This window comes from Aeromonas sp. FDAARGOS 1405, from assembly GCF_019048265.1.
GTDB lineage: Bacteria > Pseudomonadota > Gammaproteobacteria > Enterobacterales > Aeromonadaceae > Aeromonas > Aeromonas veronii_A.
On record NZ_CP077311.1, the window covers coordinates 3,433,069 to 3,490,739 of the forward strand.

The 57,671-nt window shown below is 55.1% G+C and carries 51 protein-coding genes and 1 CRISPR repeat array (2 of these 52 only partly in view); of the genes, 20 read left to right on the forward strand and 31 right to left on the reverse strand.

Going from position 1 to position 57,671, the window contains the following annotated elements:
- A protein-coding gene (locus I6L35_RS21155; RefSeq protein ID WP_234879819.1) for an ADP-ribosylglycohydrolase crosses the window boundary here: on the forward strand, positions 1-151 show its 3' portion. 488 nt of this gene lie to the left of the window's left edge; 151 of the gene's 639 nt are visible here — the last part of the coding sequence; the start codon falls outside the window, past its left edge; its stop codon occupies positions 149-151.
- A 38-nt stretch (positions 152-189) separates the two neighbouring features.
- On the opposite strand, the gene I6L35_RS15800 is transcribed toward I6L35_RS21155, so the two are convergent.
- A complete protein-coding gene (locus tag I6L35_RS15800; RefSeq protein ID WP_216978700.1) occupies positions 190-846 on the reverse strand; it encodes a HEPN domain-containing protein in 657 nt (218 codons plus the stop codon).
- A 120-nt stretch (positions 847-966) separates the two neighbouring features.
- Positions 967-1,089, reverse strand: a complete 123-nt coding sequence (locus tag I6L35_RS21260) for a hypothetical protein (RefSeq protein WP_257621997.1) — start codon at positions 1,087-1,089, stop codon at positions 967-969.
- 310 nt (positions 1,090-1,399) lie between these two features.
- Between I6L35_RS21260 and I6L35_RS15805 the strand changes: the two genes are divergently transcribed.
- The 8 genes from I6L35_RS15805 to I6L35_RS15840 all read left to right on the forward strand — a co-directional run bounded on the left by I6L35_RS15805 (position 1,400) and on the right by I6L35_RS15840 (position 14,258).
- Positions 1,400-1,807, forward strand: a complete 408-nt coding sequence (locus I6L35_RS15805; protein WP_042029645.1) for a hypothetical protein — start codon at positions 1,400-1,402, stop codon at positions 1,805-1,807.
- 187 nt (positions 1,808-1,994) lie between these two features.
- Positions 1,995-4,457 carry a type I restriction-modification system subunit M gene (locus tag I6L35_RS15810; protein ID WP_216978702.1) on the forward strand — a complete coding sequence of 821 codons (2,463 nt, stop codon included), beginning with the start codon at positions 1,995-1,997 and terminating at the stop codon, positions 4,455-4,457.
- The gene (locus I6L35_RS15815; RefSeq protein WP_216978703.1) at positions 4,457-5,764 is read left to right on the forward strand and encodes a restriction endonuclease subunit S; all 1,308 of its coding nucleotides are present in this window, start codon (positions 4,457-4,459) and stop codon (positions 5,762-5,764) included. The genes I6L35_RS15810 and I6L35_RS15815 overlap by 1 nt, the downstream gene beginning before the upstream one ends.
- On the forward strand, positions 5,761-7,209 hold the full coding sequence (locus I6L35_RS15820; protein ID WP_216978704.1) for a DUF262 domain-containing protein: 1,449 nt from the start codon (positions 5,761-5,763) through the stop codon (positions 7,207-7,209). Before I6L35_RS15815 ends, I6L35_RS15820 begins: the two co-directional genes overlap by 4 nt.
- A gap of 1 nt (position 7,210) precedes the next feature.
- Entirely contained in the window at positions 7,211-9,256 is a 2,046-nt protein-coding gene (locus tag I6L35_RS15825) for a DUF262 domain-containing protein (protein ID WP_216978705.1), read from the forward strand.
- A gap of 119 nt (positions 9,257-9,375) precedes the next feature.
- Positions 9,376-12,480 carry a type I restriction endonuclease subunit R gene (locus I6L35_RS15830; RefSeq protein WP_216978706.1) on the forward strand — a complete coding sequence of 1,035 codons (3,105 nt, stop codon included), beginning with the start codon at positions 9,376-9,378 and terminating at the stop codon, positions 12,478-12,480.
- Complete coding sequence (locus I6L35_RS15835; protein WP_216978707.1) at positions 12,480-13,193, forward strand: M48 family metallopeptidase; 714 nt, start codon at positions 12,480-12,482, stop codon at positions 13,191-13,193. Before I6L35_RS15830 ends, I6L35_RS15835 begins: the two co-directional genes overlap by 1 nt.
- A complete protein-coding gene (locus I6L35_RS15840; protein WP_216978708.1) occupies positions 13,194-14,258 on the forward strand; it encodes a hypothetical protein in 1,065 nt (354 codons plus the stop codon).
- Positions 14,259-14,396: 138 nt separating this feature from the next.
- On the opposite strand, the gene I6L35_RS15845 is transcribed toward I6L35_RS15840, so the two are convergent.
- From I6L35_RS15845 to cmr1, 22 genes are all read right to left on the reverse strand, one after another.
- Entirely contained in the window at positions 14,397-14,552 is a 156-nt protein-coding gene (locus I6L35_RS15845) for a hypothetical protein (RefSeq protein ID WP_201984444.1), read from the reverse strand.
- Positions 14,553-15,250: 698 nt separating this feature from the next.
- Entirely contained in the window at positions 15,251-15,808 is a 558-nt protein-coding gene (locus I6L35_RS15850) for a hypothetical protein (protein ID WP_216978709.1), read from the reverse strand.
- A 313-nt stretch (positions 15,809-16,121) separates the two neighbouring features.
- Positions 16,122-16,244: a hypothetical protein gene (locus tag I6L35_RS21265; protein ID WP_257621998.1), complete on the reverse strand. Its 123-nt coding sequence runs from the start codon at positions 16,242-16,244 to the stop codon at positions 16,122-16,124.
- 114 nt (positions 16,245-16,358) lie between these two features.
- Positions 16,359-16,859 carry a hypothetical protein gene (locus tag I6L35_RS15855; RefSeq protein ID WP_201991554.1) on the reverse strand — a complete coding sequence of 167 codons (501 nt, stop codon included), beginning with the start codon at positions 16,857-16,859 and terminating at the stop codon, positions 16,359-16,361.
- Positions 16,843-17,838 carry a radical SAM protein gene (locus tag I6L35_RS15860; RefSeq protein WP_216978710.1) on the reverse strand — a complete coding sequence of 332 codons (996 nt, stop codon included), beginning with the start codon at positions 17,836-17,838 and terminating at the stop codon, positions 16,843-16,845. The genes I6L35_RS15855 and I6L35_RS15860 overlap by 17 nt, the downstream gene beginning before the upstream one ends.
- Positions 17,839-17,942: 104 nt before the next feature.
- Positions 17,943-18,443, reverse strand: coding sequence for a hypothetical protein (locus tag I6L35_RS15865; RefSeq protein ID WP_088869031.1), 501 nt, complete (start codon positions 18,441-18,443; stop codon positions 17,943-17,945).
- A gap of 96 nt (positions 18,444-18,539) precedes the next feature.
- Positions 18,540-20,228, reverse strand: a complete 1,689-nt coding sequence (locus tag I6L35_RS15870) for a GTPase (RefSeq protein WP_216978711.1) — start codon at positions 20,226-20,228, stop codon at positions 18,540-18,542.
- Positions 20,221-20,592, reverse strand: a complete 372-nt coding sequence (locus I6L35_RS15875; RefSeq protein WP_216978712.1) for a hypothetical protein — start codon at positions 20,590-20,592, stop codon at positions 20,221-20,223. Before I6L35_RS15875 ends, I6L35_RS15870 begins: the two co-directional genes overlap by 8 nt.
- 7 nt (positions 20,593-20,599) lie before the next feature.
- Positions 20,600-21,364 (reverse strand): GTPase, encoded by a 765-nt coding sequence (locus tag I6L35_RS15880; RefSeq protein WP_216978713.1) that lies wholly within the window; start codon positions 21,362-21,364, stop codon positions 20,600-20,602.
- Positions 21,365-21,399: 35 nt separating this feature from the next.
- Positions 21,400-22,878, reverse strand: a complete 1,479-nt coding sequence (locus I6L35_RS15885) for a GTPase (RefSeq protein ID WP_216978714.1) — start codon at positions 22,876-22,878, stop codon at positions 21,400-21,402.
- A gap of 495 nt (positions 22,879-23,373) precedes the next feature.
- Positions 23,374-23,673 carry a CRISPR-associated endonuclease Cas2 gene (locus I6L35_RS15890; RefSeq protein WP_088869025.1) on the reverse strand — a complete coding sequence of 100 codons (300 nt, stop codon included), beginning with the start codon at positions 23,671-23,673 and terminating at the stop codon, positions 23,374-23,376.
- Entirely contained in the window at positions 23,663-24,370 is a 708-nt protein-coding gene (locus tag I6L35_RS15895) for a CRISPR-associated endonuclease Cas1 (protein WP_216978715.1), read from the reverse strand. The genes I6L35_RS15890 and I6L35_RS15895 overlap by 11 nt, the downstream gene beginning before the upstream one ends.
- 74 nt (positions 24,371-24,444) lie before the next feature.
- Positions 24,445-25,815, reverse strand: a complete 1,371-nt coding sequence (gene csm6, locus I6L35_RS15900; RefSeq protein WP_216978716.1) for a CRISPR-associated ring nuclease Csm6 — start codon at positions 25,813-25,815, stop codon at positions 24,445-24,447.
- Positions 25,816-25,833: 18 nt separating this feature from the next.
- On the reverse strand, positions 25,834-26,130 hold the full coding sequence (csx16, locus tag I6L35_RS15905) for a CRISPR-associated protein Csx16 (RefSeq protein WP_216978717.1): 297 nt from the start codon (positions 26,128-26,130) through the stop codon (positions 25,834-25,836).
- Between the two features lie 10 nt (positions 26,131-26,140).
- Positions 26,141-27,367, reverse strand: coding sequence for a DUF1887 family CARF protein (locus I6L35_RS15910; protein ID WP_216978718.1), 1,227 nt, complete (start codon positions 27,365-27,367; stop codon positions 26,141-26,143).
- 75 nt (positions 27,368-27,442) lie between these two features.
- Positions 27,443-28,360, reverse strand: a complete 918-nt coding sequence (gene cas6, locus I6L35_RS15915; protein ID WP_216978719.1) for a CRISPR system precrRNA processing endoribonuclease RAMP protein Cas6 — start codon at positions 28,358-28,360, stop codon at positions 27,443-27,445.
- Between the two features lie 2 nt (positions 28,361-28,362).
- On the reverse strand, positions 28,363-29,538 hold the full coding sequence (gene cmr6 / locus I6L35_RS15920) for a type III-B CRISPR module RAMP protein Cmr6 (RefSeq protein ID WP_216978720.1): 1,176 nt from the start codon (positions 29,536-29,538) through the stop codon (positions 28,363-28,365).
- A 3-nt stretch (positions 29,539-29,541) separates the two neighbouring features.
- Positions 29,542-29,946, reverse strand: a complete 405-nt coding sequence (gene cmr5 / locus I6L35_RS15925; RefSeq protein WP_184149967.1) for a type III-B CRISPR module-associated protein Cmr5 — start codon at positions 29,944-29,946, stop codon at positions 29,542-29,544.
- A gap of 2 nt (positions 29,947-29,948) precedes the next feature.
- Positions 29,949-30,839, reverse strand: coding sequence for a type III-B CRISPR module RAMP protein Cmr4 (gene cmr4 / locus I6L35_RS15930; RefSeq protein ID WP_201991568.1), 891 nt, complete (start codon positions 30,837-30,839; stop codon positions 29,949-29,951).
- A gap of 3 nt (positions 30,840-30,842) precedes the next feature.
- Positions 30,843-31,976 (reverse strand): type III-B CRISPR module-associated Cmr3 family protein, encoded by a 1,134-nt coding sequence (locus tag I6L35_RS15935; protein ID WP_216978721.1) that lies wholly within the window; start codon positions 31,974-31,976, stop codon positions 30,843-30,845.
- Complete coding sequence (gene cas10, locus I6L35_RS15940; protein ID WP_216978722.1) at positions 31,970-33,952, reverse strand: type III-B CRISPR-associated protein Cas10/Cmr2; 1,983 nt, start codon at positions 33,950-33,952, stop codon at positions 31,970-31,972. Before cas10 ends, I6L35_RS15935 begins: the two co-directional genes overlap by 7 nt.
- On the reverse strand, positions 33,949-35,136 hold the full coding sequence (cmr1, locus tag I6L35_RS15945; protein WP_216978723.1) for a type III-B CRISPR module RAMP protein Cmr1: 1,188 nt from the start codon (positions 35,134-35,136) through the stop codon (positions 33,949-33,951). Before cmr1 ends, cas10 begins: the two co-directional genes overlap by 4 nt.
- A gap of 262 nt (positions 35,137-35,398) precedes the next feature.
- On the opposite strand from cmr1, the gene I6L35_RS15950 reads away from it, so the two are divergent.
- The 10 genes from I6L35_RS15950 to rplY all read left to right on the forward strand — a co-directional run bounded on the left by I6L35_RS15950 (position 35,399) and on the right by rplY (position 49,190).
- The gene (locus tag I6L35_RS15950) at positions 35,399-36,367 is read left to right on the forward strand and encodes a hypothetical protein (RefSeq protein WP_216978724.1); all 969 of its coding nucleotides are present in this window, start codon (positions 35,399-35,401) and stop codon (positions 36,365-36,367) included.
- Positions 36,364-36,507: a hypothetical protein gene (locus I6L35_RS15955; protein ID WP_216978725.1), complete on the forward strand. Its 144-nt coding sequence runs from the start codon at positions 36,364-36,366 to the stop codon at positions 36,505-36,507. The genes I6L35_RS15950 and I6L35_RS15955 overlap by 4 nt, the downstream gene beginning before the upstream one ends.
- Before the next feature lie 62 nt (positions 36,508-36,569).
- A CRISPR array of direct repeats spans positions 36,570-37,550; the repeat unit is 38 nt; unit sequence GTCTTAATCCCTTTAGTCAGGGCGTAGTCCAGTAGGAC.
- 321 nt (positions 37,551-37,871) lie between these two features.
- Entirely contained in the window at positions 37,872-38,546 is a 675-nt protein-coding gene (locus I6L35_RS15960) for a VWA domain-containing protein (RefSeq protein ID WP_216978726.1), read from the forward strand.
- Between the two features lie 67 nt (positions 38,547-38,613).
- Positions 38,614-39,465 carry a PP2C family serine/threonine-protein phosphatase gene (locus tag I6L35_RS15965; protein WP_216978727.1) on the forward strand — a complete coding sequence of 284 codons (852 nt, stop codon included), beginning with the start codon at positions 38,614-38,616 and terminating at the stop codon, positions 39,463-39,465.
- Positions 39,466-39,613: 148 nt separating this feature from the next.
- Positions 39,614-40,258 carry an ADP-ribosylglycohydrolase gene (locus I6L35_RS21160; protein WP_254204475.1) on the forward strand — a complete coding sequence of 215 codons (645 nt, stop codon included), beginning with the start codon at positions 39,614-39,616 and terminating at the stop codon, positions 40,256-40,258.
- A 1,579-nt stretch (positions 40,259-41,837) separates the two neighbouring features.
- Positions 41,838-43,115, forward strand: coding sequence for an HD domain-containing phosphohydrolase (locus I6L35_RS15975; protein WP_216978728.1), 1,278 nt, complete (start codon positions 41,838-41,840; stop codon positions 43,113-43,115).
- Between the two features lie 120 nt (positions 43,116-43,235).
- Complete coding sequence (locus I6L35_RS15980; RefSeq protein WP_005333273.1) at positions 43,236-43,658, forward strand: CBS domain-containing protein; 423 nt, start codon at positions 43,236-43,238, stop codon at positions 43,656-43,658.
- Between the two features lie 240 nt (positions 43,659-43,898).
- Positions 43,899-47,813, forward strand: coding sequence for an ATP-dependent RNA helicase HrpA (hrpA, locus tag I6L35_RS15985; RefSeq protein WP_216978729.1), 3,915 nt, complete (start codon positions 43,899-43,901; stop codon positions 47,811-47,813).
- Positions 47,814-47,907: 94 nt separating this feature from the next.
- Positions 47,908-48,786 (forward strand): hypothetical protein, encoded by an 879-nt coding sequence (locus I6L35_RS15990; protein ID WP_216978730.1) that lies wholly within the window; start codon positions 47,908-47,910, stop codon positions 48,784-48,786.
- 116 nt (positions 48,787-48,902) lie between these two features.
- Positions 48,903-49,190, forward strand: coding sequence for a 50S ribosomal protein L25 (rplY, locus tag I6L35_RS15995; RefSeq protein ID WP_005345280.1), 288 nt, complete (start codon positions 48,903-48,905; stop codon positions 49,188-49,190).
- Positions 49,191-49,299: 109 nt separating this feature from the next.
- On the opposite strand, the gene I6L35_RS16000 is transcribed toward rplY, so the two are convergent.
- A complete protein-coding gene (locus I6L35_RS16000; RefSeq protein WP_216978731.1) occupies positions 49,300-49,692 on the reverse strand; it encodes a MerR family DNA-binding transcriptional regulator in 393 nt (130 codons plus the stop codon).
- A gap of 122 nt (positions 49,693-49,814) precedes the next feature.
- Here I6L35_RS16000 and I6L35_RS16005 point away from each other — a divergent pair, with 122 nt between their 5' ends.
- Positions 49,815-50,990 (forward strand): thiolase family protein, encoded by a 1,176-nt coding sequence (locus I6L35_RS16005; protein ID WP_216978732.1) that lies wholly within the window; start codon positions 49,815-49,817, stop codon positions 50,988-50,990.
- Here the strand turns inward: I6L35_RS16005 and I6L35_RS16010 are convergent.
- The 6 genes from I6L35_RS16010 to I6L35_RS16035 all read right to left on the reverse strand — a co-directional run.
- Complete coding sequence (locus I6L35_RS16010; RefSeq protein ID WP_216978733.1) at positions 50,987-52,210, reverse strand: EAL and HDOD domain-containing protein; 1,224 nt, start codon at positions 52,208-52,210, stop codon at positions 50,987-50,989. The genes I6L35_RS16005 and I6L35_RS16010 overlap by 4 nt on opposite strands.
- Before the next feature lie 116 nt (positions 52,211-52,326).
- Positions 52,327-53,583: an OmpP1/FadL family transporter gene (locus I6L35_RS16015; protein ID WP_216978734.1), complete on the reverse strand. Its 1,257-nt coding sequence runs from the start codon at positions 53,581-53,583 to the stop codon at positions 52,327-52,329.
- Between the two features lie 251 nt (positions 53,584-53,834).
- Positions 53,835-55,118 (reverse strand): outer membrane protein transport protein, encoded by a 1,284-nt coding sequence (locus I6L35_RS16020; protein ID WP_216978735.1) that lies wholly within the window; start codon positions 55,116-55,118, stop codon positions 53,835-53,837.
- Between the two features lie 402 nt (positions 55,119-55,520).
- Positions 55,521-56,300: a DUF3379 domain-containing protein gene (locus tag I6L35_RS16025; RefSeq protein WP_064341244.1), complete on the reverse strand. Its 780-nt coding sequence runs from the start codon at positions 56,298-56,300 to the stop codon at positions 55,521-55,523.
- The gene (locus I6L35_RS16030; RefSeq protein ID WP_216978736.1) at positions 56,293-56,892 is read right to left on the reverse strand and encodes a sigma-70 family RNA polymerase sigma factor; all 600 of its coding nucleotides are present in this window, start codon (positions 56,890-56,892) and stop codon (positions 56,293-56,295) included. Before I6L35_RS16030 ends, I6L35_RS16025 begins: the two co-directional genes overlap by 8 nt.
- A gap of 37 nt (positions 56,893-56,929) precedes the next feature.
- A protein-coding gene (locus I6L35_RS16035; RefSeq protein WP_216978737.1) for a BatD family protein crosses the window boundary here: on the reverse strand, positions 56,930-57,671 show its 3' end. It continues 746 nt past the right edge of the window; the window shows 742 of its 1,488 coding nt (coding positions 747-1,488); its start codon lies beyond the right edge, outside the window — the gene reads right to left on this strand; it ends in the stop codon at positions 56,930-56,932.

Sequence of the window (57,671 nt, forward strand, 5' to 3'; positions counted from 1 at the left end):
GGTAGAAGCCGCCCTCTGGTGCTTCTGGCATGGTGACGATTTGGCAAGCGGCGAAGTGCTACTCGGTGTGCTGCTGGGCAGGGATGAACGGGTGCGGTTGGTCTATGGACTGTTAGCCGGGGCTTTCTATCTGTCAGATCGGACAGATTGAAGCCGCGGCGCCATCGTATCCCGCCATCCTGCGCCTGATTAACCTGCCAGCTCAACCACCGGATAACAGGCATCTCCCCACAGGGTATCGGGATGGGTCATCATCAACTCGATGATTACCGGTACCAGCTTGCCGAGCAGGTTGGCACAATCCTTCAGTTGTTTGCGATTGACCGAGCTGTTCCAGGTCGCACCGCCATGGATCAACTGGTTGCGCAAGGTATAGAGGCGGTTAAACACCACGCCCAGCAACTGTGGGGTGTTACTGCTGGCGAGGGCCTGGTTTGCCATCTTCTTGCCTTGTGCCAGCCGCTCCTTCCACTGGGCTTCGCTTATTTTGCCGCTGTGATAATCCCAGAAGCCTTGCAGTACAAACGGGGTATCCAGCAGTATGCGGATACTGCCAGAGAACTCCAGCCAAACCAGATGCTCGATCTTTTTGTGCTCATCCAGATAGCACAGTTTCTCCAGAAAGCCTTTGAAGGTCTCCTGTTCAGAGAGGCGACGATCGTCATCGATTTCAGTGGCATAAGCCGCATTGAATGCAATCCAGAGAAAGATAAAGCGGCCATCTTCATCTTCGGCCATTTCAGCACGTTGCAGCCAGCTTAAGGCACGATGAACTCGCAGGTTGAGGTTGCTGGGAGAGTGTTCACGCAGAGTCCGGTGACGAGTTTTCAACTGTTCAAAATTCAACGACGATCTCCTTCTCAATCAGATGAATAGCCAGCTTTGACAACCAGACTCTCTGTCCTGCTGCTTGATCATCAGGTTGATGAAGAACTGGCTGGAATAGCAATGTGGTGATAGCAGCGGCTACTTGCGGATGACACCCTTCAGCGTTGCAATGGCCAGCTCCACCATGGTGGCCGACGATTGTTCCAGTGGGGCATGGTGGCACTCGGGACAGGCCTCAAACCAGGTGTGGCCACGTACCATAACATCGCTCTTGGGTACAACCGTCTTGTGCCAGCCACATGTTGGGCAGCGATAAGTAGAAGGGGGTGGTTGTATCGGCATGATATCCCTCAAGCAAGTTCCATTTGGCCTAGAGTAACACGGCTCAAATTATTGCAGTGAGCTCCTTGTTCACACTCTTTAGAGTCAAAGTTGTATCCGCCTGAAAACACGACATGTGCAAAACCCCAGTATCGAAGCTGTGCGGCTGGCCCGGTATAGTCAGCCGAGTTCACATCAGAGGGGATATGCGATGAGAAACCAACACGGCTTTTGGTTAGCGACACGCCCGTTGTCATTAATCGCCCTGTTGCTGGGCCTAACGCCGCAAATCGTGTTTGCTGCAGACTGCACCTATCGGGAGAATGCGCTGGGCAATACTATCTACCAGTGTGATGATGGCAAACAGGGCACTCTGCGTGAGGATGCACTGGGCAACATCAAAGACTCGGGTACCGGCATTACCTGGCGCACCGATCCGTTGGGCAACCTCAAGGGCAGCGATGGCACCACCTACCGCAAAGACGCACTGGGCCATGTGCGTGGCAGCAATGCCAAAACCGGCGAACGGGTGACGTGGCGTGAGGATAGTCTCGGTAACCTGCGTGCCTCTGATGGCACCGTCTGCCGAACCAACGCGCTGGGGCAACTCAAATGCCGTGGCGAGAGTACGCCGCCAGCCTTGCTTGAAGGCAAATGATGGCTTTTGCAGCAAACGGTCGGCGCATCACCCTCTGATGTGATATCAGGCATGGTTGCAACGGGGCCAAGTGGGTAAACTCGTTGGCAATTTCTGGCACCGCAACCGGCAAAGTTGTGAATCTCTGCCTCTTTTCGTTTTCCCTGCGCCCTTGGCGCACACAGACTCTTATCGGAATACCTGACTCATGGCTATCAAGAAGAACGAACTCTACTCCTCCCTCTGGGCTGGCTGCGATGAGCTGCGCGGCGGGATGGATGCCTCCCAGTACAAGGACTATGTGCTGACCCTGCTGTTTGTGAAATACGTCTCCGACAAGGCCAAAGGCAACCCGTACGCCATGATCGAGGTACCAGCCGGGGCGAGCTTTGATGACATGGTGGCGCTCAAGGGCAGCAAGGAGATAGGCGAGGGGATCAACACCATCATCAGTGCGCTGGCGACCGCCAACGATCTGCAAGGGGTGATCACCATTGCCGACTTCAACGATGAAGACAAACTCGGCAAGGGCAAGGAGATGATCGACCGCCTCTCCAAGCTGGTGGCTATCTTCGAGGGGTTGGATCTGTCGGCCAACCGTACCGAAGGGGATGACCTGCTGGGTGATGCCTACGAATACCTGATGCGTCACTTTGCCACCGAGTCGGGCAAGTCCAAGGGGCAGTTCTACACCCCGGCCGAAGTGTCGCGCATTCTGGCCAAGGTGATTGGCATCAGCCGTCAGACCCCGCAAGATGCCACCGTCTACGACCCCACCTGTGGTTCTGGCTCTTTGCTGCTCAAGGCGAGCGACGAGGCCGGCCCCAAGGGACTGAGTATTTACGGACAGGAGATGGACAACGCCACCAGTGCGCTGGCGCGGATGAACATGATCCTGCACGACAACCCCACAGCAGCAATCTGGAAGGGCAACACCCTGGCCTCGCCCCAATGGAAGGAGGGCAACAACCAGCTCAAGACCTTCGACTTTGCCGTGGCCAACCCGCCCTTCTCCAACAAGAACTGGACCAGCGGCCTCGATGCCGAACACGACGAGTTCGGCCGCTTTGTCTGGGGCGTGCCGCCAGAGAAAAACGGCGATTACGCCTTCTTGCTGCACATCATCAAGAGCCTGAAGAGCACCGGCAAGGGTGCCGTGATCCTGCCCCACGGTGTGCTGTTTCGCGGCAATGCCGAGGCGCGTATTCGTGAGAACTTGCTCAAGCAGGGTTACATCAAGGGGATCATCGGTCTACCCGCCAACCTCTTCTACGGCACCGGTATTCCCGCCTGCATCATCGTCATCGACAAAGAGAGCGCCCACACCCGGGCCTTCAATGCTCTGGCTGACACTGAGCAAGGGCTGTTTATGATCGATGCCAGCAAAGGCTTTATCAAAGATGGCAACAAGAACCGGCTGCGCGAGCAGGACATCCACAAGATTGTCGACACCTTCACCCGTGGCCTGATCCTGGAGGGGTACAGCCGCTGGGTACCGCTTGGCGAGATCGCCCGCAACGACTACAACCTCAATATCCCGCGCTATATCGATGGCAGCGAAGGGGAAGACCTGCACGATCTGGCCGGTCACCTGCAAGGGGGCATCCCCGAGCGCGATATCGCTGCACTCGACCCCTACTGGCGGGTATTCCCGACCCTCAAGGCGACCCTGTTTGCACCGCTGCGACCCGGTTACAGTGAGGCGCGGGTCGCCGCGGCCAAGGTCAAGGGCACCATACTGGCCTGTGAGGAGTTTGCCCGCTTCAAACAGGCGGCGCTGGCGCCGTTCGCCCAGTGGTTTAGCGAGTGCCAGTTCGGCGAGTTTGCCAAGGGCGACTCGCCCAAGGCGCTGATCGACGAGGTGAGTGAAGCACTGCTTGAGCACTACCGCGCGAGCGCCGAGGCGACCGGTGAGCTGCTCGACCCCTACGCCATCTATCAGCTGCTGATGGACTACTGGCAGAACCAGCTGCAAGACGATCTATATGTCCTCTCTCAGGATGGCTGGCCAGCGGGTCGGGTCCTGCGCGAGCTGATTGCCGACAAGGGAGAAAAGATCAAAGAGAGCCCGGATCTGGTAATTGGCAAAGCCAAGTACAAGGCCGAGCTGATCCCACCCGCCTTGCTGGTGGCCCGCTTCTTTGCCAATGAGCAAAAAGAGCTCGATACCCTGCAAGTCGCGCTGGATGAAGCGAGCCAGGAACTGGAGAGCTTTATCGAGGAGCAGAGTGGGGAAGAGGGCGGACTGATCGAGGCGATGAACGACAAGGAGAAGGTGACCGCTGCCAGTGTCAAAGCGCGCATCAAGACCGCCACCGACAAGGAGGAACTGGCTCTGCTCAAGCAGGTGCAGCAGCTGTTTGATGCCGAAACCCGCGCCAAGAAGGCCCACAAAGAGGCCAGCGACGCCCTCGATAAAGCGGTGTTTGCTCACTACCCCAAGCTGCAGGATAACGAGATTAAAACCCTGCTGGTGGAAGACAAATGGCAAGCGAGCCTGCGCGGCGCGCTGGAGGCCGAGATTGAGCGAGTCACCCAGCGGCTTGCTAACAGGGTCAAGGAGTTAGAGGAGCGTTACAGCAGTTCCCTGCCACAGCTCACCAAGAGCGTCAGCGAGCTGGAAGCCAAGGTGGCGGCCCATCTGCAGGCCATGGGGCTGGAGTGGGCATAATGGCGGAACAGATGATTCAGCATAAAAAAGGCGAGAAGGTGGCCATGCAGGCTATCCCGACGGGCTATAAGCAGACCGAGGTTGGGGTTATTCCTGAGGATTGGAGCGTTGAATCCTTGAGCCAAGTAGCACAAATAACACGTGGGAAATTTAGTGCTCGGCCACGCAATGATCCTAAATTTTTCGGAGGCGACATCCCATTTATTCAGACTGGCGACATAACAAGATCAAACGGTTATGATGTTAACTTTTCTCAGACAATAAATGAACTTGGACTATCTGTAAGTAAGCTATTTCCTGCGGATTCTCTTTTTTTTACTATAGCTGCAAATATAGGTGATGTAGCAATAGCTAAATATCCTGCAGCCTGTCCTGATAGTTTGGTTGTAATAAAAGAAAACGGTCACATAAACAAACGGTGGTTATACCATATCCTTTCGTCAAAGAAAGAAGTTTTCGAGTCTATTGCTACATCTAATGCGCAATTAAATATAAATCTTGAAAAATTAAATCCATATGTTTTAGGTGTTCCTGAATTAGAAGAACAAACAGCAATTGCCAATGTGCTGTCGGATACCGATGCGCTGATTGCAGGCTTGGAGCAGTTGATCGCCAAGAAACAGGCCATCAAGACCGCCACCATGCAGCAACTGCTGACCGGCCGTACCCGCCTGCCGCAGTTCGCCCTGCGCCCCGACGGCACCCCAAAAGGTTATAAATCCAGCGAACACGGACAAATACCAGAGGATTGGGAGGTATGTGAGCTTCAAGATGCGGTGATATTCCTTGATGGTCAACGACGACCGATAAAATCAGGTGAACGAGCGAAGATGGCAGGGGGTTATCCTTATTATGGCGCCTCAGGGATTGTTGGATATGTCAATGATTACATTTTCGATGAGGACTTGATTCTCCTAGGTGAGGATGGTGAGAACATTCTAAGTCGTAGCGTTCCTCTTGCATTTCAAGTGTCAGGGAAAATTTGGGTTAATAATCATGCGCATGTTTTGAAGCCGCAAAATGACTTCCATATTTATTTCTTGGCGGAGTATTTGGAAAGTCTGGATTACTCGTTATTTAACAGTGGGACGGCACAGCCAAAACTCAATAAAAAAACTTGCCAGAGAATTAAAGTAATAAAGCCTAAATACGAAGAACAAACCGCAATCGCCACCATTCTCTCCGATATGGATAGCGAGCTTACTGCGCTGGCTCAGAAGCTGGCCAAGGCCCGTGATGTGAAGCAGGGAATGATGCAGCAGTTGTTGACCGGCCGTATCCGTTTGCCGCTGGAGGTGGTTGCATGACACAAGCGCAGCCTGTTGACGTTACTGTTCAGGGATTTAATGAGCTGTGCCGTGAGGGTGCCGCACTACAACTCGATCACTATCAGCGACCCTATGTGTGGGACTCAATCAAGGTAAATCAGCTGCTGAGCGATTTACACGAGTTCAGGCGCTCTAGCAAGGAGCAGGCCTACTACCTCGGCACCGTGTTGCTGCATCGTAATGATGAGAAGCAGGTCAGATTTGTGATCGATGGCCAGCAGCGGCTCAGTACGCTGGCGGTACTGTATTACACCTTGTGTGGTTCGCTACCTGAGGGGTTAGCGTTTCATTATCGATCCCCCATTTCGGCGCGCAACCTGCACGAGGCGCGCCAACTGATGGTGGAGCGAAGCAATATTGAACTGGACCCCTCTATCTTTGAGCAGTTGCGTTTCACCGTGATCATGGTAGAGCGTGAAGATCTTGCGTTTACCTTTTTCGATACCCAGAACCATCGTGGTGTACCACTGAACGCCACCGACTTGCTCAAGGCTTATCATTTGCGAGCCGTTAACGGCCCGCATGCCGAATCGCTACAACAGATCTGTGCCCAGCGTTGGGAGTCGGTGCAAGTGGCGGGCCCTTATCGACAAGCTGGCAAGCGGCAGGATTATGCCCCCGAACTGTTTGAGCAATTCTTGTGGCGTGCCCGTAACTGGCGGGGCAACAAGTGTATTGAGCGCGAAGATCATGATCGTTTGCTGGAGACTTTTCAGCAGCAAAGTATCGGGGGGGTTGAGAGCGATGAGGTGCCGCTCTATCCGGGGTACCACAATCAGTTTGCCAGCGCTCTCAAATTGCAGGGCAGCAACGATTATCGATTGGCTCTGACCCCTGTTCAGGTGGGGGGAAGTGCAGCCAGTTTGCCGTTCACCTTGCGTCAGCCCATTCACAAGGGCGTTGGTTTCTTCCTCTATGCACAAAAATATGCGGCGTTGCTCGATGCGTTGTTGTATCAGGAGAGCGCCAACCTGGAGTTGCCGGCGTTTCGTGAGTTTTACCGCCGGGTTGTATGCGTCAATGCCTATTACTTGCAAGAACTCTTCAAGCTGGCCTTGTTGATGTATGTCGATCGCTTTGGCTATCAACGGTTATTGGCATTTGCCGTGGGGCTGGAACTGGTTCTGGGCGGGCTGCGGCTGGAAAAGCAATACATCTTCAAGGAGTCGCCGCTCAAGTACCTGCGAGATGCCCCCTATAACCTGCTCGATGAGATATGCGGTGCCTATCGCCCGCAAGAGGTGATGGCATTTTTAAGCTCTGAAATTGAACGTTCAGAGGGATACAAAAAGGTCAGTAACATTACCCCCCAGAAGGGTGTACAGGGCTGTTATCTGTCCGCATTGCTGGGCTATTTCCAGCTTGACGCTGCCCCTGAGGGTAAAAATTGGGTGCTTGCCTGTTGGCTGAAGATGGAAAAATAAGATGCAACATGAATCAAAATTGACCACGTTGGCCGACATCATTGCAGATAAGCGCCTCTTCAATATCCCTATCTATCAACGCCTTTACGTGTGGGGCAGTGATCAGATCAAAGTTCTGCTTGATGATCTGGTTGCGGCCTGCGAGGCAGACAAGGACGTGTTTTACCTGGGGGGGACACTGGTCATTGAACAGGGGAAGACTGCATGTGGGCATCCTTTGCTGGATCTTATCGATGGCCAGCAACGTTTTACGACCTTGTGGCTGCTGAGTGTGGTGATGGAGCGTCTGCTCCCACCCTCAAGGGACGAGCAAGCCGCTCATAACCCTCTGACCGATTTTCGCTGTACCTGGTTTGGGGATAGTCGTGAACCACGTATCCGCTTTGCTATTCGTCCCGGTGTTAGCCGCTTTTTCACGGCGTTGCTTGATGGCCGCGCTGTGCCTGATGAGCCACAAGCGTCGGCGTTGAGCTATGCGATGCAGGTGATGGAGGGGTATTTCTCAGACAGGACTGATGAACGCAGCCGTGTTGATCTTGTCAAACTGGGCCGTTTTATTCGTGAGCGGGTACAACTGGTTCTGACCCGGGTTCCCGCTAACACGGATCTCAACAAGTTGTTTGAGGTTATCAATAATCGCGGTGTGCAATTGCAGCATCATGAAATTCTGAAGGCTCGCTTGCTGGCATTGTTGCCAGAGAGAAGTGAACGGGAAGTTTATGGTCAGATGTGGGATGCATGCTCGTTTATGGGGGCCTATGTCGAGAAGAATCTGCGTACCGTCAAGGGGCTAAAACTTATACCTCTTTATGATGCGGATGAAGCAAAACGCGATCAGGAGCGGCTCGCAGATCCCCGGGCTGTACGTGATGCCTTGCTAGCGCTTGATAATCAGCAGGACATCCAGCCTCATTCTCTGGAAGAGATCCTAAATGGTGCGGCACTCCTGACGGAGTCATCCAGTGAGGACACAAGAAATGAGGAGGCGTATGAGGCGGATGATGTGCGCAGCGTTATTGGCTTCCCCATGTTGTTGCAGCATGTGTTACGCCTCTTTCTGTTACGGTCACAGCGTGACGACATCGGCAAGATCCTGGACAAAGAGTTGTTACAGATTTTCCAGATCCACTGGCTGGAAGGGCTGTCCCAGTGTGACAAGCAGAAGCAGGCCAATGAGGTGCGTTATTTTATCGAGCTGTTGTGGCGCTGCCGCTATCTGTTCGATAAACACGTCATCAAGTGGATCAGCGATGAAAATAATGAAGAAAATCATGGTATTCGCCGGCTCAGGGTTAATGAAAGCCGAGGCTACCGGAGCCTGATCCGAGATAGCCGTGATGCTGAAAGCGACTTTGCCATGCTGCAAAGCATGCTCTATCACTCGCAGCAATTGACCACTCATTACTGGTTAACCCCGCTGCTGAATTATCTGTTGGATCATGGCGGTGAAAACGCTCATTGCTATCTCCAGTATCTGGATAACCACCTGTTGTGCAGTGAAAGTGAACAGCCTCTGATCGTGCGAACCCGTGAGTTTGTACTCAATCCATGGAGTCGGGCTTATCCGCTTCGTGATATGCAGGCGGTGCTGACCGCCAATGAGGGAACTGATTTTTCTCATTACTGGTTCTACAAGCTGGAATACATTTTGTGGGATCGCTACCGCACCCAGAAAGGAAGTGCGTGGCAGGCGTTTCGGATGACTGCCAGAAACTCGGTGGAACATGTTTCGCCACAGCAGCCTGAGTCCTTTGATACCAATCAAGTAGCCCCTGAATTACGCGACTGTTTTGGCAATTTGGGTCTGGTGTCACGCAGCATCAACTCCGAATACGGCAACAAGCCCTATGCCGAAAAACGAGCGCGCTTTCGTGAGCGAAATGCCGCAAGGGTTGATTCTCTAAAGTTGGCGCTGATTTATGAACACGAACAGTGGAATGGTGAGCTGGCGCAGGCTCATCAGCAAAAAATGATTGAAGAGTATCAGCAGTATTTTGCGGCTGTTGAACGTTATCCAGGCACCATAGGGACCTCTGCTGAAGAGTGATGTTAAATATCACTATCAGTCGTTTTGCTCCGGGTTTTTATCAACGACGGTGTTGAGTAACCCTGGAAACCTGATGAGCCCGGTTGGGCTGCTTGGTTTGATTAGAAGGAATGACAACAGTGACAACTGTCGGCCAACGCGAACGAGCTACCCAGCAGCGAGTCGTCCGTTTTTTTTGCGAGACACTGGGCTATCGCTATCTGGGTAACTGGCATACCCGCCCCAATAATCGCAATGTCGAACCTGCTCTGCTGACTGACTGGTTGATGGGCCGTGGTACGGATGCCGCGCTTATTCCCCGAGTCCTGCGCCAGCTGGAGCGGGCGGCTAGCCTGGGGGAGGGGCGCCAGCTCTATGATGCCAATAAAGAGGTCTACCGCCTGTTGCGCTATGGCGTTAAGGAAAAGAGCGGGGCGGGTGAGCAGAATCAGACGGTCTGGCTGGTGGACTGGGCCAATCCTGAGGCTAACGACTTTGCTATCGCCGAGGAAGTGACTGTCGCGGGGGAGAATACCAAGCGGCCGGATCTGGTGCTCTACGTTAACGGTATTGCGCTTGGTGTGATCGAACTCAAGCGATCTACTGTCTCTATTGGTGAGGGGATCCGGCAGAACCTGGATAACCAGCAACAAGACTTTATCCGCAACTTTTTCACCACCCAACAGTTGGTTATGGCGGGTAATGACAGCCAAGGCCTGCGCTACGGCACCATCAAAACCCCTGAGAAATACTATCTGGAGTGGAAAGAGGCTGATTCTTCACTGGACGGAAACCCGTTGGATCGCCATCTTGCACAGCTCTGCGACAAGAGGCGCTTTCTTGAGTTAATTCACGACTTTATCGTGTTCGATAGTGGGGTGAAGAAGACCTGCCGCCATAACCAGTATTTTGGTATTACGGCGGCCAAGCGCTTTATTGCACGCCATGAGGGCGGGATCATCTGGCATACCCAGGGCAGCGGTAAAAGCCTGACTATGGTGTGGCTGGCCAAGTGGATCCGAGAGAATGTTGCTGATAGCCGAGTCTTGATCATCACAGACCGTACTGAACTCGATGAGCAGATAGAGAAGGTATTTGCCGGGGTTGAAGAGGAGATCCTGCGTACCAAGAGTGGGGCCGAGCTGGTACGCCGTCTTAATGAAGCACACCCTTGGTTGCTTTGCTCTTTGGTGCACAAATTTGGCCGACACACGGAAGAAGAAGGTGAGACGGCTGAGCGAGATGACGATGAATTTATCGCCGAACTAAAGGCAAGCCTGCCAGCTGATTTTGCGGCCAAGGGCAAACTCTTTGTGTTTGTGGATGAGTGCCACCGTACCCAGTCGGGCAAGTTGCATGGGGCCATGAAGAGCATATTGCCCGAGGCACTTTTTATTGGCTTCACCGGCACACCCCTGATGAAGAAGGATAAGAAGAAGTCGGTAGAGGTGTTTGGACCCTTCATTCACACCTACAAGTTTGACGAGGCGGTGAGCGATGGGGTGGTGCTGGACTTGCGTTATGAGGCCCGCGACATTGACCAACGGGTCAAGTCCCAGGCCAAGGTGGATGAATGGTTCGAGGTGAAGACCAAGGCGCTCTCCCGACTTGGTCGCCAGCAGTTAAAAGAGAAGTGGGCCTCGATGCAGAAGCTGCTCTCGAGCCGCTCACGCCTCGAGCAGATCGTGGCCGATATCCTGCTCGATTTTGACCGTAAACAGCGCCTGGCGGATGGCCGTGGCAATGCCATGCTGGTGTGCTCCAGTGTCTATCAGGCTTGCAAAAGCTATGAGCTGTTCAGTCAGGCAGGATTTGCAAACAAGTGTGCCATCATCACCAGCTATCAGCCTAATGCCAGTACCATCAAGGGGGAGGAGACTGGGGAGGGGTTGACCGAGAAGTTGGCCAAATACCACATTTATCGCAAGATGCTGGCGAACTTTTTTGGTCAGAGCGAGGATGAGGCTGGAAAGCGAGTTGAGGAGTTTGAGGCAAAGGTCAAACAGCGTTTCATCGATGAACCTGGTCGAATGCGGTTGCTGATTGTAGTCGACAAACTGTTGACTGGTTTCGATGCGCCTTCGGCTACCTACCTTTATATCGATAAAAAGATGGCCGATCACAACCTTTTTCAGGCTATCTGTCGGGTCAACCGGCTCGATGGTGCCGATAAGGAGTATGGCTATATCGTCGATTACAAGGACCTGTTTCGTTCTCTTGAGAAGACCGTCAAGGATTATACCGCCGAGGCGTTTGAAGGTTATGACAAGGAGGATGTCGCTGGGCTACTCAAAGATCGCTTGGCCCAAGGTCGGCAGGATCTTGACGACGCTCTGGAGGCAGTGCGAACGCTCTGCGAACCGGTCAAGGCTCCCCGTGAAGAGTTGGATTATCAGCATTACTTCTGCTGTGCTCCGAGGGCAAACGAAGATGAGTTGCTCGACAAGGAGGCGCTGCGTCTAACCCTTTATCAATATGTCGCCAAGCTTATCCGTGCGTTCACCGCGCTGGCGGGGGAGATGGAAGAGGCCGGTTATAGCGCGAGCCAGGCTGCTGCAATCCGTCGTGAGGTAGAGCACTACAGCAAGGTGCGCGACATGATCAAAGTAGCCAGTAGTGATCACGTCGATATGAAGCAGTTCGAGCCGGCGATGCGCCAGATGCTGGATCTCTATATTGATGCTGACCCCAGTGAAACCCTGATGGACTTTGAAGAGCTGGGACTGTTGGAGTTGATCATCGAGCGGGGGGCTGAAGGGCTTGAGGGGGCGCCTGAGGGACTGCGTAAAGACCCCGAGGCTATGGCTGAGGCGATTGAAAACAACGTGCGACGGACCATCGTCGACGAGAATCCGGTTAACCCCAAGTACTACGAAAAGATGTCGGTGCTGCTCGATGAGCTGATTGAGCTGCGTCGCTCTCAGGCTATCTCTTACCAGGAGTATCTGGAAAAGGTACGCGAGCTGGCCATGAAGGTGAAACGTCCAGCCAGCGGGGGGGCACAGACCTATCCTGCGAGTGTTGATACCTCAGCCAAGCGTGCGCTCTATGACAATTTGGGCTGCGATGAAGTGCTGGTGACCAGGATCGATACTGCCGTCAGATATACCAAAAAAGCGGACTGGCTCGGTGATCGCTTCAAAGAGCGGGAGGTTGCCTTTGCTATTGCCGAAGAGATCAAAGAGTACGATGTGACAGTCGCAGATGTGATGACCCTGGTAAAAGCCCAGCCGGAGTACCACTGATGGCGTTGGTTACCTTTGGTGAGCTGACGTTCGAGTTGCAGCGCAAGGGCATCAAAAACTTGCACATCAATGTATTGCCCCCTGATGGACGGGTGCGGGTATCCGCGCCTGCTTCTTTGTCAGATACCGCCATTCGTGTTGCAGTGGTGCGAAGACTGGCCTGGATCCGACAGCAGCAGGCGGCGTTTGTTGCCCAGCCGCGTCAGAGCGAGCGCAAGATGTGTAGTGGAGAAACCCATTATCTTTGGGGACGAGGTTACCGGCTGGATGTGATTCAGACCGATGGGGACCATAGTGTCAAGTTGCAGGGGGGCTGGATCCGTATGCGAGTGCCCGCTCATTACGATGCAGCTCGTCGCGAGGCATTGTTGCTAGAGTGGTATCGTCAACTTTTACGCCAGCGTCTTCCGGTACTTATTACCAAGTGGCAGGAGATGCTCAAGGTTGCACCTTCTTTTGTCGGTATCAAACGCATGAAGACCATGTGGGGTAGCTGCAAAACAGATACTGCTCGTATCTGGATTAACCTCGAATTAGTCAAGAAGCCTCCTGAATGTCTGGAATTTATTATTGTTCACGAGATGGTGCATCTGTTAGAGCGCAAACATAACCAGCGATTTATCTCCCTGATGGATTTGCACTTGCCAAATTGGAGAGAACATCGAGAGAAGCTGAATAAGATGCCACTGGCGTTTAACCGATGGGGCTATTAAATGTTTCTTTATGATCCAGAACAGTATATTGAATGGCTTGGCTATCCTTCACAAGGGGAGTTTTTTCATGGGGTATTTAGCTCGCCATTACTGAATGAAAAAAAGTTGCATGTACCATGTGCCAAAACACTCAAGAAGTTATTTTCATTAAATGAACCAGTAAAGGTAACTCCTCAGGCTGAAAAGTTTTTCCATAGATTAAAAGAATGCCTTGTTTCTCTGGGTGTAGAGCCTGAATACCTGGAGCCGTCATCCGAACCTATTCTGAGGGTTCAGTTCTCTGCTCGGGTTAAATGGCCAGCCTTATTTAACGCGTTACAAGTTAATGGGTATTATCCGCAGGCATGTATACAAGCTAATCATCTGCTTGGTAGATTACTGGAGTTATTAGATAGCTTGGATGGCCTTGAGGGCCAAGAGCGAATTCAGAAAATAATTGATAACGATTGGATATTGTCAAGTCTGACTGAGCTGGGCGTTGGGTCGGTTGTCAATGATTGTGATGTAAGTATAGAGCTTGAAGATAATGAGACTCTGGCTAAAATTTTACATTATCTAAACATCTACATGTTTATTAAGGTGTTTGCCGCGTTTGACGCTGATTTTAACAGCAAGGTATCGATGGAGAATAAGAAGTCTCTATTTTTAAAACTGATGCCTACGTCTCCTCTTGAGGATTGGATACCCCATAAGTCAGGTATATTTGAACCCTTGCTTCAGGCTTTTGAGTCTAAGAGGGTTGGTTATCAAGCATTTGCTAAGTATGCTAATTGTAATGAAGACTCTATAAAAACTAACTTGCGTCAGTTTTATGCAAATGAAAGGAATCTGAAATTTAAAACCGTGCAAAAATGGTTCTTTGGTGCATTTGAGGAACTATCACAAAAGAAAGACCTTGACGAAGCTGAAGTACTTAATTACTGTGAGCCGGCTTGGTGTGTTGCGGATATATTGTCCGGATGGATTAAAGTAACGCACTCCTCTGAATTTAATAATGTTCAAGTTACATGCTTTAGTCATTATCAACGATTTTATAATGAAGCGATCGGCAGCAGGGAGCCATAGGCTCCCTGAAAAAATCATTCATCTTCCTCATCAGGACGCTCATCGTAGCCCCGGACTCTGCCAATAGGCATCGTGCTCGGGGTTTAATTGACGCGAACGGTTATCGTCGTCATCCTTTTTAGACATGTGATTTCCTTACTATTTCGTTGTTGGTTTTAACGGGGGAACAGCAACAGTTTTTTGTGCACGAGCGGTGAAGCTGTCTTTACTCACACCACCTCCGTTACTTCGCGCTTCAGCACTATGGATACGTGATACGGCTTCTGGGGTCATTGGCTTTTTGTTATTGCTCATGATGGTTCTCCTTGTCATCTCCAGTGGACTTACTGGATAGCGACAATGTATGAAAATTGAAGCCATCTGACAGGGGGCAAAAAATGGAAATTTTTGTAGGGTCTGGTGCAGAGGGGGGGATGTCGAAATGTTGTGGTCGATAAAACTGACCCCGTTTTCAGTCTGTATTCACCAATTATCGGCAGCTTTACTCCTGAGTCGTCAAGTTGAATAGGTCTGTATATTATAATTACCAGAATTAGATATTGATGGAATCGTTGTTTTTATTATATCTTAGATGCAGGCTTATTCAATTCCCACTCTGGGCAACAATGCGTAATTTATTGGTTTTTTCGCCAGCAGCTAAAATCTATAGCCCTATCACTTACCTTGAATAAATAACCAAATCAAATATATCATCACAGCGTGATACTAAGTGAGATAATATATGTGGTCACTCAGCATTCATCTTGTTTAAGATGGTTTTCTATATAGATTGTATTTCATTTTGAAATACAGGGGATGTAAATGAAGGTCAGAATGAAAAGGTATAATTCTTGAGCATCTACAAGATAGCGTCGAAGGCATACATGAAATGCATAATAAACCATCCCTTGGTCGGGATTCGATTGGGTGCAAAAAGGCGGCTTGGTTATAATTAATGGTATCCCATTGTACTATCTTGGAACAAGATGCTGAGATGAGTATGGAGGGGTTGGTTATTGCATATCCAGTCGATTTATCTTCATAATTTTGTGTTTTTTCTGAGTTGTCTGTATGGTGAACAGACTCAGCAAGTCGTTGGGTAGGAGTGTCTGCCACCATATGGCAGCGCAAAAATGTTCATTGCCATATAGTGGCACGGATTTTTGGCATTGAGATAGTAGTTTCATTAGCTTAAGGCCTTGTTTTATAAAGCGCCATTTTTTAATGATTAGGGTTTGTGTACATGATAAAACCATAACGATTTGCATGCAAAAATCTGGGAAAAATTTCGATAAAAATTGCCATAATATGGCAATTGGCCCTTTATATGCCATCAAGCAAGGCTTGGAATTAACCTGCATGAAGAATGGTATTTTAATGGTGGTGGCTTGGTTTGTTGATGTCCCTTGCGGCATAACAGCTTGTTGAACTAAATAGCTGTACCGAATAGTAGAACACTGTACTCGTACCGCTTCTACAGGTGACATGAAGCACACATCGTCGCTGACCCTTGTCATTTCAGGCGTTGCCGTCAGATTGCACAAATTCCTTACGCTAAAGGCTTTCGGCAAGATGTAGCACTCCATTAAGAACAGTTTTTTAGGGCGTGACATTAAATTTTGTCATGTAAGCAAGGTTAATATTTTCTTGTGGGTGATTATTGCTTAACACATCAAGGATGTTATGTTGAATTTTAGAGGGAGCCATGCTGTAGTGTTGAGAGACGGCTACTGCTTGTTAAGACTTAAATGGTTTAACAATAGAGGGAATGTATTTTAATGGAAGGTGGCTGCGTTCGTTTTTATTGAGAGGCATCATATTACCCTCCAATGAGGCCGAACACTATCGATGCGTCATTGATAGTGCTCGACACATGTATGCTATTTATTGAGATCTAGCTTCTTTGCTGACAATGGCGAGAGCAACGACAACAACGCTGAGCATGACAACTTTGTCAGTTTCAAGCTCTTTGGCTTGCTCCAGTAATTTTTCAAGCAGTTCGAACATGATGGGCTCCTTTGTTTTTAAACCCTGTTAGGGAACAGCTATATTATGGACGTTGAATAGGGGGCTTGTTGTGTGACCAATTGGTGTTGTTGGCTGGGTGAACGTGCCAAGATATTATTCGATGGCAATGATGTCGTAGTTCCTGATGGCGTTGCCTATACAGACCTGATATTCCTCGCCGACAGTCAGTCCCATGGCGGGTGAGACAACAGGGGTATCTGGTGTAATACAGATAACCTTGCCCTGTGTGCATTCGTGTGGCTTGCCAAGGCTGGCAGGTGCAATAAAGAGTTGCACTCTCTCTTGCCCCTCCTCGAGCAGGGTGATAAGGGCTCCAAGCTGAATGTGCTGGTAGGGGCGTTGCTGTTTTGCTAGCAGGCTATGCAAGCGAACGCACTCTTGCAGTTGTCCCTGAAGTGTCAGGAGTCGCAATTTTTGGGCTTCAGTCAGATATTGTGCTTCCTCTTTGAACGTGTCATAGCGCGATTCCATGGCGCCAATGTGATAGTTGGCCTCCTGTTGTGCTTCATGAGCACCTGCGATGGCCAGCTCGCACATCCGGCGCAGTTCCTGTTGCAGCATGGTGAGCAACTGCAACTTAAGCGTTCTGGACATAGATCCGCTCCTCATTTATCGCTGCAGGTTGACGGGGCGGAAAGCTAAACCCTCGCCCTTGCTTGAGGCACCACGAGCGGGTTGAGCCAGGAAAACCGCAGTTGAAGTTGCATTGGCCGGTTAGTACCAGCCGTAGCGGCATCTGCAGTTCCTGCTGATGTTGTGCCAGCCAGGCTGGCAGGGTTGCCAGTTCTGAAGAGGGCATCGAATGACCAAGCTCCTTGCGCATATAGCAGAGCGAGATACTCTCGTCAGGAAATACCCGCAGATAATCAGCGAAGCCCTCCAGGCAGTCAGCCTGTTGCGGACAGTGCCGGCACTGCTGCGCGTCACGGCGCGCCTCATCCCCTAACTTGTACTCGACAATGCCACCGTGCCGGGTTTGATAGCGAATACGGTCACGTCCTCCGTGCTGACTTGCGCTACGGCCAGGGGCATTCAGCATGCTGATATCGGCAAACTGGTTAAGTGCTTCATGTGGAGAGATATAAAAGCGTTCATATTGCTCCGCCATGCTGGGCATCCAGTAGAGATCCAATAATTTGAGCCTGAGCTGGTGGCGATCAATAAATGCAATCTGCTCTGGCAGATCGGCGCAGTGGCCTTTCAGCAACACCCGATTGATGGCAAGAGGAAGCCTATTGGCGATAGCACTCTCCAGACCATCGATAAAGCGGTGATATAGGTTTTGACCTGTGATCTGGGCAAAGGTGTCGGGGTTCATGGTGTGCCAGCTCAAACGTACGAGATCAACGCCGGCCTGTTTGAGCGGCAACGCATGACGAGCCAGCAGGCTGCCATTGGTGGTGAGCGATACCGTACAACCACATTCTTTAAGGTAGGCGACGAGATCAGCCAGTTGATGGTTGCCATCTCGCCATAGCAAGGGTTCCAGTGCGGCAAGCTCGATTTTTCGGTTACCACCGTGGGCCAGCCAAACCTTGATCAACTGGCGAATATAGTCAAAACGAAGTTGCATTTGCTCTCTCCTGAGTCCATTTCATGGGGGGCAAGATAACGCCGTGTGGGCCGCATTTAGCGGTGTGCCAAATGGTGGGCCGTCATGGCGAAGCGGGGGCGGGGTTAGCAGGGGAGCGGGGTTCCCACGATGACCTTGGCTTTCAGCAGCCCCGCTACGGTGCGGCGGTAGTGATAGCCATCCTCAGCGACAGGTTCTACGGGTTTGTCCAGCAAGGTTGCGGCCAGACTGGCATGGATCAGGTAGTGATGCCCCCCGCAGCAACGCAGAACAAAGCGTTCGGCGCGCTCAGAAAGTTCCATCCAGGCTCGGGGCAGATCGGCACAAATAAGGCGACGAAGAGCATGACGAGCCCGCAGGCCATGTTGTCGGCAGCTGGCCATGGCAACCAGTTTCCAACCACGCTTGGCCTTGAACAGGGTGCTGGCTATGACCCGGCCACGATAGGTCACCAGCCGCCAGCGTTGGGTCTTGCTCAGCAGATCCGCTGGCTCTGCATAGTGCAGGCCGCCACTCACCTCGGCATAACTTGCGACCAGCAATGCCCAGACCTGGTCCAGATAGGGTTGCATCTGGCGGCTGTTGGTCAGGGTCAGTGTCTTCATGTAGCCTCCGTATGGGTGAGTGACAACGTGGATATCCTAATGTTGTCCGGGAGGCACTGAAGACATCACCAGTTGGTGAGCGCTTTTCTGGATGATTTATGAAAATGCACTCTGTTCGACAGGCGTGGTGCAATGGGGCAATGCGGTGATGCACTGGGTCACGCCATCCAGATAGCTTTGCAGGGGGGAGAGGTAATCTTGCCGGATCTGGTCGATCAAGGTATCGATTGCCCTCTGCAGATCCTGCTCGATGGCCGAGCACCCTTTACCGAGCAGGTCGCTGTTATCAAACCCAACCCGTTGTCTGCGGGTATGCTCGGTCGGCGCTCCCATAAATTTATCTGCGATAGCTGCAGCTGCCAGCGCGGAGATTGCGCTGACAACCGGGCCACCCAGTGCTCCCGCCAACCCTCCCAGCAGGCCAGCGCCCAGGCGGGTTAGGCTGTGCCTGCCCGGATGGGCAGGCTCCTGCCAGGTAACATAGCGATCCCGATACTCCCCCAATTCGCTCACCTGAAGCAGGCTGGCTGGGGTGGGGAGTGTGGCCAGCAGTGGAGCGAGATGGCGCTCGATCAGCGTTGCCAGTGTCTGTTCACGCAGCGTCCGATAGTCGTTGAGAAGTTGGTCTCGCTGCTGTCCCTCTTGATGGCGTTCAACCAGTGTCGGCCAGGCGTCAAGCAGCGAGATCAGCGCTTCTTCTTGCAGGGTTTGCCGCAGGATGGGGAGCGCTTGCTCGATCCGCCACAAGGCCTGCTCCAGCCGGGTCAGTGCTGGTTTTAACTGATGCTCAAGGGGAGCGATTACGCTGCGCTGAATAAAATAATCGAGCTGAGCTTGCCACTTGGCGGGTTTATAGCGCAGTGCTTGCTCGGTGAGGGTGGCAAGCGCCTCTCCCAGCCTGTCCAGACCATGATCAGAATCAGGAGCTGTTTTGGCGCAGGCCACGGAGAGACTGATAGCCTGACGTAGCGTCCCCTTGCTGAGCAGGTGCTGCTGTGCGCGCTGATAGAGATCCTCCTCTTGTTGCTCACGTCGCTCGGGGGACTTGGCAACCAGCTTGCTCACCACCTGATGGCTGGCTTCATCCCAACTCTCTTGCTGGATGTCGCTGCGACTGATCACCGGCAGCAGGGGCTTGCCCAGGGTCAGCTCTGCAGCAAGGGCATCGAGTTCATGGATCAGTCCCGGATTGGTGGAGGGGGTGATCCAGAGCAGGGCATCGGCGCTATCGGTAAAGCGCCTTGCCAGCTCGCCGTTGGCCCGGGTGACCGAGTGCAACCCCGGGGTATCGATCAAGGCCAGTTTGTCGCCGATCAGGATCACCGCAATCTCGCGGGTGGTTTCAGTGGCCCCTTCCGCAAGTGGTAAAGGGTGGGGGAGAAGGCTGCCTTCACGCAGGATAAAGGCCTGTGCACTGGCCATCAGTGTGGCGCCAAGTCGTTCGCTGAGATAGTTGATAAGGCTCGATTTCCCGGCGTTCACCTTGCCATAAATCAGCAGTACCAACCGGTCGGCCAGTTGTTCGCTCAGGGCTCGCATCGGTGCCTGGTTTTGCCACTCTTGCTGCCAGCCGGTGGCCAGATTGCTGAGAGTCGTCGTGAGCTGCGCCGCATCGGCTGCCAGCGCAGAGTTGGCGGCTCGCGCTGCCAACGGGGCGGGCAAGGCCAGTTGTTGTTGCAACTGGTCAAGCTGAGCCAGTAACCTCGCCTCTCTATCATGGGCAGCCCGTGAGGCATCGGTCAACTTGGCCAGTCTCAGCTGAAAAGGGGTGAAGGGATCACTCATGGTCTGCTCCTCGGGTTGGCAGGATCAACGCCGCCAGCGCTGCTTGTAGTTGAACCAGCTGGGCCAACTCCCGTTCCAGCGGGGCGGCGGCCTGCTCGGCCTCTCGCTCAATCCTGTGCAGCAGCGCTTCATAACAGCCTTGCGGGTCTGCCTGCAGTGTTGTGATGCCTGGGCTGGCCACATTCAGCTCGCGGCAGAGTTGCTCCAGCATCAACTCGCCCTGACGGCGGCTGGCGGGGTTGGGTCCTTGCGGTGTCGGATCCTCATATTGCTCGCTATCGGTGTTGCTCTCACGGGTGGCCAGATAGGTGACTACGCCGCTCACCAGGAGACCGCCGAGCCAAAAAAGAGGTGCTGCCATCATGTGCTCCTTAACGGTTGAGGGTATCGATGATCTGGTTGAGACGATCGGCCAGGTTTTCCCGAGCCGACAGCGGTTGCAACTGCGCCTTCAACATCCTGGCTTGCAGCTGGATCTGGCGAGCCTGCAGGATCTGCTCGATCGCACCCTTGAGTCTGGCAAAGCGTCGGTGACGGCGGGCAAGCCAGCCGGCAGCGTCAGCCATCAATTGCTGGCGCAGGGCCGGGATGCCACTGCTGGCCAGCACAGACGTTTCACCCACTCGTTTACCCAGTTGCCAGCGGGTACTGCTGCACAGTACCAGCGGGCCATCCCACTGCTGCAAAATGGCGGCCAGCGCTGCTTCCTGCGCCTCCTCGCTGCACTCGTCGATCCGGGTTAACACCAGGGTGGCATCGTGCTCCTCCAGCAAGGGAAGCAGGTCGGGGGCCAATTCACCGTTGCCGAGGGCATGGAGGATCAACAGATGATCGGCCTGCGCCATCGCCTGCTGGCTGGCCATATCATCCGCGCCGCTCGGGTCGGCATTGAGCCCGGGGGTATCAAGCCAGCAGAGGCCGTGGGCCACTCCTGTTTGCAACTGTCTGGTCTCCCGGCGATCGGCCACGGTAAACAGGTCACGCTCCATCAGTGCGTTGAGCAGGGCGCTCTTGCCGGTGTTGTAGTCGCCTATGGCGGCGACGGTTGGCCGCGGATCGGCGCGGTACAGTGCCTGCAGCGGGGCGATCTGATCATGCAGGTCCGGATAACGGCCAAGCAGGGTATCTAGCAGCATGGGGGTCTCTCCTGTCACTAGGGTATGAGTCAGTATCACGCCGCACTTGGGCTGTCGGTGATGTCACCAAATGGTGCATCCTGCGGGGCCAGCATGATGGTTATCTCCTCCTGCCACTGCTCCCACATCAACCGCTGCCGGGCATCGGCACTGGCTTGGCGAGCCAGTTCGGCCAGCTGTTGCTCAAGTCTCGTCAGCGGCTCGGCCAGGGTGGCCCGGATCGCCTCGTCCAGTGCCAGTGCGATCGTGCTTTCCAGCTGTTGGCTGAGGGCGCTGAGTTGTTGCATCTCAAGCAGCTTTGCATCGCGAGCCAGCTCGGCTTGCCGTGACTGTTCACGCTGTTGGCGATAGATCTCGGCAGCACCCAGCAGCAGGGAGATAGCCAGATTAAGCCGCCCTCCCACCTTGGCGAGCCCCCCCTGTAATAGCGGCATACCGAGCTTCATTGCCTCATCGACCGGATCGGTGAGCGGCCCCGCCGGGGCAGTGTGAGGCAATGGCTGCGTCATCGGATTAAGGGCGCGCCACTGCCGATCGGGTTGTTCGCTGGCAAGCCAGCTTTGCAGCCCGTGACAGAGCGTTTCAACCAGCATGGCAACCCGGGTTTGTGGGTCTGTGCTGTGGAGCGCCGCCGTCAGCGCGGGGCGCTGCGCGTTCAACTGGCAGGTCAGTTGCAACCGCCCCTGTTTTTGTAGCCGCTGTGCCAGATGTTGCAGTTGTTGTCGCGCCGTCAGCAGCGACTGACTCGCCGGCTCTGCTGCCCCCTGTTGCAACAGCTGGGTCAGCCCTTGTTGCAGACAGGCCAATAGCGGGGCTCGCCAGGGTTCGCCGGCCAGTTGTCGGGTGGCCCACTGTTGTAAGGTGCTTGCCAGCAGTGGGTAGCCGCTGGCGGCCAGCAGGGGGCCACCTTGCTGGCGGGCCTGCCAGGCGGTCTCCAGATTAAGGGGGATCACCGGGATGGCAGCCAGTTGCGCAGGGGGGATCCCCTCCTGCTCCAGCGCCAGCAGATGGCGGCAGAGCTGCTGTTGCCAACAGGCGAGTAAAGCGGGTTCGCTGCTATCGCCATTGAGCACGATCAGCAAGGGGTTGCCACGTTGCAGCAGGGAGGCCAGCTGGTGATAGAGGCACGCCTCATCCACATCACCGCTGCGCACCACCACGACCACCAGATCGGCGCTGGCCAGCGCCGCCTCGGTGACCGCCTGATGGGGAATGGGGGCGTTCAGCCCCGGGGTATCGCGCAGGCAGAGCCCCTGCCAGGGGTAGTCGATCACCCGGTCGGTCAGCGGGATATCGCCGGTCGGTGCCAGCGCCTCGCCGCTAAGCACATTGACCAGGGTGCTTTTGCCTGCGTTGTAGTTGCCAAGCAGCAGCAAGGTGGCGGGCTGGTCGTGTAGTCGGGTCAGCCAGCTGGCGAGTGTCCGGGCCAGCGGCATGCCAGCCGGGGTGGCCTGCAAGGTCTGCTGCAGGGCTATGAGACGCTGTTGCAGCTGGGCCTGGGGAGTATGGAGCATGGTCGCTTCCTCTGTGATAAGCACAGGAAAGAGGATAGCGGTGGCGAGTAAAAAAAACGGGCTGGCCAATTGGCCAGCCCAGGGGGCATTTCTCTCATCCCTTTAGTCAGGGCGTGGTCCAACAGGACACGCTCTCGCCGATGGGAAACCCGTGACCATTCCGTCTTAATCCCTTTAGTCAGGGCGTGGTCCAACAGGACTGAAAATGGTCAACGTAAAAATAATCCATGGCTAGTCTTAATCCCTTTAGTCAGGGCGTGGTCCGACAGGACTGAAGCCATTTATAACTCATTGTTTTTATTGATGCAACTTATCCACTGGTGTGGACAGGGTTGTGGATGAAAAAATGCCATTTTAAGCATTTTTTATGCCCATTGGTTTATTGTGTTTTTCAACCAACTGTTTTTAAAAAAGTTATATTTACCACCATTTTTATGAGGCCTCACTGCAGGCCTCTCGTTTTTTTATCTTGCAATGGCGAGCGATTTGTGAATGTCAAAATACATAATCCGCCAGCCGGGGATCGTCGTGAAAGAGCAGTACCGGACCACGAGGGCCCAGATGAAAGCTTCCTTCGACGACTGAAAAGGGCAGGCAGAGCAGGCGATCCTGCTCCGGCTCGATCAGCCCCTTCAGCTCATCACAGAGGGCGAGGCGTTCTGCAGAAGTCAGCGGCAGCAGATAGAGGGATTTTTGCAGTGGCCAGCCGGCCTCGGCACAGCGGCGTTGCATCCGGCGCAAGCGCCGTGGACAACTGATGTCATAGCCGATCAGCCAGAGCGGTTTAGTGGTCATGACCAACCTCCCGCTTGAGGGTCTGCTCCAGTACCTTGCGACAGACTCGGGCCAGTTGTCTGAGCCGGGGCTTACGCGTTTTTTGCCAGCCAAACCAGAGGGGATAAAAGAGCTGCTGGCCCGCCCGGGTCAATCGACAGCCCTGATCCGAGGTGGTGAAGTGCTCCGCCGTCAGGGTATGACTCTGCCATAGCTGCAGTAGCCAGCGTTCCAGCTCGGCCCGGGTCAACTCCTTGATATCGAGCAGCAGGCTGGGCCTGCGGTAGCCGGTCACATGGTGCAATTCCAGCTGGGGGTCGAATCCTTCGGCTAGCAGCGGTGGCAGAGGGGGCTCACCCAGTTGAGCCAACACGCAGTTCTGCCCGAGCCGTCGGGCGTTGAGCAGGCGGCGTACCAGTTGTTGCTGGCAATCAGGTTGGGTGATGGCACGATACTGGATCAGGCGCAAGCTGTCGGGGGCATGGTGCAGCGAGCAGAGATGAGTGCAACTGCGGCGCCCCATGGCAATAAAGTCGATGCCTCGCTCGGCCAGCTTGAGCAACAGATCGCTGGAGAGGGTGATGCCCTGGCCCACCATCAGGCGGCTGATCTGGCCAAGACTGTAGAGACGGGAGGGGAGGTCAGGGTGGGCGAGATGGAGCAAACCATCTTGCAGGGTGAGTTGGTAGTCGGGGTGATCGAGTAGCAGGGTGGTCATGGCGGCGCTCCGGCAGGGATTTGCTCCATGCTAGCGTGCCGCCATCGGCCCAACTGGCTGACCAGTTGGTGGGATTAATCTTTAGGGCAAAGATTGCTGCGCACTTTTAAGCCAAAAAATTTCGACCGTTCAATAAGAGAGTTAGCATTCTTTGATTTTTTATTTGTCTGTTTGAGTAGCGTGAAATTGAAGTTAGGTCGTAAAGAACCGCTATCTTTGTTTTTACTTCCATGAGTATTAGTAAATTTTTCGTAATAAAATGCAAGATCTGGTTCAATTAATGACACTAGTTCTTCAGGTAACTCTTCGTTTAGGTGTTTTCTTAACACCTTCTTGCGGTCATCGAAAAAAGTTTGAGTTTCTTCTTTTAGACCATTGATTGTTTTTTCTATGTTTATTGTCTCCGCCTTGGTGTTAATTAAGTTCATCCAATCCTCAAAAATATTATTGCCTTGATAAGAGTCGTGGTCAGGATAAATGATTTGCCAGAGCTCATGGAGATAAGCTGCGCGATATTTCTCCCAATATGTTTTTTGATTTGATTTTTCTCGATTATAGCGACATTCAGATGTTGTGCTATTATGTCTTGCAATCATGGCATAATAAGCTAATTCCAGTGGCTTGCTATGCAAGTCAATAGTAATAACATGTTCGTTTTTATAGATTAACATTATAGTTCTTTGTGCTAGGTCAAAATCAAGCTGTATCTCCTGATAGGGGGCTTTGCATGAGGCCAATTGTTGTAACTGCACTAATTGGCGATAAGTAAGATGTTCTTTAGGATTACTGAAACGAGTTAATACACCTTGCTTTAACTGGTCGCGTTGCCTAATAAACGGAATGTCGGCCAACATGACTTGGACCTTACTTTCATGGGTATCTAGCCGTTGATTAGCTCCTTTGCCATCTATTGGATTGATATACGGAGTAGGATAATAGAAATCCCTAAGTCCCTCATATTCAACTGGCGAAATCAACACGTGAGACAGTTGATCATCTGGTCGAGCAAAGAGTGTCATAGCGTAACCCAGGAAGAAAGTCATGGTTTTGCGCCCACCGGCAAGTGAGGCATGCAGTGTACGCTGAGGGTCACTGCACAGTTGCGCAACTCTTTTGACAATATAGTCAGCCAGAGCCTCTTGATCTTCTTTGGTCCGCGCATCATCGATGGAGTTTCCAGCATGATCCGGGACAACCTCAATCTTGATATCGCGAATTTGAGGGCGTTTTAGATCGATGCAACAGCGATCCAGCATGCTGTGTTCTTGATTACTAGCCGGATGACACAAGCCTAACTTTGCCTGCTCTGCTCCTTGCTGAGTTGTTAGGATAATTAATTCGTTGGGCCAAGGCTGCCCCTGTTTATGAATACCATACAGCGTTTCTGTCACTACTTGCGGGCTTAGACCGGTAATTGCCAATAGAGTGTGATTGATATTATTCATCTATATATGACTCCAAAATTAAATATGTGTCAGTGTCTCTACCCGATATTCGGTGAGAAAGGCACCCAGTTGTTCCAGTTGATCTGCACTCAGTTCCTGACCCCGCAGCTCAGGGGGAACGGGCACCGACAAGTGCAGATAGCGGGCGCCACGTCGCTGTACCTCTGCCACCATGGGGAGCGGCAGTGTTCCGATCACCCGATCGCCGGCACAGATAAGTGCCGGATCGAGGTGGGGCAAGATGGCATCGATGGCCAGCGGCTGGCGTTGGCACCATGCGATGGCGCCGGGATGACGGCTGACAAGGTAGTTCATGACGCCCCGCTTATTGCATCTTGTTGAAGTAGCTCTGCAAGGTGGTGTGGATTGCCTGGCCATCCGCCCTGTCGCAGATTTCGATACGGTTATCCTTTGCTCGCTGTACCATCTCGTCCGGCAAGGGGCGGGCGCTGATCAGCAGGCGCTCGCCAAACAGTCCCCCCAGTTTGCGTCCCAGGCTCTCTAGCTTGAGTACCACATCCTGATTGGTGCTCTCTCCCTGCTGTTTATCTCCCCAGTACTTGGCCTTGCATTCGATGGTGAGCAGCTGGTTGTTGTGACAGATCAGCACATCGAATTCGTTGTTTTTACCGCGAACACTCTGTTGCCGGAGCGCTTCGGTCTGCCACTCACCTTCGACACTCATGGCCACCTCGCTAAAGCCGCACTCCTGTGCGGTGAGGTAGGTCAGCTCCTCGAGCCAGCGACCGGCCAGATAGCGGCAAGCGTCTTCGCTGGCAAAGCGGATCTGCCGGCTACAACCATCCCAGTGCAGCAGGCTTGCCTCGACCAGGTGCTGATAGAGCGCAGCATAGGGTCCAAAAGGCACACTTGGCATGTTTTGTTCCTGCTGTTGGGGAAAATCCTTGCAGGCATCGGTAGCCATCCCTTGCAAACCACTTTGCATTTTCTGACATGGCCCCTGAAACTGCTTGCCCAGATAACGGGTCAGCTCGGCGCGAGCCCGGATCTCGTTATCATTGTGCGGGCCTATCCAGGTTTGACGTTCAAACCCGTTGGCGGCCAGCATCTCGTCCATAGAGAGCACAGCTTGCCATTTCAGGGCGTAATCGACCCCGTCGTTGAGCAGCTGAATTTCACGGTTTTGGCTGTCGGTATAGAAGATCAGGGCGCGGGGAATGCCGCCGCTGGCGCTCTCGGGATGCACGCTGTTAAAGCGGTTGAAGGCGTTGGCAAAGACCAGCGCCATCGGCTTGGTGCCACAGGTAGCGTTCAGTATCCAGCGTTTGTCGCCGTGGTGGGTTGCCAACCAGTCGATTAGCTCCTTGGCTTGCTGTTGCAGTTGTACCGGGCGGTGGCTGCTACGTCCTTCACTGATCCTGAGGGTCGGTAGTCCATGTCCCTGATAGAGTCGGGTCAGGTTGTCTGCTTTGTTGTGCAGTGTATTGTCGCCCAGTACCAGCACGACTCCCCGGCACTCTTTATCGGCAAAGGCCGGGATCAGATTGGGCAGCAACTGATCGGAGACCAGATTGATATGGATAGTCTGCATGGGAACACCTTGAGCTTGAATGGTTGCCATTATGCGCCAGCTAACCTTCTTGCTGGCGCGGGCCAATTGGTGGGATCAGGGGCGACACGCCAGCTGCCATTCGATGGCGCCATAACCGAAGCTGGTCTTGTTGCCAAGCTGGATCCACTCTCCCAGTGCCAACCAAGGGATCAACAGCTGGATATCGCCTTGATAGGCCCAGCGCCCGCGCAGCCCCTCTATGCTGTGGTGTTGTCGCTGGCGCGCGGAATACCGGGTCAGGGGGGCGCTCTGGGTGTGATCCCAGCACAGGGTGATCTGCTCCAGCCCGTTAAGATAGCTTTGTACCGCTTGACGCTCATGTTCGCTGTGGGGACCGACGAGAGCCAGCAAGCGACGGCAGAGTGTGCGACCGAGCAACAAAGCTGACGGTGCAGTGGTTACCGGATTGCCCGCTTCTTTGATATGTAGACGGGTGCGGGCGTGTAGTTGTACCAGTGCAGGTGTGGCCTCGCTGCACAGGGCTGCTGCGGCCAATATGGCTTCCTCAAGGGTGGTTGCTAGCGGAGCGGACAGGTGGTTGGGGGCTTGATGGCTCCAGATAAGTCTGGTGCCGAGTGGTGTGCGCTGAGTGACCTCCTGCAGAGTGAAGCCAATACGTTGTTGTCCCCAGCCTCGCTCTCCCATCCGTTGCAGTGATGACTTGATGCCCTCCACGTCCCTGGCCAGGGTGTTAAAAAGGGTGAGGCCAAAGGTGAGTGACTCTCCTTGTTGCCATTGGCTCCCTGGATGTGGTGGATGGAGCGAGAGGGGGCGGACAGCCCCCTGCTCCAGCGGCCCATAGGCATCCTGCCATAAACGTGGGGCAGCCTCTTTCATCGCCCAGCCCAGGCTGCCATGCAGCAGGCTGCCAGCCTGCTCATCCAGCGATCCCGCGGCATCCATCACGACCCGACACTCCAGACAGAGGAGGTCTATCTTGCGGCACAGGGAAAAAAGGGTGTCCAGCGACATGATCACTCCTTGAGCTGTGCCAGCAGAGCTTTACGTTCACGGGCCTTCTCTTTTTTGCTGATCTGGGTCCAGACGCTACTCTGTTCGATCACTGTGGCCAGCGCGAGTCGCTCATCGATTGACCAACTATCACGCAAGGCGGTATTGACCAGACCTGCAATCTCGTTGTTAAACCCCTCCTTGAACTGTTTGTCGTCTCGGGCGCTCAGACGTTCGGCAAGATCGGCCACGTTCAACTGGTTGGGGCTCATGCTAGCCCGTTCAAGTTGACGTTTGCGATCGGCCTGTCGCTGGCGGCGCTGCTCTTGCAACGCCCCCAACAACCGTTCGCCACTTTGTGGTTGTGTGGCCTCGAGTTTTGTCATCACCCCGTAACCCAGCGCCGTTTTGGCGCCGATACCGAGCGTGGTCAGGGCGTCATCGAGTTGTTCCATTACTTTGCCGAGTTGCGATTGGCTTGCATCGTTTCGCGCGGCCAACGTGAACAGGAAGGTGGCCTCTTTAACGGCGAGAAAGGTGATGGGAACCGGGCTTTGCCAATCCGCAGGGACCGTATCGGGTTTCCCGGGCTGACTGGCACCTTTCTCATACCAGTCTCCCGCATGGGGGGTCATGACATCCAGCGTCAGGGTAGCGGGGGCAAGCGGCAGGGCATCGAAAAAAATCAGCGTGCCCATGTAATGCGCCTCACTTTGCTCTCGGTCACTGCCAAAGAGGTCTGTAATCTCTTCCTTCGAGAAAATATCGCTGGCCCAGGTGGTGAGCCAGGCTCGCAGCATCCCTTTAATGGAGGAGGCCGGCAAATAGGGCACCCCCAGGGTGTGATGCCAACGAAAGCCGTTTTCAAGCGGATGGGCTTCGCCAGTACCGGTGACCATGTTCCAGTCGAGCTGGCAGCTGATCGCCTTACCATTGAGCGTCGAGATCAGGGCCAGCTGCCGATTTTTGGCGGACTCAAGCGCTGCGGCATTGCCACAGGGGCCGGTCAGCCAGTCGAGGGGATGGGTCTGTTTGATCTTGTCCCGTTGCAGCTTGTCAACTTTCCAGCTCTGGTCATAGCCGCCAAACAGACGGTCAAAGAGCAGCCCCTTGTTGGCATCATGACCCCAGAGATCGATATGCTCTTTGGTATGAAGACCGCTCTGATAGAGCGGCACGCGTTGCAGGTATTCCGCCATCCCTTATCCCCTCTCTTTGCTGGCCGACGTTGAGGTTTCCAGCATGGCGCGGGCAAACTTGCGCACCCACACCAGCAGAGCGAGGGCTTCGGCCTGGGCCTGTTGATAATGCCTTATGTCACCCTGACACAGGCTCGCCATCAGGGTCTCGCCGCGGTAGATCTGCTGCTCCTGGCAGAGCCACTCTTGCAGTAACTCATAGAGGTAAGTCCAGCCAGCGCCATCACTCTTGCCCTGTTTACTCAGGGCAAAGGCCAAAGTCTGGCCGAGACCGGTACGCTGGATCTGGGCCGGTATGCTGTTGGCGACGGTACGGATCTGACGCTGCTTCTCCGGCGCATGGCGCAGTGCTTGCTCCATATGGCGCAGAGCAAAGGCAGCCCGCTGTTGAGAGATGAGTTGTGCCATGGTTACGCCTCCTCCTGCTGGAGTGGAGTCAGCTGCAGCCAGCCCATGCCAGTGCTCTCGTTACCGCCTACTTGCAGGTAGGGGGCATCGCCCAGCAGGGCCTGCTCTGCCTGATTTTTCAGTGTCGCGGCGCCAAGGCCCGAGCCATCTCGTGCATCGGTCAGTAGCAACAGGGAGTAGAAGAGAGTGTCGGGTGGTAGTGCCTCTTCATACCAGAGCGCACCATCGCGCACGCTCTTGGTCTCATAGTCGATAGCAATGTGAGGATGAACGGGAATGGCCGCCTGGCAGAGATGGGCAAACTGGTCATCGTGGATCAGAGTGAGCTGGTTGAGTATTTGCTCTGCATCGAGATTGCAGAAGCGTGCGAGCAGCGCACCCCAAGGGGTGAGCGTACTTTCTGCACGGGCGGTGAAGGCATACTCCTCCAGATAGATGCGACCCGTCTGATCTCCGGCGATCAGTGCCTCCAACTCTCCTACCTTGGGAACAGCAAGGGATTGGGGCTGACCCGCTCGTTGCAAGTCTGCCAACAGGCGGCGCAGCAGGGCCGGGCAGGTGACATAACGGGTGTGGCTGGTGAGAGAGCGAACCGGCAGCCAGAGTAGCCTGGCATCCGATACCAGCAGTGCACCGGCGTGGATCTTGTCACTGGTCGCGCCGGCGTGAAGTGAGTCGGGTCCAAATAGCGTCACCAGGCTCAGTTCGGCCTGAGCCCCCTTGGTACGGCTAACCTGGCTGCGCATTGCCCCTTTGAGGGATGAGCCAAAGATCACCGGCCAGCCGGTATGAGCCTCACGCTGGATGGGGAGGTCAACCACTCCATCTTTTTCGCCGCTACCGGCATGGATCCAGGTGTGGGCATGCAGCCCGAGCAGAAGAGATGAGTTCATCGGTCACTCCTTGTGAGAATTGGTTTGATTGTCTTGCCACCAGCCCAGTGCCAACGGAATTCGCTGGCCTGCGACATCGAGCGTCAGCATGCGTGTCTCGCCGGGCAGGGGAGCATCGTCAAAGAAAAAAAGTGTGCCTGCCGGCAGCTGATTGTGTACCGGGCGTGGCTGGTGGCGGGTCAGATCCCATCCACCTTGGCGCTGCACCTTGCCACTGACCATAGTGATCAGCGACAGCGGATAACCAGCCAGCTCACCGTGCCAGCAATCCAGCCCCTGCAGCTTGTGTTTGTTAAACCCGGGCAGTGGCCACTGCTGCGGTGTGACTGGGATCGGTGCCAAGGTCATGGCCAGTAGCTTGGCCTGTTTTGGCGGAGTTCCTTGCGCGGTAACTGCTGGACTGTTGACCACTCGCACCTCGGCCATGCGGCCTTCGCCACCGAGGCGTAGCAGCGGCTGGCAGGCCAGATCACGTTGCAATGCCAACTCCTGCTCGGTGGGGAGACCATGCAGCGTGATCATCACGGCAAGTCCCCGGCGGGGGCGTTGGTGACGGGTTTGATAAAGCTGCCCTTCTACCACGGCACGCTTGCTGCTATCGATGGCGATCCCGAGTCGATACTCATCGGCCAGTAACTCAGCAGTTGAAACCACTTTTGTTTTGGCCGGAGGCAATTGTCCTGTCAGTACGGAGGCCAGCACGGTTCGCGGCAACCAGTGATCTTCCAGCGGCTTGACGCCTGGCGGGGTGCCTCCGGGCAGAGCCGGCAGGCGGACTTTTCCCAGATCGCAGTTCACCACATCACCAGGCTGCAGCATGACATAACCAGCGTCATCCTCCTTGCCACGCAGCAGGTGGGCGGGGCAGGGTAGATAATCCTCACCATCCAGCCTCAGCCAGGGACCTTCCAGTCTGAGAGTTCCCCACTGGTCAGCATCCCCCCACCAGACGGGTAGGGTGGTGAGATCTTGCCAGTCGGCCTCCAGCATATCGCCGATACGGGTGCGCAGGGCTCCCATCAGAGTTGCTGCCGAGGGGGGGAACTGGTTGCCAAGGGAAGTGCCACCCTGGCTATCCATCGGACGTGATTCACGGAAAAACCAGGTATCGACCGGGTGAAAGGCGAGAGTCAGCATGTTTGCTCCAAAGCAGATAGCACTGCAGTATGATCGGCCGCCAGATAGGCCTCGTGCAGGAAGCGCAGCAGCAGGGCTGCATCTGGGGCGAGAACTTTGCGTGGCGTAATGGTTGCCTGGTGATTTTCCAGTATTCTGACGTGGGGTGTGCTCAGGCTCACCAGCTCTTCAAACCAGTGTTGATCGAGTGCTTGCTCCTTGGGCGCGGTGCCGAGGCTCTGGCGATACTCGGCCCAGAGCAGGTTGGCGAGCGCTTTCTCGCCAAAGCCGTGGGGCTGGTCGAGACGCAGTTCTTGGATGAGTTTCTGCAGCTTGAACAGAAAGCTGTTGCTGGTGACACCTTGGGCAAAGTGATCGAGCAGCCATTCCAGCCGGTTTCCCTGTTCCCCCAGTAAAACGTCCCAGGGCTGGCTCCAGCACAGGTGTGGTTTGTCATGCTTCCAGACACGGATGGCCAGGGCATCGCGCCCCGTCGTCTCTTTGGCTATATCATCGAGCAGGTGATGCGCATCAAATAGCAAGGCCCGCAGTGGCCATTTGATATGACCGATATTGATAGCGCCAGAGAGGGTGCTGACGATGTGGCTCTGGCGTTGGCGATTCTGTTCGGCAAAGCAGTCGGCATAGCACTGCCTGAGGGCTGTTGCACAGGCCATGGCATCGCTGACCCCGAGCAGGGCCAGCACATCGTCTCCTCCGGCGTAGACCAGAAAACCGTTATGGCGTTCGACAATGTGCGGTGCCAGTTCGGTAAAGCGGTTGAGGGCTGCACTGATCCCTGCCTGCTTGGCTGGATAACTCATCTGGCTGCCGAGGCTGTCTCCATCCATCAGCAATACGGCATAGAAAGGATGTGGCGTGCCGATTGAGGGACACTTTTGTAAATTGTTGAGTGACTGCAGCGCCTTATCAGCTTGATGGCGCTGGCGCAGACGCAGGCTTTCGTCCCTTTCTTGAACCAACTGGGTGGCAAACCAGAGGGTGCCATCCAGAGTGGCTACATCATCCAATCCTGCTTCACTTGCCTTATTCCTGATACCGGGCAGGGCAGACTCACGTTCGTTAGCGATATCGAGCCGAGCTGACGCCAGATCCTGTAAAAAACACTCCAACAGATCTTTGTGCCCGGATGCGTTGACGCGGGTCACCATCTTCTCGAGCCAGCGGCCGGCGGCAATATGGGCCAGACTGGGGACGCTGCAGGGCAGGGGCCAGCCGTGCAAGGTCCACTCACCGGGCATTTGTAACAGCAACTCGGCAAAGTAGCGGGCAAAACGGCGCTTGATATAAGCCAGGGCACAGAGTGCCTCCCCTTCGCGAATATCCACCATCAGCTCTGCAGCGGGGCCATGACGCACCGTTTCCCAAAACAGCGTGAGCCCCTGCCGGTTCGGTGTGGCAAGGCCTGAAAGCTCCTGCCATCCCTCCATCAGCATGCATTTGACCCCAGGCTCGGCAGGGGGCAGGTGGCTGCGCCAGTTCTTGCGGCGATCCAGTAGATTGCTGGCCGTTGCATCCTCACTGAGTACCCAGTTGAGCTCCCAGAACCCCTGGACCTGGCGATCCCAGATAGCACGAGTGGCGGCCAGGCGTTCCTCACCCAGCTGTGCTTCGAGCGGGGCGAAGTCCCCCTGCCACACCCGTTCAGCCAGACCTTGCCAGGCTTGTTGCACGTTGCTGCAGACAATCATGGGGTCAAAGTTGTGTTCAACTCTGGCACTGAGGGCTTTGAAGCGGTTGGGAATGGTCCCCTGTTTGGGGGGTTCGCCATGACCCTGACCGATCAGCCAGGCCATGTATTCGGGTTGCGGTTTGGGGAAGGCGATCTCCCCTTGCTGTGTTTCAACGGCCTTGATGGCGACCGAAGAGAGCCAGCTCAGCAGAAAGGAGCCCGCCCAGAAATCGCGGGTGCGACGGGCTTGTGCCACAAAGGCCTGTACCGGACCCAGGGTGAAGTGAAAATGGCTCTGGTTCATCGGGTCAACTCCTCGCCGCCACACTGTTTGATAAAACCCTCGACTACCGACCAGTCGGGGGAAAAGGGGAGGGAGTGGGTATTCCCTTTATTTTTTCCCTTATGTGTGATGCTAAGCCCTTCACCTTCGGGCAAAAATTGTGCGGGTAGCAGGGTCGCCAGCATGATCTGCTCGCCACTTGGGAAGCGATGAAGATGCGCCAGCAGTGGGGAGGCGCGTCGTTCGTGCTGACCGGGGTTGACCTCGACGGTCTGCTTGTTATCGATAAAAAAGACGTTGTTGGGTAGACCAAACACGGCGCGCTGTGGCGCCTGATCCGGTTTCCCACCTTCGGTCACTGCGCGCAGAGAACGGCTATCCCCCTTGAACAGCCCTCGCCCATGTTGGCCGCCGGCGAATGCGCTCTTGTCGGAGAGACGGTAACCCATCATTTGCAGCCCGTACTCATTGAGCAGCGCCAGCGGCTCGCGGGCAGGTTTCAGCCCGAGCACCCAGCAGCGACTGGCGGGCCCGAAGGCGGTAAAGGGGGGCAATTGATCGGCTTTGCCACGGGGCAGGTCAGCCAACCAGTGGCGCAGCTCGGCTCGGTTGGCGGGGACCGGCAAAGGCTGTTTATTTAGCGTAAGCGCCTGCAGGGAGAGTGAGCCAAACCCCTTGCGGGCACGGGCACCGACGCTACCGAGCAGCCCCAATGCCATCACCGCCCGAACCAGCCCATCCTGCTCGTCATCCTTAAGCGTGTCGGCGCGCCAGCTCAGACGCAGTGACATGGGAGCTGAGGACTGCAATCCAGCGCACAGGCTACCGTTATTGCGTTGATGTTGCCCCTGGCCCATCAGGTAGACGGCCCCGGGATGGGATCTGGAGAGATCTTGTCCCTTGGCAAAGGCCTGAGCGTCGAGCCTTTGTCCGGCGCCGAGCCGCAGCAGCACTTTCGACTGTTTGCCGCTCTCTCCGGCAGCTGCACCAAAGAGGTCTGCTTCAGCCTGATGTAGCGCCTTTAACGCATCCTTGTCACTGGCATGGCTCTCGCGAAACCGGGGCCACTGCAAGGCGCGCCACCAGAAGCGCAGCGCGCCCTTGATAGCGCTGGGTCTTAGCGAGTCACCCTTCTCCAATGAAGTGTGCCCCGACATGATAAGGGGGGCAGAAACCTGCAGTTCTGCAACAAGAGTCTGGATCACGAGCTCACCTCCTCGAGCATCTGATCGCGCCGCCACACGGCAGGCGAGTTGAGTATCATACGACGACCTTTATTGTGTGTATTTAGTCATTTACCAAAAATGCCAGCTTGATCAATATCATGTGGCTTACTTGGTCATGGGATGGATGGACTTACTCTATCTGCGGGTCATCGGGTTCGTATTTCTTGCCAATTGGCGATAACAGGGCTGTGGCACACAGTCATTACAATGAGCTCGGTCAATGATTCAAAAGGAGTGTGAGATGCAGACACAGGGCTGGCTCAATCAGATACTGGGGGCACTGGATAGGCCGATATCGGGCAAGCAGCAGGCTCGGGTGGCACTACCCACCAGGGTGGCGAACCGTGAACAAGGATTGCACCGGCAGGTATTCGATGCCACCGGCAGAGCGGTTGCTCTAGGTCCGCTGCTGGCCAGTGGCGGGGAGGGGAGTGTCTATCCGCTGGCAGGCAGGCCCGATGTGTTGGTGAAGCTCTACCATCCGGCCCGGTTGGCACAATCTGGGGGCAGGTTGCAGGCGAAAATAGAGGCGGCGATCATCTTGCGCCAGCGCATTCCCGAGCTGAGCCAGTTACCGCTCGCCTGGCCCCAGTTAGCGGTGTTTGATAGCCAGGGGAACTGGCTGGGGTATGCCATGCGACGGTCGCAGGGGCGGCCCATCCGTGGTTTTCGCAATCCGGCACTGGTGCGTCGCGACTTTCCCGGTCTGGGGCGTGCCCTGCTGGCCACTGCGCTGTGCGATCTGATAGAGACAGTCAAGGTGCTGCATCGTCATCAGATCTGTTTGGGGGATATCAATCTGGACAACTTTTTTCTGGATATGGCCAATGGTCGCTTCTGGCTGATCGATTGTGACAGTTTTCAACTGACGCTGGATAACACCCGTTACCCCTGTCCGGTGGGGCAGGAGAGCATGATCCCCCCGGAACATCAGGGTCAGGATCTCGCCTCGGTGCGGCGTACACCAGAGAGCGACACTTTCTCGCTCACCGTGCTGGTGTTTATGGTGCTGATGAGTGGGCGTCACCCCTTCGAACATGTGGGGGGAGTCGGGTGGCTGACAATATCCGTCAGGGCCACTTCCCCTATGGCCAGTCGATCCGGCCCGGCAGTCAGGGGGCGGTGCCGCTGGGACCCTGGTATAACTGGTGGAGCCATCTCTCTTACCAGCTCAAAACCATCTTTATGCAGACCTTTGGTGTTGGTGTGACCCAACCCGCCGGGCGGGTGCCCCTGAGCGAGCTGGCGACCCGGTTGCGACAGTATGGCTGGAGCATCCATCAGGGCCATCTCAGCGATGAACTGTGGCCGGCGCAGGCCAAGGTGGCCAGCCCACCCCACGCTAGATAGCCGCTGGATAGCAAAACGCCCCACCCGGTGATCACCGGGTGGGGCGTTTTGCTTTTGCCAATCAGCCAATCCCTTTAGTCAGGGCGTAGTCCAGTAGGACGTCAGCATCACCCGGATGGCTGGCAAATTGGATAAGTCTTAATCCCTTTAGTCAGGGCGTAGTCCAGTAGGACTCTTCACCTTTGACGCACCCGACAGCGATGCCTAGTCTTAATCCCTTTAGCCAGGGCGTAGTCCAGTAGGACCTATGATGAAACAACAAGAAACCAAACAAGCTGAGTCTTAATCCCTTTAGTCAGGGCGTAGTCCAGTAGGACAAGAACTCTTTCAGCACCAATGCTGCTCAGGGTTTGTCTTAATCCCTTTAGTCAGGGCGTAGTCCAGTAGGACATTACGATGACTACCGAAACCAAAGACATGATCAGTCTTAATCCCTTTAGTCAGGGCGTAGTCCAGTAGGACTATCCACATCTTCCCAAGCCAGCGGTCGATGACCGTCTTAATCCCTTTAGTCAGGGCGTAGTCCAGTAGGACGAAACGTGCCTGATCTACACATAAACTACGTGCCGTCTTAATCCCTTTAGTCAGGGCGTAGTCCAGTAGGACTCATCGACGTCCGGACGTACGAACGCCCGATACGTGTCTTAATCCCTTTAGTCAGGGCGTAGTCCAGTAGGACAAGAAGCCAATGAAGTATTGACCCTTTGCGGCTTCGTCTTAATCCCTTTAGTCAGGGCGTAGTCCAGTAGGACGAGAACGACGCCTTTGGAATCGTTGCGGCTTTCTAGTCTTAATCCCTTTAGTCAGGGCGTAGTCCAGTAGGACCCCCCTCGATAACATAAAGAAAATAATGGCCGTTAGTCTTAATCCCTTTAGTCAGGGCGTAGTCCAGTAGGACGCGGTGCTTCCGGCAGCAGTGTTTGATCGCGAGAGGTCTTAATCCCTTTAGTCAGGGCGTAGTCCAGTAGGACTCAACGCTCAGGCCCGCAGCGCCGCACTGGGTAGGTCTTAATCCCTTTAGTCAGGGCGTAGTCCAGTAGGACTGAAGCATTTTATAACTCATTGTTTTTATTGATGCAACTTATCCACTGCAGTGAATAGGTCTGGGGATAAAAAAACGCCATTTAAGCATATTTCAGACCAGGATTATGATATGCGTTATTAACGTATTAATTTAATAGGATATTTAAATTCACCTATTTTTTAAAGTAGGGGAATATTATCCAAGAATGTTTTGCATTGACAGCGTTGTGTTGCTTGTGTTAGCTGGCTCGTTTTCTTACCAGTTGGTGTCAATCCGTTTCCCTTTGAACGCTGTCATTATCTCTTCCGTCAGCCAATCCGGCTTTGTCACAGGAGAGAAGATGATGGAACTTGCCCATCTCGAGCAGAGTCTGCTCACCAACCCCGCCCCGCGTTGCCCCTGTATGTTGCTGCTCGACACCTCTGGGTCGATGCAGGGACGTCCTATTGCCGAGCTGGGGGATGGGGTCGGGCAATTTATCGCAGAGCTGCAGGGCGATGAGGTGGCCGCCAGTTCGGTGGAGCTGGGGATTATCAGCTTTGGGGGCCAGGTACAGGAGCTTCAGCCATTGGCCTCGGTCGCCGAATTCGATTCTCGCCCGGCCCTGGTGGCTGATGGAGTGACGCCACTGGGAGAGGCGATTGCCCTCGGCATCGAACGATTGGCGCAGCGCAAGCAGGCTTATCAACAGGCAGGGGGGAGCTATTACCAGCCGTGGATGGTGATCATGAGTGACGGGGTGCCCACTGACAGTGGTTGGCCGGTACGGGCGGCTGAGCTCAGGGCGCTGGCCCAGGCGAAGAAGATGGTGGTGCTCTGTGTGGTCATCGGTGCCGAGGCGGATATCGGTGAGCTGTCGCGTTGCGCCCTGTTGCCACCCAAGCGTTTGGCCGGATTGCGCTTTACCGAGTTTTTTATGTGGCTCTCCCAAAGCATGCAGCGGGTGAGCGCATCTATCCCCGGTGACAAGGTGCAACTGCCTGCCACCTCAGGCTGGGACAGTATCGATGTGTAACAGGAGACCGGCAGAGCATGCGTTGCATGGGGCGCAAGCCCCTCATTTGGCCATTGAGGAGCCTGTTATGACGGTGGCGTCTTATTATCATCCCCTGTTGGCCCAACTGCCTCGTTATCTTGAGCTGTTGTCAACAGCGCCGCTGGGACTGTCGGATTGGCATGGGGTGGCTAGTCAGGCGGTGGGTTACCGCCATCTGCAGCATGGTTTGCCCTGTCAGGATCATGGGGTCATCCACTGTCAGGGACGGCCGTTGCTGGTGCTGTGCGACGGGGCAGGATCGGCCCTGTGCGCCGAGTTGGGGGCCCGTGCGTTAAGCGAGGGGTTACGGCGGCTGCTGATCTCGCTGGAACCTTGTTTGGCCAAGTGGCTTGATGAGGAAGAACAGAGCGCTGAGCTGGCGCAACTGGCCATGTTGTTGGTACGGCATGCCAAGGGGATCAATGCCGATCTGGCCGCTACCGGTCGGCGCAGTGGCGATGATTTTCGTGCCACCTTGCTGTTAGCAGTAGCAGGCAAGCACTCCCTGTTCTGGCTGCAAGTTGGCGATGGCCTGTTGGCGTTACGGGAGCGGGGTTACGCTGAATCGTCCTGGCGTCAGCTGGGCCAGGCGAACAAGGGGGCGTTTGCCAACCAGACTGCGTTCATCGATCCGCAGTTGAGTATGGCTCAGGTCAGTTGGGGTGCTGAGCCCGCAGGCAGGGTGGAGGCGGTTGTCGCGATGAGTGACGGGGCTGCCGAGCGACTCTATAGCAACGCACAGAGTCGGTTTGCCCCCATGCTCGATCAGTGGGTTGAGCAGAAGGTGATCGTACGCGAGCTCTATGAGTGCTTGAGCCAGGGTGAGTTATGGCGACGCACTACCGGCGATGACAAGTCCGTGGCCTTGCTGGTTGGCCCGGGTGTTAAGACCGTCTGATAGATCCGCCTGCTTTTGCTGCGATGGGGAAGAGACAAGCGCTGTTTTTCCCTAGTGGCGGGACGCGCTTTATCGCCGAGCTCTGTTGCAGTTTCCAGGCATCTTGATGAGCCAACCTTGCTTCATTATCAATTATCACTGGAGTGTCATGACATTGACGCCGGGATCGGATCAGCTGGCCATGCCACTGATCAGGGGGATCTATTGCCTACTGTCAGCCGAGCGAGCTAGGGAGCTGACCGCTCTGCTTGCCAAAGGCGCGTGTCACCAAGAGGGTGAGACTTCACCGCTGGCGGTGGTGACGACATTGGCTATCCATGTCGAGCAACATCGGTTGGATTGCAGGTCACAGCCCATCTACTGGGGACGTGAGCAACTGATGGCGGGTGCTTCCGATTTGCTGGGGGAGGCTGCGCGCTTTGAAGATCAGGATGCGTTGCGCTTGTTGGCACTACTGCTCGACAAATTGCTGCGAGGAGGGCGCGGCAGCCGCCAGGCCAAGCTGGATGGACTAACGGTAAGCGTCATGGAGCAGCGGGCACTGGCGGCCACATCCCCGAATAGCGGTGCTGTGGTGCGCGGCAGCTGGCGGCGCAAGTCACGCAATCAGCTGGGCCATGCCAGTTGGCTGGATGTAGTGGAGGCAGCCCTCTGGTGCTTCTGGCATGGTGACGATTTGGCAAGCGGCGAAGTGCTACTCGGTGTGCTGCTGGGCAGGGATGAGCGAGTGCGGCTTGTTTATGGTCTGCTGGTGGGGGCTTTCTACATGGGGGAGCCTTTCAGGCTTGAGTAATGCTGTTTGAATTCTTCAGCAAGTGATTTAAATATAACAGAAAAATGAACTTCTGCAGTTTATGCCCACGAACTTCTGCATGTGGTGTTTCAAATATGAAACAGCTGGACGGGTCTGGCTTGGTTCTATTACGGAAAAAACGTACGGCAAAAACGGATGAAATCCTGTCGGTTAAGTTGCTCAGTCGAAGAGTGTTACTATCTGTAGCAATGCCCCTCAAATTTCACCACGTCCCAGTTGTGTACCACTCTCATCAGCGTTAGAGGTCATAAACCTTTATAAATCAGGTCATTAAAAAAGACATATTGCAAAACGTGGAAGTAGAAGGTTGGCTCGTTGCCCGCGTGTGCTGTTTTGCTCATGTTGCTCGAGATGAGGTATCCGATGACGGCGCCTGGCGCCAGGGTGGGCGGTGCCAGGCACCACAATTGCCTGCATGGTAAACTATAGCGCAGACAGAACGAAGGGCGAGCCGTGCAGGTGGCGGTTTATTGGGCAGTTGATCCCGACATCTTGTGCATTTCTGCTCTGTTAACCGAGTCTATAAGACCAGTCTATCTCTCAGGATGTGATGATTTTTTAATGACATCAGTAGTGATCGGTAAAGAGGGCCCCTTCATTGGCGATCCTGTCCAGGTTCGGGGTCTGGCAGCCCACCATCCCCGGTTGTAGGCACTGATGTTTCAGTAGCCGATGTCATCGCTCATGATGGCAAGATATTGGGCTTGGCGGCTGCTGTGGTACTACCAGCGGTGGCCATTATTGGCTCCACATCCTAATCTGATGTGAATTGGTACACAAAATATGCGATGAAAGCCGCGTGCGTTTAACACATTGGAAATATCATCCCGTACAGGCTGTTGGAGGGAATGGAATACCCGGATGGGCACATTTCCCTTTATCGCTGTCGTTATGATCTATAAAGAGTGATATGACCTTAATAGCCCCATTTAACCGCAGCTTGGAAATCAGCTTTAAACCATTTCACTCTATAAATCCCGTTTATCCTTGTCGCCTAACAGCGAATATAACCGCTGGTTATCCGATATTTTTTCTCTAGCCCTTCAGTCGCCGGCTATCGGGTGGGCTGGAGGGCGCATGGAAGGCTGTATCGAGAAGGCATGAGGTATCTACCGCTATCGATGGCGATAAGGCGAATAAATGGGTGGTGGAGTTCACAGTTCGGCTAATCAATTTAGGAGATGAGGGCTGCTATGTCCGTAGTGGTGTGTCTTTATTCAAATATCTTACTGGCAAGCCGAGCACTCTTTAATTCTGATTAAGTCATAATTAAGTAAAGTGGAGGTGTTGATTTTTTCGCTCAGAGATGAGTTTTAAAACTGCTCGCAATCTCATCGCGATATTTAAAAGAGTGTGCTCGCATATTTTTGAAAGGATAAAAATGACTTGAATGGGAGTGGCCAAATAAATCCAGCTGTGACCTTTGTCTTTGCAAGGTGTCAGGGTCATAAATGCCTATAAAAACAAGGTAAAAGGCTGTGCTATTGACTAGATTGATAGAAGGCAAGGCATAAAACAGCATCAGTTTGATACGACAACATCGCGTGGGACAGAGATCATGAATAGAGTGCAGGGAGCCAGATTGTTCTCGTTACCGGTAGATCTCAGACAGGTGGTGTATGCCTTGTCTGCGTCACTGGACTTGGTGGGCATTGGCGATGTGGCCCACGGTAAACGGGTCGGGATCATGGCCGCCGAGTGCAGCCGGTTTTTGGGGATGAGTGAAGCGGAGCGTCGTCTGCTGTTTGAGCTGGGAGTGCTGCACGATATAGGTGTATCCTCGACCATTACACACCACCATCTGGTCAGTGAGTTCGATTGGGAGTCCTCCCAGCGTCATTGCGAGGTGGGTTATCAGTTGCTCAAAGATTTTCGTTTGTTGGCCCCGCTGGCACTGCCTATCCGTTATCACCATACCCATTGGTATCTGTTGCGTGACATGGTGGCAGTTGACCGCAAGGTTGCCCGGCAGGCCAATCTTATCTTTCTAGTTGATCGCTGCGATGCACTGGCCGCTCCTTATTACGCTGACGGTTCGCTGTTGATGCACACCGCCGAGATCCGGGAGAGGCTGGCAGCGTGTAGTGGCGAATTTTTTGCCCCAGAATTGGTGGATGCTTTCCTCAAAGCGTCTCGTTCGGAGGCATTCTGGCTGCAGTTGGAAGCGCGTGCAATCAACGATTACATGCTGGATATGCTGCAAAAGCGAGAACCCTGTATCACAAACAATGGTGAGCTGAAGGTGCTGGCGAGGATCTTCTCCGGCATCGTCGATGCCAAAAGTCCATTCACGATGACCCATTCACTTGGTGTTAGCAGGTTGTCTCGGGCATTGGCAGAGCAGATGGGGGTCAGTGCCATGCATTGCGACATGCTGGAAATTGCCGGGCTGCTGCACGATCTGGGTAAGCTGAGGGTTCCGGACGAAATCCTCGACAAGCCAGCCAGCCTGACGCAGGAGGAGCGGGCCATCATCAATACCCACAGCTTCGAGACTTACCAGATCTTGCGTCATATCGAAGGGTTTGAACAGATTGCCTGTTGGGCGGCCTATCACCATGAGGAGCCTGATGGGGAGGGCTATCCGTTCCACCTGCCGGCATCCGCCATGGCGCTCGAAGCGCGGATCCTGCGGGTCGCTGATATTTTTCAGGCGATGGTGCAGGACAGACCTTATCGGCGCGGCCTGCCTGCCCGTGACGCATTGACCTTTATGCAGCAACTGGCGGATCAGGGGCGGGTCGATCCCGCTGTGGTGGCGGTGCTGGCCGATCACCTGCCGCAGATGATGATGGCAGCCATTCCGGATCGCGAGCCGGATCATGCCATCAATTGAGGGAGAGGCTGGCCGCTGACTCATACTGCCGCGAGCCAGCTATGCTTGGAACAAGCCGAGCATGGTGCCGGTACCGGCGCACAAGACGCCAGCTTGATGGACTACCGTAGGGGAGCAGATATGGAATCGCTAAAAGCCAAGGATTATATGCAGAGCAGACCCATCACCTTCACTGCCGACATGATGGTGCAAGCTGCGGTCGAGAAATTTCTGAACAGTCACCAGCTCGGTGGCCCGGTGGTGGATGGTCAGGGCCATCTGATTGGCTGGATCTCCGAGCAGGATTGCATCGCAGTGCTGCTTAAGGAGGCCTATCACTGCGAACAGGTGGCGCAGGTCAAGGATGTGATGCGCAAGGAGGTGTTGTCGGTGGGACCCGATACCAGCATTTTGAGCCTGGCGGAGATGATGATGGGGCAAAAGCCGAAGATCTATCCGGTGGTGGAGGAAGGGCGTCTGCTCGGTGTCATCAATCGCCACAACGTCATGCAGGCCATTCACGCCCAGCTCACTACCTGTTTTGTCCATCACACACACGGTTAACCCTGTTTTTCTCTCTCCCAAGGCAAGCTTCGGCTTGCCTTGGCTATTTCATATGCTGCCATTTATCTATGTTATGCCATCTTACAATGGTTGTTTTGTCATGTTTGAGGAGCGGCCAATCTCTCTGTCTTCCCATATATAACGCTACGTTAAGGCTTGCACCGCCCCCGCTCGCTCTTTAGGATCGCTCCCAGCTTATCGATATGGCCCCTCTGGGCACCTATTTAAGGAATTTGTACCTTGTCTCTCTCTATCGAGGCGCTGCGCCGCCGTCTCTCTGCCTGCATGAATCTCGACGCCCGCCGCCTTTCCAGCCGTCTGCACGGGGTCAAGAAGCTGCCTGAAGGCAAACAGGCCGCCGTGCTTGAGACCATCGCCGCTGATTTGGCCGCCGCCGAAGTGCGCTATCAAACCCGTCTGGCCGGAGTGCCCAAGGTCACTTATCCGGACAACCTGCCGGTCAGCCAGAAGCAGGCTGAAATCGCCAAGGCCATTCAAGAGCATCAAGTGGTGATCATTGCAGGGGAAACAGGCTCGGGCAAAACCACCCAGATCCCCAAGATCTGTCTGGCGCTCGGGCGCGGAGTGAAGGGCTTTATCGGCCACACCCAGCCACGCCGTTTGGCGGCCCGCACCGTCGCGGCCCGTATTGCCGAGGAGATGGAGTCCGAGCTTGGCCACTACGTGGGTTACAAGGTGCGCTTTACCGATCAGGTGAGCGAGCAGACCCACATCAAGCTGATGACCGACGGTATCCTGCTGGCGGAGATCCAGAATGACCGGATGCTGACCCAGTACGACACCATCATCATCGATGAGGCCCACGAGCGCAGCCTCAATATCGACTTCATCCTGGGCTATCTAAAGCAACTGCTGCCCAAGCGCCCTGATCTCAAGGTGATCATCACCTCGGCCACCATCGACCCCCAGCGCTTCTCCCGCCATTTCAACAAGGCGCCGGTGATCGAGGTCTCCGGCCGCACCTATCCGGTGGAGGTGCGCTACCGCCCACTGTTTGTTGATAAAAAAAGCAGTGACAAGAGTGAGGGGCTGGAGGAGCGCGACGAACTGCAGGGGATCTTCGACGCGGTGGAAGAGCTGTCCCGCGAGGGGCTCGGGGACATCCTTATCTTCATGAACGGCGAGCGGGAGATCCGCGATACTGCCGATGCCCTGCGCAAACTCAACCTGCGCGATACCGAGGTGCTGCCGCTCTACGCCCGCCTCTCCAACGCCGAGCAGAACAAGGTGTTCCAGCAACATGCCGGACGGCGCATCGTGCTCGCCACCAACGTGGCGGAGACCTCGCTGACGGTGCCTGGCATTCGTTACGTCATCGATCCGGGCACCGCCCGCATCAGCCGCTACTCCTGGCGCACCAAGGTGCAGCGCCTGCCCATCGAGCCGGTCTCCCAGGCCAGTGCCAACCAGCGTAAAGGCCGCTGCGGCCGGGTGGCAGATGGTATCTGTATCCGTCTCTACTCGGAGGAGGATTTTAACAGCCGTCCCGCCTTTACCGACCCCGAGATCCTGCGTACCAACCTGGCATCGGTCATCCTGCAGATGCTGGCGCTCGGCCTTGGCAATATGGAGGCCTTCCCCTTCGTCGAGCCACCCGAGTCGCGCCATATCAAGGATGGCCTGACTCTCTTGAAAGAGCTGGAGGCGGTGCGCGAGCTGCCCGCCACCGGCGAGTGCGAAGCCAAGTTGCAGCTGACCGAGACCGGTCGCCAGCTCTCGCGCATCCCCCTTGATCCGCGTTTGGCGAAGATGGTGATCAGCGCGGCGCAGACCGGCTGCCTGAGCGAGGTGATGGTGATCACCGCGGCCCTCAGCATTCAGGATCCCCGCGAGCGGCCCATGGAGAAGAAGCAGGCTGCCGATGAGCAGCACAGACGCTTTGAGGACAAGGATTCCGACTTCCTCGCCTTCGTCAATCTGTGGAATTACCTGAAAGAGCAGCAGGATACCCTTGGCAGCAACCCGTTTCGCCGCATGTGCCAGAAGGAGTTTCTCTCCTACCTGCGGGTGCGTGAATGGCAGGACATTCACTTCCAGCTGCGTCAGACGGTCAAGGAGCTTGGTTTTAAAGCCAACCATGAACCGGCGGATTTCAAGACGGTGCACTGCGCCCTGCTGACCGGCCTCTTGAGCCATATCGGCAACAAGGATCTGGAAAAGCCCGAGTTCCTCGGTGCTCGCAATGGCCGTTTCCACCTCTTCCCGGCCTCGGGCCTGTTCAAGAAGCCACCCAAGTGGGTGATGGCCGCAGAATTGGTGGAAACCTCGCGCCTCTACGCTCGCATCAACGCCAAGATTGAGCCCGAGTGGGTGGAGCCGCTGGCGGGCCATCTCATCAAGCTGCACCACAGCGACCCCCACTGGTCGAAGAAAAACGGCGCCGTGATGGCCAAGGAGAAGGTGACCCTCTATGGCCTGACCCTGGTCAATGAGCGCACCATCAACTTCAGCCGCATTGATCCGGCGCTGTGCCGTGAGTTGTTTATCCGCCGCGCCCTGGTGGAGGGAGATTTCGAGACCCGCCACCGTTTCTTCAGCGATAACCGCAAGCTCCTGGCCGAGGTGGAGGTGCTGGAGCACAAATCCCGTCGGCGCGACATTCTGGTGGATGACGAGGACCTGTTCCGCTTCTACGATGCCCGTTTGCCGGAGGAGGTGATCTCTGCCCGTCACTTCGACAAGTGGTGGAAAGAGGCGCAAAAGCAGGATCCCGAGCTGCTCAACTTCGAAAAAGAGATGCTGATGAAGGGGGATGCGGCCCACATCAGCGATCTCGACTACCCCAACTTCTGGCAGCAGGGGCGCCTCAAGCTCAAGTTGACCTATCAGTTCGAGCCGGGGGAGGCGGCTGATGGCGTGACCCTGCATATTCCGCTGCCGCTCCTGAATCAGGTGGAGGTGAAGGGGTTCGAGTGGCTGATCCCTGGGTTGCGTCACGAGCTGTTGGTAGCCCTCATCAAGTCGATGCCAAAACCGATGCGCAAGAACTTCGTACCGGCCCCCAACTATGCCGATGCGCTGCTAGCCAGCATCAACCCCGAACAGGGGCCGCTACTGGACGAGATGGAGCGTCAGCTGCGCCGCATGACCGGCGTCACCGTACCTCGTGAATCCTGGGACTGGACTGCTGTGCCCGATCACCTGAAACTCACCTTCCGGGTGGTGGACGACAAACACAAGAAGGTGGCGGAAGGCAAAGATCTGGAAGCCTTGAAAGAGTCGCTGCGCGGCAAGGTGCAGGAGACCCTGTCACAAGTGGCGGACGATGACATCGAGCAGTCCGGCCTCACTCTGTGGAGCTTTGGTGAATTGCCTCAGGAGTACAGCCAGAAGCGCGGTGGCTTCGAGGTGAAAGCCTATCCGGCGTTGGTAGACGAGAAGGATTCGGTCGCCATCCAGCTGGTGGAGAGTCCGGTGGTGCAGCAGCAGCTGATGTGGGCGGGCCAGCGCCGGCTGGTGCTGCTCAACGTGCCATCTCCCATCAAGTATCTGCAGGAGAAGCTGCCCAACAAGGCCAAGCTCGGGCTCTATTTCAACCCCTTTGGTAAGGTGGCGGAGCTGATTGATGACTGTATCGCCTGTGGCTGCGACAAGCTGATCGAACAGCATGGCGGGCTGGCTTGGGACGAGGCCGGTTTCGAGGCGCTCAAGGAGTTTGTCCGCGCCGAGCTCAACGATGCGGTAGTGGAGGTGGCCAAGCAGGTGGAAGCCGTGCTGACGCTCTCCCATGAGATCAAGAAGCGGCTCAAGGGGAAGATGCAGCTCGACACCGCTTTTGCCATGTCGGATATCCAGCAGCAGCTCGGCAACCTTATCCACAAAGGCTTTGTCACCGAGACCGGCTGGCAGCGGTTGCCTGATTTGCTGCGCTATTTGCGGGCCATCGAACGGCGCCTCGAGAAGCTTGCCATCGATCCCAACCGGGATCGGGTCTACATGCTCAAGGTGCACAGTGTGGAGTCGGAGTACAAGGCGCTGCTGGCCAAGATCCCCAAATCCCAGCTTATTCCCACCGAGGTGGCCAATATTCGCTGGATGATCGAGGAGCTGCGGGTGTCGTTTTTTGCCCAGAATCTGGGGACCCCCTATCCGGTCTCCGATAAACGGGTGCTGAACGCCATTGCTCAGTGCTAAGCTGCTATCTGTCTGTTTTAACTGCGTGATATAGAGTGTGGGAAGGGGTTGCCAAGGTGGCGGGCCCTTTTAAACGGAAGTCAGGGAGGCAAGGATGCTGGGGATCTGGTTGAGCGTGGCGCAGGTGGTGATCAGCGGTTATCAGCCCATCGCGGAACAAACCTGGGTGCAGTTGAACCCGGAATATTACCCCCTGACACGCACGCCGCCCGCCATGTTTGTTGCGTGGCGTGGCAACCAGTTCCCGCCACTGGCCCTGAAGCAGAAGCATGGTCGCTGGCAGATCCTCTTTCCCGCCCGGCTGGTCCCCCCTTTCGATTTGTTCGAGGGGGAGGCGCAGCTTTCTAAAACCTATTTGGCAAGGCTGCGACGCATCGATGAGATGGCTTACGGGGTCGTACATGGTCAGGTGGGGGCAATCGTGCAGCAGGGGAGTGGTTTCCCTGGTTATGGCGCGCAATCCATCGCGCCCTTTATCGCCGAGTTCCGCACACCCCAAAACACGTTCGGTGGTGTCGATATTTCCACCGATACCGACGAGAGCGAACCTCTGCTGGCTCAATTAGGCGTGACGTTTCGCACTGCGGGGATGAGTGGTGCACAAGGATATGAGGGAGTAGCGAGCGCCGATATGGCGCTCGTCAGCAGCAAGGCTAGCTTATCCGCAGGCAGTGATGCCATGCTCACCCTCTCTGATCCGGCAGCAGGCGACCCACAAACCGTGTGTCATCAGGTCGCGGCAGGGGAGACCCTGTGGCGCATTGCCAACCAGCTATCCAGTGCCCGGGGGGCTGATACCTACAGCTATTTGTTGGCGCTGGTGGCGGAGAATCAGCAACGGCTTGGCAAAAGCATTCGGGTCAGAACGGGGGATGGCCTTTACTGTCCGCGCGCCGAGACCCTGGCGAAGTTTGATGCCCTGAGCCCGGCCCAGCGTCAGCAGCAATTTGCCCGACTGGAGCAGGGACGCTAAATGCAGAATCGGTACCTTGTATCCGCATTTGGCCCGTGGTAGTATTCGCGCTCGTTTTGCGAGGTGCCGACCGGTCGCAGTCTGCACCATACATTCCTTTAAAAGAGATACATACTATGTCTTTCGTATTCCAAGCTGAAGTCCGTTCTGACCTGGGGAAAGGTGCGAGCCGCCGCCTGCGTCAAGCTGACCAAGTTCCTGCCATCGTTTATGGTGCAGGTAAAGAAGCCCAGTCCATCACCGTTGACCACAAGAAATTCATCCTGGCCCAAGAAAAGCCGGAATTCTACGAGTCTGTACTGACCCTGGTTATCAACGGCGAAGAAGTTAACGTAAAAGTGAAAGCTATCCAGCGTCACCCTGTACGTTACAAGCTGGTTCACCTGGACTTCGTTCGCGTTTAATCACGAACTGTCAGGTAGCAGAAAAGCCACTTTCAGGAGTGGCTTTTTGCTATAAGGAATCTTGTGAGCGGACTGAAAGAACAATCAGGTCAGCCACAGCCACAACCGGTTATCCCAGCTGGCTAAGCGCTTGTTGGCAGCGCTGCTCGGCGGCATCCAGCTCCAGCAGCACCATCCTGATATCCTCCATCTGTTGCTGCAGCGTCTTCCGTTTCTCGGTGACCAGCCCGAGCATGGTTTGCAGCTGGGTACGGCTGCTCTTGTCGGCATCATAAAGATCAAACAGCTCGCGGATCTCGGCGAGGCTGAACCCGAGCCGCTTGCCGCGCAGGGTGAGCTTGAGGCGAACCCGATCCTGCTTGCTGTAAATGCGGGTTTGTCCCTCTCGGGCGGGATTGAGCAACCCCTGATCCTCGTAGAAACGGATACTGCGCGTCGTAATATCAAATTCCCGGGCCAGCTCACTGATGCTGAAGCGCCGTCCTTCATCCTTGTTGTTCATACAGACTTCTTGGCGAACTAAATCCTGTCTGCACCTTACCTAAACGTAAACTGCACTGCAACTCTTGTTCCATCGCGTCAGAACCCCTATGTTATGGCCATGTAACAAACAGAGGCAGGCAAATGGATATTGCAATTGTGGCGGCAAAACGGACTCCGATGGGGGCGTTTCAGGGGGCATTGGCAGAGGTCACTGCGCCTGAGTTGGGAGCCTGTGCCATCGAGGCGGCACTGAAGCAAAGTGGGCTGCGTCCGGAGCAGGTCGATGAAGTGTTTATGGGCAATGTGCTGGCGGCGGGCGTGGGGCAAGCGCCAGCCCGGCAGGCGTTGTTGAAAGCAGGGTTGCCAGATAGTGCGCCTGCTACCACGGTCAACAAGGTGTGCGGATCCGGCATGAAAGCTGTGATGCTGGCGGCGGATACCATCCGCCTTGGTGACAACAGGGTGGTGGTGGCAGGGGGGATGGAGAGCATGAGCCGTGCCCCCTATCTGCTGGATAATGCTCGCAGCGGCTTTCGGATGGGGCATCAAAAGGTGCTGGACCACCTATTCCTCGACGGTTTGCAAGATGCTTATGATGGCCAGCTGATGGGGATACATGCCCAGCGCAGCGCCGATCAGGCCGGTTTGACCCGCACTGCCATGGATGAGTTTGCCCTAGCGTCATTGCAGCGGGCCCGCGATGCGCAGCAAGCCGGCGCGTTTGTGTCCGAGCTGACAAGCGTCTATCGCGGTGAGCGCTTGTTGCTGGCCGAAGACGAACAGCCTGGCAAGGGCAGACCGGAGAAGATCCCGACCCTGAAGCCAGCGTTTGGCAAGGAGGGCACCATTACGGCGGCCAATTCGAGCTCCATCTCGGATGGTGCGGCGGCGCTGATATTGATGGATGGCGCCACGGCGCAAGCCTGGCAGGTACCAGTGCTGGCACGGATCGTCGGTTATCAGAGCCACGCGGCATTGCCCGCCGAATTTACCTCTGCGCCCATTGGCGCCATTTCACGCTTGCTGGCGAGTCTGGCATGGTCGGTGGAAGAGGTGGATCTCTTTGAGATCAACGAGGCCTTCGCCATGGTCACCATGCTGGCCATGAGTGGGGTCGGCATCCCTCATCACAAGGTCAATGTCCATGGTGGGGCCTGTGCGCTTGGTCATCCGCTGGGGGCGAGTGGCGCGCGCATTCTGGTGACGCTGATCGCCGCGCTGCGGCAACGAGGTTTGCGGCGAGGCGTGGCCGCGATCTGTATCGGGGGCGGGGAGGCGACAGCTATCGCGGTCGAGGTGAATGACGAGACGAATTAATTGGTGGCTTCCATCGCCAGCAGTTGTTCCGTGACCCAGGTGGTGGCGGCCAGATAGAGGTGACTCACCTTATCCTCGCTCAGCCCCAGGCGGGCTGTTCTGGCCGTTACCCGTGACCAGTTGGCGCTCTCGTAATCTTCACAAAACGCGAGGTAGAAACCGAGATTGCCTTTTCGCTCCAGCAGCGCCAGCCGAATATCGTCGATAAGAGGGATAGTGCCGAGCAGCTTGTCCATCGGCTGCTCCATCAGTACATCCAGCAGGGAGAAGAGACCAGTGATAAAGGCCTGTTGTGCCTGCTGGCTCGGGGCGTGGGCGTGGGCCAGCAGTTCACAGAATCGGGCTCGGATCATCGACATCTGGTAGAGCTCGGCGCTCTTGCCCTTGCCGGCGCTGGTCGCGGCTACCAGCGAGACAAAGCGCTTTAGCTGGGTGTTGCCCAGATAGATGGCAGCCTGGCGAAATGACGAAATAGGGTTGGTGTGACCTTTGAGATGGTTGACATAGCGCAACAGCTTGAGAGAGAGGGAGATATCCTGACCGAGTAGCTGCTCAATCTTGTTGATATCAGGCTCTGCCTCGTTGACCACGTTGAGCAACTGCATCACCACGACTTGCGCTGGCTCCATGGTGGCTTGCTTGACCATCTCGGGTCGACTGAAGAAAAAGCCTTGGAACAGCTGGATCCCCAGCTGTTTGACCCGTTCGAACTCAGCCTTGTCCTCTACTTTTTCCGCCAGATAGGTGAGCCCCAGCGTTTGATGACGTTGGATAAACACCTTGATCTGCAGCAGGGGGGTAGCGCGAAGATCAAACTTAATGATGTGAATAAAGGGGAGGAAGCGCTCCCAATCCGGCGACATGGTGAAGTCATCGAGGGCCAGCTGATAACCCAGCTTGTGCAGCTGTTTCACCTTTTCCAGCAGGGCATCATCCGGTGGAGAATCTTCCAGGATCTCAATCACCACTTTTTCGGGCGGCAGGCACTCTGCCAATCCCTCCAGCAGCAGTGAGTGGGGAAAATTGATAAAGCAGGGGCGGCCCCCCAACAGCTGATCGATATTTTGTTGCAGAAACTGTTCAACCACCAGGCGTGACGTCGCCTGCTGGGAGGAGATACTCGGGAAGACATTATTCAGACTATCGCGAAAGAGCAGCTCATAGGCATGGGTATTGAGGTCTCTGTCGAGGATCGGCTGTCTTGCTACGTAGGAATACATGCCTTGCTCCAGTAAAGGTACTGGGTTGATTTTATGGTGTTGCGGAACACTATGCCAGTTTTGACCCTGTTCGGTAAGGCAATAATTGGCATAGCGTTTTTCTGCAGGGAAGGAATTTAGAAGAGATAACTCAATTGGGCGCCAGCCAGCCAGGCATCTCCCTCGGATGTCCCTTGGAAGGTGGAAATACTCTGCGGGTTGCCAGGTTGCAAAGCCATTTTTTCAGTAACATCAACCTTCTTGCCATCGATCAGGGTCAGCCCCAGATCCATGGTCAGGTTGGGGGTGAATTGATAACCCATCCCCAGGCTGTACCAAATTCGGTCTGCATCCGGAATGGAGATGGTACGGCGATCTGCTGGTACAGGGCTCGCATCGTAAGCTACTCCTGATCGCAGTTGCCACTGTGGAGTGAGTTGATAGGTCATCCCGATCGCATAGCGCCAGCTATCTTCCCAGTGTTCATCCTTGATATGCATGTTGGGCAGTGTATCCAGATCTGCTTCCAGCTGGACAAATTTGCTCCAGTTGGTCCAGTTCAGGCTGCCATGAATAGCCAGTTTTTCAGTCAGCTGATGAAATGCTGCAAGCTCTGCCGTTGCCGGTAGCGGAAGATCCAGAGAACCTGTGTCTCTGAGTTCTTTGCCGCTGGGCAGGCCAATGATGGCGTCACCCGAGAGTGTCAAGTTGACATCGTGCCGGTATGAGAGGCCAATCCGGGTCTGTTTGGATAGTTCCAGCAACGCGCCGACATTCCAGCCCCATGCCCAGCCATCTCCTTGCAGATGCTTTGCTATCAGGTTGCGCGAGGGGAAGGTGCCGCCGACTTCGCCCTCACCCTGAATAGCTGAAATACCGGCTCCCACCGACAACATCTCATTGATGCGGTAGGCAAGTGAGGTACCCAGATCCATGGTCTTGATATCGGAAACATTACCAAAGTGCCCAGCGCTGTAGTTGTCTGGCATCTTGATGCCAAGGCCGTAGTAAGAGGTGGCCGAGAAGCCGAGGCGCCACTGTTCATTGAGCGGGATGATCAAATAGGCGTTGGGTACCCAGGCTGCGGCCGCGATATCGTGCGCACTCGCATCCGAGGTGACGATACCAGCTTGGGTCGGCAAGCGGGTGTTACCTTCAATATTGACGTCAGGACTGACATAGATGACACCGCCAGACAGCGCCATCTGATCGAAGCGGGTCATGGCTGCTGCATTGCGGGAGAGCACACTGGCGTTATCCGCGATGGCTGCCTCACCGGCAAAGGCGCGTCCAAGGCCTGTGGCGGATTGTTCAGCTAGCTGGAATCCGGCTGCGTGGGTCTGACCCGCGATCACCAGTAGGGCGATCGCGGACGGTTTGAGGATGGAATGCATGGAAAAGTCCTTGCTGTTACCCGAAGGTTTAATCGGTCATATCAATGAGGGCAGGATTTTATATGGTATGACCAGTAAGGCAACGGCAATGGCATCTATCTGGAGAAAACAAGATTAAATGCTGGAATGATGTGCTCTAATAGATTGATTGAAAAGGAAAAATAAACACATGTGTGCTACATGTGTGCGCTGAAATGGGTTTTCGGATAAAAAAAGAGCGCCTGTTGGCGCTCTTTTAGAGTGAGCTGTAATCAGAACTTCATGTTGAACTGGGCTGAGGCGAGGAAGGCGTTGCCGTGGGAAGAACCTTTCCAACGCAGAGCGTCTGAGTGGTTACGCAGACCCTCGTTGACATCAACCTCTTTACCATCCAGATAGGCCATGCCGAAATCAACACTCATATCGGTGTTGATATGGTATGTGGCGCCAGCGCTATACCAGACACGGTCGGAGTCCGGGATACTCAGGCTACGATATTCCGGTTCGATAGGACTGTTATCATATGCAAAACCAATACGTGCTTCCCAAGCCGGGTTGATATACCAGGTACCACCGATAGAGTAACGAGTAGAGTCTTTAAACTTTTCGTCCTTTTGCAGACATACGCCGCCAGCGCATTGGTTACTGGTTGCTTTCAGCTCCTGGAATGCGCTCCAGTCAGTCCAGTTCACGGAGTAATGTACGGCGAATTGCTGATTCAAACGGTGATAACCGGCAAACTCTGCTTGAGCAGGCAGATCCAGTTTCAGATTGCCATCAACAACGCGGTTCCCTGAAGTGAGTCCCTGGAAGTCACCATCAAAGCTCATATCGACTTGTGAGCGATAAGTCAACGCAAAGCGATTGTTTTCATTGACTTCGTACAGAGTACCTACGTTCCAGCCAAAACCCCAGGTGTCGCCTTTCAGGTGAGCCAGACGAGTATCCGTTGCCAGCGGACCGCCTTGACTCGGCGGGTTCAACGGACCCAGCAGACCGGCATAGCGGTTCAGTTCGGCTGCACCGTAAACAGCATTAATACCTGCACCGACGCTGAAGTGTTCATTGATGCGATAGGCGATGTTCGGGTTGATATTGAGAGTCATCAGCTCAGTATCACCAGCACCTGCACCAGCAGGGAAGGTTTTGGAGTACTCGGTAGACAGCCCGTAGTTGGAGAAGAGCCCGATACCCCAGGCCCACTGGTCATTCAGCGGCTGGATAAAGTAAGCAGCAGGAACGAAGGCTGCCGGAGCAATGCCTGATTCGCTGGCGGGAATTGGCCCAAAGGGAGTACCAACGCTGCCATTAACATCTACGTCCGGTTTGATGTAGGTACCGGAGACGGAAACTGCCATCTTGTCAAAGGTGGTCATGGCGGCAGGGTTACGGGACAATACGGAGGCGTTGTCGGCGATAGCCGCTTCGCCGGCATAGGCGCGACCCAGACCGGAGGCCGAGTGCTCGTTCAATTGGAATGCCGCGGCATGGACTTGACCGGTGGCCAGCGCGATGGTGGCGGCAATCAGGCTCTTCTTGAAAATAGTTGTCGTCATGGTGTTCTCTCTTGTAGGCAGATTTTTTTGCCGATATTGGCTGCACGTTCAATGCAAACCTCGACAAAATCCGTTTTTATTTCAGCTTCTTCCCAATCAATTCTGGCGTGATTCTATGGATCTGGTAGGAGGTAAGAAATCAGACCAGTGACAGCAGAATACATAAAAGTGATCGATGTGTTAATCATTTGTTTTAACTTGCTGTTTAATTCATCATTTTCAGGGTCTAAAGGCGGAATATTGACCTGGATTGCTGATCTCCGTCACAAAAATAATTTTGTCAATTTTTCGAAATCTTGAGGCAAATGAGTGACAAAGGGGAGTAATCAGGGAGGGAACAGGCAGCGGCTCGTGACCGCCGCCTGCTATTGAGGATGGATCTGAGGTTGTTAACCAGCGATGTTAAATGTCCCACTGCAGACGTGACTGCAGGGCGTTGGCAACGGGGGCAAGTGGCTCTTTCATTTCGCCAATCAGTACCATATTGGCGCCTTTGAGCTGGACTATCTCCCCTTTGAGGGTGCCATCTTCAAAGGTGGCCTGTTGCAGGGTTAATGGCACATGTTTGGGCACTAAAAAGAGAGTGACTGGCCCCATCTTTCCCTGGATCACCATGTGCAAGGCTGGTCCCTGATAAAACGAGCAGTGATTGACATAGGTCACCTTGAGCCCATCCATCCCGCTTAAGGTGGCGCCATACTTCTCCATCTTGGCATTTATGTTATGCAGATTGACCTGCTCATCGACACCTTCAATAAAGGGTTCTTCGCCATAGACATGAGCCATCGCCACCTGTGCGAGGGAGAGGGCCGCAGGAGCCGTTTCTGGCAGCGTGATCCAGCGGGTGCTCATTCCCAGCAGGAAGGCGACCGATGCAGCCAGGGCGATCTGGCGCCAGGATGTTGATGTCCGGAGCTTGACTGGTGCCGTGCCAAGGGGGCGGGATGGCGGCATATCATCTGGCGCATCACTGTCTTGCAGCATGGCTTGCCTGAGCAGGATCCGCTCGGCCAGTCCGGCGGGAACCTCTACCTGCATGGCGCGCTTGAGGCTTCTGTCGAACTGCTTCATCTCGTCGAGGTAGTTCCGATTGGCCTGGCTTGCTTCAGCGGTTTTGAGAAAGTCCGGTTGTTGATCGTTGGGCTGGATCATGGCGTTGCGGCGAAATTCGAGTTCATCCATGTCCGTGTCCTCTTGCTTGGTTCTTCTGCTCCATCGCCTCCTTGAGCTGGTTGCGGGCGCGAAACAGTCGGGTCATGACGGTGTTCTTGTTGAGGCCGAGCATCTCGGCAATCTCCTCACCACTGAATCCTCCCACGACTTGCAGCAGCAGTGGCTCCTGATACTCCTCCGGCAACCGGGCGATGTGACGGTGCAACCACTCGTTCTCCATCTCCTGTTCACTGTGCAGCGTATCGTGCTGGGGTTGAGGGTGATCGTCGAGAGCCACCAGTTCCAGCTGTTTGCGTTCAAAGCGGCGGGCGTTCTCCCGTCTGAGGATGGTGATCAGCCACCCCTTGGCCGCCTTGTCATCCTGCAGTGTGTCGATAGCCTTCCAGGCACGCAGGAAGGTCTCTTGCACCAGATCTTCCGCTACGTTGGGATCCCGGGTCAGCCAGTAGGCATACCGGTATAGATCGCCGTGCAGCGCATGAACCAGTGCTTCAAATTTGGTTTGTTTGTCAGCCATGGGATCAGAGACCGGCGAAGTGGCCGGATCATTTCCACCAATATGCTGCTGAGCACGTTTTTTTCTAAAAAACAGCAGTGCCATAGGGCAATCCTTGTCAGGGGGCGTGGCGGCGGGAGCGCTAACTCCCGTGCGCCAGCAGGTAAATCAGGTGCGCAATACCGGCGGTTTCATCAGCCCTGAGGGTACGCGCCAGAGCGCGCCACTCGATGGGAGGGGCAGAAGAGGGCCGTGCAAAACAGGCTCGCTCGAGTGCGGCGAGCGCGTTGCCGACCCGATTATGCCCAGCGTCAGGCAACTGGCCTAATTGATAATAGGGGACCTGCCAGCGCAAGGTCGCCCACAGGATCAGTGCCTTGCGACTGGCATCCGGCTGGTGTCGGGCAAGGGCACGTTGCAGTTGATAGAAGGCTCGCCAGCGGGGGCTGCGGCGCCATAGCGCACGCAGTGTTATGGCCAGCACGACCCACCAAAGGCTCTCTCGCAGTGCCACCTGCGATGTCTGCTCATCAGGTTGCCGATTTGCTGTTGCCTGAAACGTCAGCGTGATGGCGGGCAGGCTGGCCTGCTCAATCCGGCCGCTTTGGGTATTAAACCAGGGCAGATCAATGGGGGGCAGCTGATAGTCACCGCTCTGCTCCGCGACCAGAGTCTGGCGCCACTGTCGCTCAAACAGCAGCTTGCCATCGCGGTAACGCTCCTGCTGTTGCTCGCCATCGGGATGTGCCTGTATGCCGCTTGGCAGTTGATGGGCCATCAGGGGGGCAAGCTGTATCTGACCGCTGTCACCATTCTCCATGGTCAGGCTTAGGATCCGGATCAGCGGTTCACCCACTTCCCCCGTGGTGGCCGGTTCAAGACGC

Coding starts and splice junctions, on each gene's coding strand:
- I6L35_RS21260 (WP_257621997.1), bottom strand. CDS start 1,089: ATGGTACGTGGCCACACCTGGTTTGAGGCCTGTCCCGAGTGCCACCAT.
- I6L35_RS15825 (WP_216978705.1), top strand. CDS start 7,211: ATGCAACATGAATCAAAATTGACCACGTTGGCCGACATCATTGCAGAT.
- I6L35_RS16030 (WP_216978736.1), bottom strand. CDS start 56,892: ATGGCACTGCTGTTTTTTAGAAAAAAACGTGCTCAGCAGCATATTGGT.
- csx16 (WP_216978717.1), bottom strand. CDS start 26,130: ATGAACTACCTTGTCAGCCGTCATCCCGGCGCCATCGCATGGTGCCAA.
- cmr6 (WP_216978720.1), bottom strand. CDS start 29,538: ATGGCGGAATACCTGCAACGCGTGCCGCTCTATCAGAGCGGTCTTCAT.
- I6L35_RS15835 (WP_216978707.1), top strand. CDS start 12,480: ATGGCGTTGGTTACCTTTGGTGAGCTGACGTTCGAGTTGCAGCGCAAG.
- I6L35_RS15860 (WP_216978710.1), bottom strand. CDS start 17,838: ATGCAACTTCGTTTTGACTATATTCGCCAGTTGATCAAGGTTTGGCTG.
- I6L35_RS15870 (WP_216978711.1), bottom strand. CDS start 20,228: ATGAGTGATCCCTTCACCCCTTTTCAGCTGAGACTGGCCAAGTTGACC.
- I6L35_RS21160 (WP_254204475.1), top strand. CDS start 39,614: ATGACATTGACGCCGGGATCGGATCAGCTGGCCATGCCACTGATCAGG.
- I6L35_RS15910 (WP_216978718.1), bottom strand. CDS start 27,367: ATGCAGACTATCCATATCAATCTGGTCTCCGATCAGTTGCTGCCCAAT.
- I6L35_RS15865 (WP_088869031.1), bottom strand. CDS start 18,443: ATGAAGACACTGACCCTGACCAACAGCCGCCAGATGCAACCCTATCTG.
- I6L35_RS16000 (WP_216978731.1), bottom strand. CDS start 49,692: ATGAACAACAAGGATGAAGGACGGCGCTTCAGCATCAGTGAGCTGGCC.
- I6L35_RS16005 (WP_216978732.1), top strand. CDS start 49,815: ATGGATATTGCAATTGTGGCGGCAAAACGGACTCCGATGGGGGCGTTT.
- I6L35_RS15840 (WP_216978708.1), top strand. CDS start 13,194: ATGTTTCTTTATGATCCAGAACAGTATATTGAATGGCTTGGCTATCCT.
- I6L35_RS15980 (WP_005333273.1), top strand. CDS start 43,236: ATGGAATCGCTAAAAGCCAAGGATTATATGCAGAGCAGACCCATCACC.
- I6L35_RS15950 (WP_216978724.1), top strand. CDS start 35,399: ATGCAGACACAGGGCTGGCTCAATCAGATACTGGGGGCACTGGATAGG.
- I6L35_RS16020 (WP_216978735.1), bottom strand. CDS start 55,118: ATGACGACAACTATTTTCAAGAAGAGCCTGATTGCCGCCACCATCGCG.
- I6L35_RS15810 (WP_216978702.1), top strand. CDS start 1,995: ATGGCTATCAAGAAGAACGAACTCTACTCCTCCCTCTGGGCTGGCTGC.
- I6L35_RS15935 (WP_216978721.1), bottom strand. CDS start 31,976: ATGCTGACTCTCGCCTTTCACCCGGTCGATACCTGGTTTTTCCGTGAA.
- cmr4 (WP_201991568.1), bottom strand. CDS start 30,839: ATGAACTCATCTCTTCTGCTCGGGCTGCATGCCCACACCTGGATCCAT.
- I6L35_RS16010 (WP_216978733.1), bottom strand. CDS start 52,210: ATGTATTCCTACGTAGCAAGACAGCCGATCCTCGACAGAGACCTCAAT.
- I6L35_RS15815 (WP_216978703.1), top strand. CDS start 4,457: ATGGCGGAACAGATGATTCAGCATAAAAAAGGCGAGAAGGTGGCCATG.
- rplY (WP_005345280.1), top strand. CDS start 48,903: ATGTCTTTCGTATTCCAAGCTGAAGTCCGTTCTGACCTGGGGAAAGGT.
- I6L35_RS15895 (WP_216978715.1), bottom strand. CDS start 24,370: ATGACCACCCTGCTACTCGATCACCCCGACTACCAACTCACCCTGCAA.
- cas6 (WP_216978719.1), bottom strand. CDS start 28,360: ATGTCGCTGGACACCCTTTTTTCCCTGTGCCGCAAGATAGACCTCCTC.
- I6L35_RS15875 (WP_216978712.1), bottom strand. CDS start 20,592: ATGATGGCAGCACCTCTTTTTTGGCTCGGCGGTCTCCTGGTGAGCGGC.
- I6L35_RS15880 (WP_216978713.1), bottom strand. CDS start 21,364: ATGCTGCTAGATACCCTGCTTGGCCGTTATCCGGACCTGCATGATCAG.
- I6L35_RS15885 (WP_216978714.1), bottom strand. CDS start 22,878: ATGCTCCATACTCCCCAGGCCCAGCTGCAACAGCGTCTCATAGCCCTG.
- I6L35_RS15820 (WP_216978704.1), top strand. CDS start 5,761: ATGACACAAGCGCAGCCTGTTGACGTTACTGTTCAGGGATTTAATGAG.
- I6L35_RS16015 (WP_216978734.1), bottom strand. CDS start 53,583: ATGCATTCCATCCTCAAACCGTCCGCGATCGCCCTACTGGTGATCGCG.
- I6L35_RS16025 (WP_064341244.1), bottom strand. CDS start 56,300: ATGGATGAACTCGAATTTCGCCGCAACGCCATGATCCAGCCCAACGAT.
- cmr5 (WP_184149967.1), bottom strand. CDS start 29,946: ATGGCACAACTCATCTCTCAACAGCGGGCTGCCTTTGCTCTGCGCCAT.
- I6L35_RS15990 (WP_216978730.1), top strand. CDS start 47,908: ATGCTGGGGATCTGGTTGAGCGTGGCGCAGGTGGTGATCAGCGGTTAT.
- I6L35_RS15960 (WP_216978726.1), top strand. CDS start 37,872: ATGATGGAACTTGCCCATCTCGAGCAGAGTCTGCTCACCAACCCCGCC.
- I6L35_RS15965 (WP_216978727.1), top strand. CDS start 38,614: ATGACGGTGGCGTCTTATTATCATCCCCTGTTGGCCCAACTGCCTCGT.
- csm6 (WP_216978716.1), bottom strand. CDS start 25,815: ATGAATAATATCAATCACACTCTATTGGCAATTACCGGTCTAAGCCCG.
- cas10 (WP_216978722.1), bottom strand. CDS start 33,952: ATGAACCAGAGCCATTTTCACTTCACCCTGGGTCCGGTACAGGCCTTT.
- I6L35_RS21265 (WP_257621998.1), bottom strand. CDS start 16,244: ATGTTCGAACTGCTTGAAAAATTACTGGAGCAAGCCAAAGAGCTTGAA.
- I6L35_RS15855 (WP_201991554.1), bottom strand. CDS start 16,859: ATGTCCAGAACGCTTAAGTTGCAGTTGCTCACCATGCTGCAACAGGAA.
- I6L35_RS15975 (WP_216978728.1), top strand. CDS start 41,838: ATGAATAGAGTGCAGGGAGCCAGATTGTTCTCGTTACCGGTAGATCTC.
- I6L35_RS15845 (WP_201984444.1), bottom strand. CDS start 14,552: ATGAGCAATAACAAAAAGCCAATGACCCCAGAAGCCGTATCACGTATC.
- I6L35_RS15890 (WP_088869025.1), bottom strand. CDS start 23,673: ATGACCACTAAACCGCTCTGGCTGATCGGCTATGACATCAGTTGTCCA.